Origin of the sequence: Streptomyces sp. NPDC051020 (assembly GCF_040683105.1) — a bacterium.
GTDB lineage: Bacteria > Actinomycetota > Actinomycetes > Streptomycetales > Streptomycetaceae > Streptomyces.
On the sequence record NZ_JBFBCG010000053.1, the window covers coordinates 1 to 55885 of the forward strand.

Below are 55885 nucleotides of genomic sequence, written 5' to 3' on the forward strand. Positions count from 1 at the left end.
ATCACTCCGGAGGAGGCCCTCGACCTCTACCGGTCGGCGCCCCTGCACGCGCTGGGCGCGGCCGCCGACGCCGTGCGCCGACGCCGCTACGCCGGTACGGAGCACATCGCGACGTACATCATCGAGCGCAATATCAACTACACCAACGTGTGCGTCACGGCCTGCAAGTTCTGCGCCTTCTACGCCGCACCGAAGGACACCGCCAAGGGCTGGTCCCGCGACCTCGACGACATCCTGCGCCGCTGCGCGGAGACCGTCGAGCTCGGCGGCACGCAGATCATGTTCCAGGGCGGACACCACCCGGACTACGGCGTCGAGTACTACGAGGAGCACTTCTCCGCGATCAAGAAGGCGTTCCCGCAGCTGGTCATCCACTCGCTGGGCGCCTCCGAGGTCGAGCACATGGCCCGGATCTCCAAGGTCTCCGTGGAGGAGGCCATCCAGCGGATCCACGCCGCCGGTCTCGACTCCTTCGCGGGCGCCGGCGCCGAGCTGCTGCCGGCCCGGCCGCGCAAGGCGATCGCCCCGCTCAAGGAGTCCGGCGAGCGCTGGCTGGAGATCATGGAGGCGGCGCACCGGCTCGGTGTCGAGTCCACCTCCACGATGCTGATGGGCACCGGCGAGACCAACGCCGAGCGCATCGAACACCTGCGGATGATCCGCGACGTACAGGACCGGACCGGTGGTTTCCGCGCGTTCATCCCGTATACGTACCAGCCGGAGAACAACCACCTGAAGGGCCGGACGCAGGCCACGCTCTTCGAGTACCTGCGGATGATCGCCATCGCCCGGCTCTTCCTCGACAACGTCGCCCACATCCAGGGCTCCTGGCTGACCACCGGCAAGGAGGTCGGCCAGCTGTCGCTGCACTACGGCGCCGACGACCTCGGCTCGATCATGCTGGAGGAGAACGTCGTCTCCTCCGCCGGTGCCAAGCACCGCTCCAACCGGCTGGAGATCATCGACCTGATCCGCAAGGCGGGCCGGGTCCCGGCGCAGCGCGCCACGACGTACGAGCACCTCGTCGTCCACGACGACCCGGCGAACGACCCGGTCGACGAGCGCGTCGTCTCACACATCTCGTCCACCGCGATCGAGGGCGGCACGGCACACCCGGAGCTCAAGCTCCTCAGCGCCAACTGAGGCTGTCGTGCTGACCGTTCACGCCGCGCCGCTGGTCCTTCCGGTCGGCGCGGCTGCCGTCGCGCAGGGCGCGGTCGCCGTGGACGGCGACCGGATCGTCGCCCTCGGACCGTACGACGAGGTCGTCGCCGCCCACCCGGCGGCCCGGGTCCGCCAGTGGCCGGGCGTCCTGACGCCCGGCCTGCGGCAGTGGCACGCAGTCTGGCTGCTGACCCGCTGCTACCACCCCGACCCGCGCGAGGCGGACGAGCTCGGTGACCGGCCACTGTGGGGCGACGCGTTCGAACGGCTGGCCGGCGAGATGGACGCGGCGCGGTGGGCGGGCAGCGTACGGCGCGGACTGCAGCAGATGCTGCGGTACGGCACCACGCATCTCGCGGGCCGGTTCCGCGACCCGGTCGTCCGCACCGCTGTGGACCGTTCGGGGCTGACCGAGGTCTCGGTCGTCGGCGCCCCCGGGATCCTGCTCGGCCGCCCGAGCCTGGACCCGTTCGCGGAGGGGTACGACCTGCCCGGTTCCGTGCACGGCCCGCTTACCGTCGGCGGCCGCGCCGACCTCGCCGTCTTCGACGTACCGGACGAGGACGCGCTCTGTGCGGCGGGCGCCGGGGCGTGCATCGCCACGGTGCTGGGCGGGCGGCTGGTGTACCGGCGGCGGTAGGCGCTCCGGAGCCCGTCAGGGAACGGACGGGCCACCTACGTACCTGCCCGAGGCCGTGTACGGCCAGGCGTTGGCGACGCACCCCTCCCACCAGGCCGGGTACCTGCCATCCAGCCCAACGAGCAGCAGCCGCCAAGGTCACCCATTCGGCCCCAGAACCTCCGTTCCCACCCCACGAACCCGCCGACAGGACTCACTCCCGCTCACCACAACTCACTTCAGTGCAGCAAACCGGCAGCAGCTCGCACTCCCTGTACCGAGTGGCGTCGCACCCAAAAGGTTGAAGCCGGCTTTCGACCGGCTCTGGGCGCCGACGCACGACCGGCGCGAGGCATCCGCGGCCGGGCTGCTTGAATGGGTGGGTGACCCGAGCATCCCTGGACAAGCAGCCGCACGAAGTCGCCTCGATGTTCGACGACGTGGCGGCGAACTACGACCTCACCAACGATGTGCTGTCGCTCGGCCAGGCCCGGCTGTGGCGCAAGGAAGTTGCGAAGGCGGTGCACGCGCGCCCCGCAGAAAAGGTCCTCGACCTGGCCGCGGGCACGGCGACGTCCTCGCAGCCGTTCGTCCGTGCCGGGGCCTATGTCGTGCCGTGCGACTTCTCGATCGGCATGCTCCAGGTGGGCAAGAAGCGGCACCCGTGGATGCCGTTCACGGCGGGCGACGCCACGAAGCTGCCCTTCCGCGACGAGACGTTCGACGCGGTGACGATCTCCTTCGGGCTGCGCAACGTCCAGGACACGGATGGGGCACTGCGCGAGCTGTACCGGGTGACCAAGCCGGGCGGCCGCGTGGTCATCTGCGAGTTCTCGCAGCCGACCTGGGCGCCGTTCCGCACGGTCTACACCGAGTACCTGATGCGGGCACTGCCGCCGGTCGCGCGCGCGGTGTCGTCCAACCCCGACGCGTACGCCTATCTCGCCGAGTCGATCCGCGCCTGGCCCGATCAGGCCGGGCTCGCGCAGCTGCTGCAGAAGGCGGGCTGGTCGAAGGTGGCCTGGCGCGATCTGACCGGCGGTGTGGTGGCGCTGCACCGGGGCGTACGTCCCTGACGCAGACCGCCGCCCGGCAGCGATGAGCCGCGCGCCGGACGGCAGTTGCCGGGCGGTGCAGCACCGTCCGCGGAGGGGCCGGGGGAGCGCACGGTGGACATCGGGGAGCCCTTCGGAAGGTTGGTCAGCAGCCACCCATAGACTGCACGGGACAGGTGCCGCGCGGCACGCGATTTCGAGTCTTCGGGAGATCCGACCGTGACCGAGCCCCTCTCCGAACACAGCGCGGATGTGATCGTCGTCGGGGCAGGCCCAGCCGGCTCCACGACCGCGTACTACCTCGCCAAGGCCGGACTCGACGTTCTCCTGCTGGAGAAGACCGCCTTCCCGCGCGAGAAGGTCTGCGGCGACGGTCTCACCCCGCGCGCCACCAAGCAGCTCGTCGCCATGGGCATCGACATCTCCGAAGAGGCCGGCTGGCTGCGCAACAAGGGGCTGCGCATCATCGGCGGCGGCGTCCGGCTGCAGCTGGACTGGCCGGATCTCGCCTCGTACCCGGACTACGGGCTGGTCCGCAAGCGCGACGACTTCGACGAGCAGCTGGCCCGCCAGGCGCAGAAGGCGGGCGCCCGGCTGCACGAGCGGTGCAATGTCGGCGCCCCGATCACCGATGAGCGCACCGGCCGCATCATCGGTGTGAACGCGAAGCTCGGCGAGGAGAAGACCCCGGTCACCTTCCACGCCCCGCTCGTCGTCGCCGCCGACGGCAACTCCACCCGGCTGTCGCTCGCCATGGGTCTGCACCGCCGCGAGGACCGCCCGATGGGCGTCGCGGTCCGTACATACTTCACCTCACCGCGCCACGACGACGACTACCTGGAGTCCTGGCTGGAGCTGTGGGACCGGCGCGGTCCCCAGGACCGGCTGCTGCCCGGCTACGGCTGGATCTTCGGCATGGGCGACGGCACGTCCAACGTCGGCCTCGGCATCCTCAACTCGTCGTCCGCCTTCAAGGAGCTGGACTGGCGGGAGGTCCTCAAGGCGTGGTGCGCGTCCATGCCGGAGGATTGGGGCTACACCCCGGAGAACATGACGATGCCGATCCGCGGCGCCGCGCTCCCCATGGCGTTCAACCGCCAGCCGCACTACACCAAGGGGCTGCTGCTCGTCGGTGACGCGGGCGGCATGGTCAACCCGTTCAACGGCGAAGGCATCGCGTACGCGATGGAGTCGGGCCAGATCGCCGCGGACGTCATCGTCCAGGCGCACGCCCGCGCGACCCCCGCTCAGCGCGAACTGGCGCTGCACAGCTACCCGAAGATCCTGAAGGAAACCTACGGCGGCTACTACACGATGGGCCGCGCCTTCGTGAAGCTGATCGGCAACCCGAAGGTCATGAAGATCGCCACCCAGCGCGGTCTGACGCACCCGCTGCTGATGAAGTTCACGCTGAAGATGCTCGCCAACCTCACCGACCCGACGGGCGGCGACGCGATGGACCGCATCATCAACGGCCTCTCGAAGGTGGCCCCGAAGGCCTGACCACCACTCCCGTTCGCGTCCTCGCTCGGTTCACGGGCGAGGCGCCGGCGATCTCCGTGACGCGTGTGAGGCACGGAGACCGTTGTCCTGCTGCACGGAGCCGGGGGCGGCGCCCCCGGCCGGGTCAGTAGTAGCCCCTCTCACCGTCGATGATCTCCCGTAGGGCATCGAGGTGACCGGCGTGCCGGGCGGTCTCCTCGATCATGTGGAACAGCATCCACCGCAGATTCGCCTGGGCGATCTCGAAGTCGGGGTGACGGCCCACGGCCTCCAGGGCGTGGGCGGCGACGATGCCGTCGGTGACGGCGCACTGCTGCTCGTACTCCTTGAGGAGCCGCGCGAGCGGAATGCCGTCGACCCGCATGTCGGCGTCCTCGGTGTCCGGGTCGAACCGCGGCCCCACGGCGGGCCGGCCGAGGAACATCACCTCGAACCAGGAGTGCTCGACCCAGCGCAGATGCGAGACGATCCCTGCGGCGGTCAGACGGGGTGAGGCGGGCAGCACGGCCCGGTGCGCATCGGTCTCGGACAGCCCCTCGCACTTCCAGTGGACGACCGCCCGCTGCATGTCGAACCAGCCGAGCAGCTGGGTCCGCTCGTCGGCTTTGTACGGAGGGCGGGTACGGGGTCGCGCCATGAGAGCGAAGCTACCTCGCCCGGGACCGCGTGCGCAGGCGGATCCGGGACCGGAAAAGGTACCGGGGTGCCGGCGACAGTACCCGGCCCGCCGTTCCATGGCGAAGGGCCGTCGCTCCCGAGCGGGGGAGTGACGGCCCTTCGCCGTGTTCGCGCGCTTGTGAATCAGAGAACGCGGACCGCGCCCGACGGCGGGTCGTAGCTCAGCGGGCGCTGCACCACACCGGTGCTGGAGTTCTGCGCCCCGACGAACTGGCCGCCGCCCACGTAGACGCCGACGTGGTACGCGGAGCCCGCGCCGCCCCAGTAGAGGATGTCGCCGGGCTGGAGGTTGCTCAGCGAGACCTGGGTGCCGGCCGTCGACTGGGCCTGCGAGACGCGCGGCAGGTCGACGCCCACCGTGCGGAACGCGGCCTGGACCAGGCCGGAGCAGTCCCAGGAGTTGGGGCCGGTGCCGCCGGACACGTACGCGTCGCCGACCTGCGCCTTGACGAACGCGATGACGGAGGCGGCGGAGCCGGTGGCGCTCGACGAGGAGGAGCCGGTGGTGCTCGACGAGGAGGAGGCCACGGTGGTGGAGCCGGACGCGCTGAGCGTCGTACGGGCCTCGGAGCGGGAGGCGCGCAGGGCTGCCTCCGCCTTGGCCTTGGCGGCCGCCTCTGCCTTCTTCTTGGCCTCTGCCTTGCGGACCGCCTCGGCCTTGGCCTTCGTGGCGGCCTTGGCCGCGCTGGTGGCCGCGGCGTCCTCGTGGGCCTGCGTCTCCAGGTCCAGGGCGACCTGCTGCGTGGCCTCGGCGGACGCGGCGACGGCGGTGGAGAGCCCGGAGGTGAGGGTGGGCATCTCGATGGTCTGGGTCACCGGCTCGGCCTGGGCAGGACCGGCAGCGCCTGCGACCGCGATGGTGCTGAGGACGCCACCGGCAACTCCGGCCCGCAGGGCCGATTTCGGGGCGCTTCGGCGGGGCTTCCGGTGGCTGGGTATGTGAGCGGTGAGGGACATGAGTACTAGCGCTATCAGGGCACCTGGGTTCCCTTCAAGAAACGTGTGTTGCGACACAGTTACGTTCGGAATCTGTGAATCCGCTTTCCGCTGACCCTTATTGACGCCGTAACCGGCAAATCGGTCATGCATGATCACCGCTGTGATCACGGGCTTTCAGTAATTTGCCCGAATTGCCCGCCGCTTACCATCTGTTCGCACCGATGGCCAAGCCCGCCTTTATTGAAGGCCTGGCGAAGTGATGCAGGTCACAGCATGACTGTGGCGTGGTGGGCATACGGGCGGCCGATGCGCGCGGCGGCGTCGACGGCGGGCCGATCGGTGCGGCGGGGTGTTCCGTCCGGAAGATCGCGAATGTGGGCACGCGTCCACATCGCTCCTCGCGAGCCCCTCGCGCGAGTGACCCCGAAGTGGGACGGATCCCCTTATCACTCCTCTGCCGTCCATTGCCAATTTGCTGGTCGAGGCGTCTGATTGTTAGAGGAGCATCGCCTTGACCAGCAACAACAACACCAGATGTCACGTCTCGTGATCACGCAGCCGCTTTGCGTATGAAGATCACCCCTCATCCGGCTTCATGATCCTTCGCCGGGTGGTGGAGATCACAAAGTCGGTGTAGTACCCCGTGTCGCAGATCACAGGACGGCAGGCATAGGATGCGGGGCAGTCGGGCTTGTGAACTGCCTCACATGTGCACGATCTTGGTGAGGTGGCGAGCCGGTCGCCCGATGCGGTCCAACGGTCAAGGACGACTGGAAGGAGCGAGGAGCGTGAATGCCTACGCGCCCATCCTCGTGCTCGGCGCCCTCGGGGCAGGGTTTGCGATCTTCTCCGTGGTCATGGCCACGCTTATCGGCCCAAAGCGGTACAACCGAGCAAAGCTCGAAGCGTACGAGTGCGGTATCGAACCCACCCCCACTCCAGCCGGAGGCGGCCGCTTCCCCATCAAGTACTACCTGACGGCGATGCTCTTCATCGTCTTCGACATCGAGATCGTCTTCCTCTATCCCTGGGCAGTCACCTTCGACGCCCTGGGGATCTTCGGGCTCGTCGAGATGCTGCTCTTCGTGCTCACCGTCTTCGTCGCCTATGCGTATGTATGGCGTCGCGGCGGCCTGGAATGGGACTGAGGGGCTGAGGGGCACACCATGGGACTCGAAGAGAAGCTGCCCAGCGGCTTCGTGCTGACCACTGTCGAGCAGGCCGCCGGCTGGGTGCGGAAATCCTCCGTCTTCCCTGCCACGTTCGGTCTTGCCTGTTGCGCCATCGAGATGATGACGACCGGAGCCGGGCGCTACGACTTGGCCCGATTCGGGATGGAGGTCTTCCGCGGATCGCCGCGGCAGGCGGATCTGATGATCGTGGCGGGTCGGGTCAGCCAGAAGATGGCGCCCGTCCTGCGGCAGGTCTACGACCAGATGCCGAACCCCAAGTGGGTTATCTCCATGGGGGTTTGCGCATCCTCGGGTGGGATGTTCAACAACTACGCCATTGTGCAGGGTGTTGATCATATTGTCCCGGTCGACATCTATTTGCCGGGCTGCCCGCCGCGCCCGGAGATGCTGATGGACGCCATTCTCAAGCTCCACCAGAAGATCCAGGGCTCCAAGCTCGGGGTCAACGCGGAGGAGGCTGCCCGCGAGGCGGAGGACGCGGCACTCAAGGCGCTTCCCCTGATCGAGATGAAGGGGCTGCTGCGGTGAGCGACGAACAGAACAACAACGGCGTACCCGCGCCGCGCGACGTGACCGGCGAGGTCATCGGCGTACGCAAGGGCATGTTCGGCGCCAACAACGGCGGTGACACCTCAGGCTACGGCGGGCTCGTCCGCACGGTGACGCTGCCGGGAGCCACGTCCCGGCCGTACGGCGGCTGGTTCGACGAGGTGGCCGACGAGCTCGAAGGGGCCCTGGAGGAGCAGGATCTGCTTCCCGGGAACGCCATCGAGAAGACCGTCGTCGACCGTGGTGAGCTCACCTTCCACATCGCCCGCGAGCACCTGCCCACCGTGGCTCGAACCCTGCGTGACGACCCGGCCCTGCGCTTCGAGCTCTGTACCGGGGTGAGCGGTGTCCACTTCCTCGGCGACAAGGGCCGCGAGCTGCACGCCGTCTACCATCTGCGGTCGATCACCCACGGCCGGCTGATCCGGCTGGAGGTCTCGGTCCCGGACAGCGACCCGCACATCCCGTCGCTCGTCGCGGTCTATCCGACCAACGACTGGCACGAGCGCGAGACCTACGACTTCTTCGGGCTCGTCTTCGACGGGCACCCGGCCCTCACCCGGATCATGATGCCGGACGACTGGCAGGGCTTCCCGCAGCGCAAGGACTACCCGCTCGGTGGCATCGCCATCGAGTACAAGGGCGCCCAGATCCCGGCTCCGGACCAGCGGAGGTCGTACTCCTGATGACTACTCCCCATGCCCACCCGTCGCCCGGCCACCACCCCTCATCGGGTCCCTCCGGGACGCACCTCTCGAATGCTCGGGCCACGACCGAGGGGACTGTATACACAGTCACCGGCGGCGACTGGGACGAGGTCGTCGAGTCGGCGGTCAAGTCCGACGATGAGCGCATCATCGTCAACATGGGTCCCCAGCACCCGTCCACGCACGGCGTGCTGCGGCTGATCCTGGAGATCGACGGCGAGACCGTCACCGAGGCCCGCTGCGGCATCGGCTACCTCCACACCGGCATCGAGAAGAACCTCGAATTCCGGAACTGGACGCAGGGCACCACGTTCGTCACGCGCATGGACTACCTGACGCCGTTCTTCAACGAGACGGCGTACTGCCTGGGCGTCGAGAAGCTTCTCGGCATCGAGGACCGGATCCCCGACCGGGCGACTGTCCTGCGCGTGCTCCTGATGGAGCTCAACCGGATCTCCTCGCACCTGGTGTGCATCGCCACGGGCGGCATGGAGCTCGGCGCGACCACGATCATGATCTACGGGTTCCGCGATCGTGAACTCGTTCTCGACCTCTTCGAGCTGATCACCGGGCTCCGGATGAACCACGCGTTCGTCCGGCCCGGCGGACTCGCCCAGGACCTGCCGCCGGGCGCGGTCGACCAGCTGCGCGAGTTCGTGAAAACCATGAAGAAGAACCTGCCGGAGTACGACAAGCTCGCCACCGGCAACCCCATCTTCAAGGCCCGCATGCAGGACGTCGGCTATCTCAACCTGACCGGCTGCATGGCGCTCGGCGCCACCGGCCCGATCCTGCGCTCCGCCGGACTCCCGCACGACCTGCGCAAGACCGATCCCTACTGCGGCTACGAGACCTACGAATTCGACGTCCCCACCGCCGACAGCTGCGACGCCTACGGCCGCTTCCTCATCCGTCTGGAGGAGATGCGGCAGTCGCTGCGGATCATCGAGCAGTGCCTCGACCGGCTCGCCCCCGGACCGGTCATGGTCGCCGACAAGAAGATCGCCTGGCCCGCTCAGCTCGCGCTGGGACCCGACGGGCTCGGCAACTCGCTCGACCACATCAAGAAGATCATGGGGACCTCCATGGAGGCCCTGATCCACCACTTCAAGCTGGTGACCGAGGGCTTCCGGGTCCCGGCCGGACAGGCGTACACCGCCGTCGAATCACCCAAGGGCGAGCTCGGCGTGCACATCGTCTCGGACGGCGGAACCCGCCCCTACCGGGTCCACTTCCGCGACCCGTCCTTCACCAATCTGCAGGCCATGGCGGCGATGTGCGAGGGCGGCCAGGTCGCCGATGTCATCGTCGCCGTCGCGTCCATCGACCCCGTGATGGGAGGCGTCGACCGGTGACCGAAGCACGTCAGGAAGTCAGTCTGGGGATGCCGCAGCTCCCCGCCCCCGCCTACCCGGCCGAGGTGCGCGCCAGGCTCGAAGCGGACGCGAAGGAGGTGATCGCCCGCTACCCCGACAGCCGCTCCGCGCTGCTGCCGCTGCTGCACCTGGTGCAGTCCGAGGAGGGATACGTCTCCCGTACCGGCATGGCACTCTGTGCCGAGCTGCTCGGCCTCACCACCGCCGAGGTCACCGCGGTCGCCACCTTCTACACGATGTACCGGCGCAAGCCGAGCGGCGACTACCAGGTGGGGGTCTGCACCAACACGCTGTGTGCGGTGATGGGCGGCGACGCCATCTTCGACCGACTCAAGCAGCATCTCGGCGTCGGCAACAACGAGACGACCGAGGACGGCAAGGTCACCCTCGAACACATCGAGTGCAACGCGGCCTGCGACTTCGCACCCGTGGTGATGGTCAACTGGGAGTTCTTCGACAACCAGACGCCGGAGAGCGCGACGCAGCTCGTCGACGACCTGATCGCCGGGCGCACCGTCGAACCCACCCGCGGCGCCCCGCTCTGCTCGTACAAGGAGACCGCGCGGATCCTGGCCGGCTTCCCCGACCAGCGCCCCGGCGCCGTCGAGGCGACCGGTGGAGCGGGCCCCGCCTCGCTCGTCGGCCTCCGGCTGGCGAAGGGCGAGGAGCTGCACCCGAAGGTCGTCGCCCCGCGTGGCGAGTCGGCCCGCACCAACGCCCCGCAGGACCCGGACCACTCGGCCGGCACCGCAGCAGAGGAGGGAGAGTGATGACGTTGGCAGCCGAAATCAACGACGGAGGCGGCAACGGGGCCAGCCCCGAGAAGCTGCTCTCGCCCGTCCTCTCCGCCTTCTGGGACGAGCCCGGGTCATGGACCCTGGACACCTACAAGCGGCACGGCGGCTACGAGGGGCTGCGCAAGGCCCTCGCCATGTCTCCGGACGACCTCATCGCGTACGTCAAGGACTCCGGCCTGCGCGGCCGCGGCGGCGCAGGCTTCCCCACCGGCATGAAGTGGCAGTTCATCCCGCAGGGCGACGGCAAGCCGCACTACCTGGTGGTCAACGCCGACGAGTCGGAGCCCGGGACCTGCAAGGACATCCCGCTCCTCTTCGCCAACCCGCACAGCCTCATCGAAGGCATCGTGATCGCCTGCTACGCGATCCGCTCCTCGCACGCCTTCATCTATCTGCGCGGTGAAGTCGTCCCCGTACTGCGGCGGCTGCACGAGGCCGTGCGCGAGGCGTACGAGGCGGGCTACCTCGGGACGAGCATCCTGGGCTCGGGGCTCGACCTGGAGCTCACCGTGCACGCGGGCGCGGGCGCGTACATCTGTGGTGAGGAGACCGCACTGCTCGACTCGCTCGAAGGGCGACGCGGCCAGCCCCGGCTGCGGCCTCCTTTCCCCGCGGTCGCCGGTCTGTACGCCTGCCCCACTGTGGTGAACAACGTCGAGTCCATCGCCTCGGTTCCCGCGATCCTGAACAAGGGCAAGGACTGGTTCAAGTCGATGGGCAGCGAGAAGTCCCCGGGCTTCACGCTGTACTCGCTCAGCGGCCACGTCGCCAGCCCGGGACAGTACGAGGCCCCGCTCGGCATCACGCTGCGCCAGCTGCTCGACATGAGCGGCGGCATGCGCGCCGGCCACCGGCTGAAGTTCTGGACCCCGGGCGGCTCCTCCACCCCGATGTTCACCGACGAGCACCTCGATGTGCCCCTCGACTACGAGGGCGTCGGCGCCGCCGGTTCCATGCTCGGCACCAAGGCGCTCCAGTGCTTCGACGAGACGACCTGCGTCGTGCGGGCCGTCACCCGATGGACCGAGTTCTACGCCCATGAGTCCTGCGGCAAGTGCACGCCATGCCGTGAAGGCACCTACTGGCTCGTCCAGTTGCTCCGCGACATCGAGGCCGGCAAGGGACAGATGGCCGACCTCGACAAGCTGAACGACATCGCCGACAACATCAACGGCAAGTCCTTCTGCGCCCTCGGCGACGGCGCCGCCTCGCCGATCTTCTCCTCGCTGAAGTACTTCCGCGAGGAGTACGAGCGGCACATCACCGGCCGGGGCTGCCCCTTCGATCCCGCCAAGTCGACCGCCTGGGCCGACGACAAGAACGCTCACCAGGGGGTGAACGCATGACAGTCACCACGAGTGCGCCCTCCGGGGGCGGCGAGGCGGCGGTCCCGCCCGAGGACCTTGTCACGCTGACGATCGACGGCATCGAGATCAGCGTGCCCAAGGGCACCCTGGTCATCCGCGCCGCCGAACTCCTCGGCATCGAGATCCCGCGCTTCTGCGACCACCCGCTCCTCGACCCGGTCGGCGCCTGCCGCCAGTGCATCGTCGAGGTCGAGGGCCAGCGCAAGCCGATGGCGTCCTGCACCATCACCTGCACCGACGGCATGGTGGTGCGCTCGCAGCTCACCTCGCCGGTCGCCGAGAAGGCGCAGAAGGGTGTGATGGAGCTGCTGCTCATCAACCACCCGCTGGACTGCCCGGTCTGCGACAAGGGCGGCGAGTGCCCGCTGCAGAACCAGGCGATGTCGCACGGCGACCCGGACTCCCGCTTCGACGGGAAGAAGCGGACGTACGAGAAGCCCGTCCCGATCTCCACCCAGGTGCTGCTGGACCGTGAGCGGTGTGTGCTCTGCGCGCGCTGCACCCGGTTCTCCAACCAGGTGGCGGGCGACCCGATGATCGAGCTGATCGAGCGCGGTGCGCTCCAGCAGGTCGGCACGGGCGAGGGCGACCCCTTCGAGTCGTACTTCTCCGGCAACACCATCCAGATCTGCCCGGTCGGCGCGCTCACCTCGGCGGCGTACCGGTTCCGCTCCCGCCCCTTCGACCTGGTGTCGTCCCCGTCGGTGTGCGAGCACTGCGCGGGCGGCTGCGCGACCCGCACCGATCACCGGCGCGGCAAGGTCATGCGGCGGCTCGCCGCCAACGACCCCGAGGTCAACGAGGAGTGGGTCTGCGACAAGGGCCGCTTCGGCTTCCGTTACGCGCAGCAGCGGGACCGGCTCACCACGCCGCTGGTACGGAACGCGGACGGTGTACTCGAACCGGCGAGCTGGCCCGAGGCACTGGCTGCCGCGGCGGCCGGGCTCGCCGCCGCACGCGGCAGGACCGGCGTCCTCACCGGTGGCCGGCTGACCGTCGAGGACGCGTACGCGTACAGCAAGTTCGCCCGGATCGCCCTCGACACGAACGACATCGACTTCCGGGCCCGGGTGCACAGCAGCGAGGAGGCCGACTTCCTGGCCGCCCGCGTCGCCGGGCGCGGACGCGATCTGGACGGCAGCGGGATCACGTACACCTCGCTGGAGAAGGCGCCGACCGTTCTGCTGGTCGGCTTCGAGTTCGAGGAGGAGGCGCCCGGCGTCTTCCTGCGGCTGCGCAAGGCCCACCGCAAGCACGGCCAGCGCACCTTCGCCGTCGCCTCGCACGCCACCCGCGGCCTGGAGAAGGCCGGCGGCACACTGCTGCCCGCCGCGCCCGGCACCGAGACCGAGTGGCTGGACGCGATCGCGGGCGGCGTCGGACTCGACGGCGACGGAGCCGCGGCGGCCGACGCGCTGCGCGGCGAGGGCGCCGTGATCGTGGTGGGCGAGCGGCTGGCCGGAGTACCGGGCGGGCTGACCGCCGCGGTACGGGCGGCCACCGCGACCGGGTCCCGGCTGGTGTGGATCCCGCGCCGGGCCGGCGAGCGCGGTGCGGTGGAGGCGGGTGCGCTCCCGTCGCTGCTGCCCGGCGGCCGCCCGGCCACCGACCCGCGTGCCAGGGACGAGGTGGCGGCCGTCTGGGGCGTCGCCGAACTCCCCTCCCGGTTCGGCCGCGACACCGGCCAGATCGTCGAGGCCGCCGCCACCGGCGAACTGGGCGCGCTGCTCGTCGCCGGGGTGGAGACCGCCGACCTGCCGGACCCGGCCCGCGCCCTGGCGGCGCTGGACCAGGTCGGTTTCCTCGTCTCGCTGGAGCTGCGGCCCAGCGAGATCACCGAGCGGGCCGACGTCGTCTTCCCGGTCGCCGCGGTGGCCGAGAAGTCCGGCACCTTCCTCAACTGGGAGGGCAGGGCCCGGATGTTCGAGGCGGCGCTGAAGCCCGAGCAGATGACGCGGACACTCGCGCCGACCGATGCCCGGGTGCTGCACATGCTCGCCGACGCGCTGGCCCAGGCCGGAGGCGCCGATGAACCCAGTCGCTTCGCGCTGCCGGATCTGAAGTCCGTACGCCGTGAGCTGGACCGGCTCGGCGGCTGGACCGGTACGCGCGCCACCGACCCGCACGAGTCGGCGCAGCCGCTGCCCCGGCCCGGCGACGGCGAGGCGGTCCTTGCGGGCCACCGGCTGCTGCTCGACCAGGGGCGGCTCCAGGAGGGCGACGCGGCGCTGGCCGGCACCCGGCACGCCGCGGTCGCCCGGCTCTCCGCCGTCACCGCCGCCGAGACGGGGGTGAAGGACGGCGATCTGCTGACCGTCACCGGACCGTCCGGCAGCGTCGAACTCCCGCTGCAGGTCACCGACATGCCGGACCGGGTGGTCTGGGTGCCGCTGAACTCCGTCGGGCGGGGCGTACCGGCCGACACCGGTGCCCGACCCGGCGGTCTGGTCCGGATCGGCCCCGCCGCACCGGGTACTCCCGACGTCACACCGGAGGTGCGAGCGTGACTGCCCTCGCTCAACTGGCCGCGGCACCCGACCGTGCCGTACTCGCCGCCGAGGATCTCTCGATGTTCGGCACCGACCCCTGGTGGCTCGTCGTCATCAAGGCGGTGTTCTGCTTCGCGTTCCTGATGGTGACCGTGCTCTTCTCCATCGTGTGGGAGCGCAAGGTCGTCGCCTGGATGCAGCTGCGCATCGGCCCCAACCGGCACGGCCCCTGGGGCATGCTCCAGTCGCTCGCCGATGGCATCAAACTGATGCTGAAGGAAGACGTCGTCGTCAGGCGGGCGGACAAGGTCGTCTACGTCCTCGCGCCGATCGTCGCCGCCGTACCGGCGTTCATGGCGATCGCCGTGATCCCGTTCGGGCCGTCCGGCAACGAGGTCTCGATCTTCGGCCACCGTACGGCGATGCAGCTCACCGACCTGCCGATCGCGATGCTCTACGTCCTCGCGGTCGCGTCGGTCGGGATCTACGGCATCGTGCTGGCCGGCTGGTCCTCCGGATCGACGTACCCGCTGCTCGGCGGATTGCGCTCCTGCGCGCAGATGATCTCGTACGAGATCGCGATGGGCGCCGCGTTCGCCTCCGTCTTCCTCTACTCCGGCTCGATGTCGACCTCGAAGATCGTGGAGGCGCAGCAGGACCGCTGGTTCATCATCCTGCTGCCGGTCTCGTTCATCATCTACATCGTCACGATGGTCGGTGAGACCAACCGCGCACCGTTCGACATGCCGGAGTCCGAGGGCGACCTCGTCGGCGGCTTCAACACCGAGTACTCGTCGATCAAGTTCGCGATGTTCATGCTCGCCGAGTACGTCAACATGGTCACCGTCTCCGCCGTCTCCACGACGCTGTTCCTGGGCGGCTGGCGGGCCCCGTGGCCGATCAGCACCTTCTGGGAGGGCGCGAACCACGGCTGGTGGCCGATGCTCTGGTTCGTCCTCAAGGTCCAGCTGCTGCTGTTCTTCTTCATCTGGCTGCGCGGCACGCTGCCCCGCGTCCGCTACGACCAGCTGATGAAGCTCGGCTGGAAGGTCCTGATCCCGGTCTCCGTGGTCTGGCTGATGCTGGTCGCGACGGTGCGGGCGCTGCGCAACGAGGGCTACGACTTCTCGAAGATCGTGCTGTACGTGGCCGGGGCCGTGATCGCGATCCTGCTCATCTCCCTCGTCGCCGACATCTTCCGGGACCGCTCGGCCAAGGCGGCCGGGGAGACCGGGACGGAAGCCGGGCCCGGGCCGGAGTTCGACCCGATGGCGGGCGGGTACCCGGTGCCGCCGCTGCCCGGACAGACCCTGCCGCCGGTACCGCGCCGCAGGCCACGGCACGAGCGGGAGCTCGTTGTCAGTGGCGGGTCGGACACTCAGAGTGACGGCAGTCAGATTGGTGGAAGTCCGAGTGACGGAAAGGAGGCTGACGGTGTCTGAGCCATCGGAGTCCACTGGGGACAAGTTCCAGAATCCTGTGGCCGGCTTCGGCGTGACCTTCAAGGCCATGTTCAAGAAGCGGCTGACCGAGCAGTACCCCGAACAGCAGAAGGTGACGGCGCCGCGCTTCCACGGCAGGCACCAGCTCAACCGTCACCCGGACGGCCTGGAGAAGTGCGTCGGCTGCGAGCTGTGCGCCTGGGCCTGTCCCGCCGATGCCATCTATGTGGAGGGCGCGGACAACACCGACGAGGAGCGCTACTCCCCGGGTGAGCGCTACGGGCGCGTCTACCAGATCAACTACGCGCGCTGCATTCTCTGCGGACTGTGCATCGAGGCGTGCCCGACCCGGGCGCTCACGATGACCAATGAGTTCGAGCTCGCCAACACCACCCGCGAAAGCCTCATCTACACCAAGGATGAGCTGCTCGCGGGCCTGGAGGAGGGCATGGTCGACACTCCGCACGCGATCTTCCCGGGCATGGACGAGCAGGACTACTACCGGGGGCTGGTCACCGAGGCGGCGCCCGGCACGGAGCGTCAGGTCGCGCTCTCCAAGGGCGAGTCCGAGGAGCAGCCGGCCAAGGACGAGGAGGTGGACGCATGACCGGCCTGGCCGCAGCGGCCTCCACCACATCCATCGGCGAGGCCGTCCAGTTCTGGGTGCTCGGCACGGTCGCCGTGATCGGCGCGCTGTCCACCGTACTGATGAAGAAAGCCGTGCACAGCGCGCTGAGCCTCGCCGGGACCATGATCGTCCTGGCAGTGTTCTACCTGGCCAACGGCGCCTACTTCCTCGGCGTCGTCCAGATCGTCGTCTACACCGGCGCGATCATGATGCTGTTCCTCTTCGTGGTCATGCTCGTCGGTGTCACGGCGGCGGACTCGCTGAAGGAGACCCTCAAGGGCCAGCGCTGGCTGGCCGCGGGATGCGGGATCGGCTTCGGCGTCCTGCTGATCGCGGGCATCGGCCACGCCTCGCTGAACAGCTTCAACGGACTCGGCACCGCGAACGCCGCGCACGGCGGGAACGTCGAGGGGCTGGCCAGCCTCATCTTCACCAAGTACGTCTTCGCCTTCGAGATCACCGGCGCCCTGCTGATCACGGCGACGGTCGGCGCGATGGTGCTCACCCACCGGGAGCGCACCGAACGGGCCAGGACCCAGCGGGAGCTGTCGGAGGAGCGGGTACGCGGCAAGCACCTGCCGCCGCTGCCCGCCCCCGGTGTCTATGCCCGGCACAACGCCGTGGACATCGCCGGTCTGCTCCCGGACGGCACCGCGTCCGAGCTCACCGTCATGCAGACGCTGCGACGGCGCGGCCAGATCCGTGACGTGTCGAACGAGTCGCTGGCCGACCTCAAGGCGCTGGAGCAGCGCTCCGAGGAGCGGCTCGGCCGTGACCAGGACGAAGAGGAGGCCGCCAAGTGAATCCGGTCAACTACCTCTATCTCTCCGCCCTGTTGTTCACCATCGGCGCGTCCGGGGTGCTGATCAGGCGGAACGCGATCGTGGTGTTCATGTGCGTGGAGCTGATGCTCAACGCCTGCAACCTCGCGTTCGTCACCTTCTCCCGGATGCACGGCAACCTCGACGGCCAGATCATCGCCTTCTTCACGATGGTCGTTGCCGCCGCCGAGGTCGTGGTCGGGCTCGCGATCATCGTGTCGCTGTTCCGTTCCCGCCACTCGGCCTCGGTCGACGACGCCAGCCTGATGAAGCTGTAAGGGGACGCTGAATCGTGGACAACCTCATTGCGCTGCTCATCGCGGCGCCCCTGCTCGGAGCGGCCGTGCTGCTCTGCGGCGGCCGACGGCTGGACCGCTCCGGCCACTGGCTCGGCACCCTGCTCGCCGCCGCCTCGTTCGTCATCGGGGCGGTGCTCTTCACCGACATGCTGGGGAAGGGCGCCGATCACCGGACGCTGCACCAGCACCTGTTCAGCTGGATCCCGGTCGAGAGGTTCCAGGCCGATGTGGCCTTCCAGCTCGACCAGTTGTCGATGACGTTCGTGCTGCTGATCACCGGTGTGGGCACTCTGATCCACCTCTACTCGATCGGCTACATGGAGCACGACGAGCGCAGGCGCCGCTTCTTCGGGTACCTGAACCTGTTCCTCGCGGCGATGCTCCTGCTGGTCCTCGCCGACAACTACCTGCTGCTGTACGTCGGGTGGGAGGGCGTCGGTCTGGCGTCGTACCTGCTGATCGGCTTCTGGCAGCACAAGCCCAGCGCGGCCACCGCCGCCAAGAAGGCGTTCCTGGTCAACCGGGTCGGCGACATGGGCCTGTCGATCGCGATCATGCTGATGTTCACCACGTTCGGCACGTTCGCCTTCGGCCCCGTACTGGCCTCGACCGGGGAGACCGGCGAGGGCAAGCTGACGGCGATCGGCCTGCTGCTGCTGCTCGCCGCCTGCGGCAAGTCGGCCCAGGTGCCGCTGCAGTCCTGGCTCGGTGACGCGATGGAGGGCCCGACCCCGGTCTCGGCCCTCATCCACGCCGCCACCATGGTGACCGCGGGCGTCTACCTGATCGTCCGCTCCGGCGCGATCTTCAACGCCGCCCCGGACGCGCAGCTGGTCGTCGTGGTCGTCGGTGGGGTCACGCTGCTGTTCGGTGCGATCGTCGGTTGCGCGAAGGACGACATCAAGAAGGCCCTCGCCGGGTCGACGATGTCGCAGATCGGCTACATGATCCTGGCCGCCGGGCTCGGCCCGATCGGCTATGTCTTCGCGATCATGCACCTGGTGACGCACGGCTTCTTCAAGGCCGGACTCTTCCTCGGCGCCGGTTCGGTCATGCACGGCATGAACGACGAGGTCGACATGCGGAAGTTCGGCGGCCTGCGGAGGTACATGCCGGTCACCTTCGTCACCTTCGGCCTCGGCTATCTGGCGATCATCGGCTTCCCCGGTCTTTCCGGCTTCTTCTCCAAGGACAAGATCATCGAGGCGGCGTTCGCCAAGGGCGGCACCGAGGGCTGGATCCTCGGCGCCGTCACGCTGCTGGGCGCCGCGATCACCGCGTTCTACATGACGCGCGTGATGCTGCTGACGTTCTTCGGCGAGAAGCGCTGGCAGCCCGATGCCGAGGGCCACGATCCGCACCCGCACGAGTCCCCGAAGTCGATGACCATCCCCATGATCGTCCTGGCGTTCGGTTCGGTCTTCGCCGGAGGGTTCTTCTCCATCGGTGACCGCTTCCTGAACTGGCTGGAGCCGGTCACCGGACACAGCCACGGAGACTCCCCCGTCAGCGCCATGACGGTCACCGCCGCCACCATGGTGGTGCTCGCCATCGGCGTCGCCATCGCCTGGGCGATGTACGGGCGCGGTCCGGTCCCGGTCGTCGCCCCGCGCGGCTCGCTGCTCACCCGGGCCGCCCGCCGCGATCTCCTCCAGGACGACTTCAACCACGTGGTCCTGGTCCGCGGCGGCGAGCACCTCACCCGCTCCCTCGTGTACGTCGACCACACCCTGGTCGACGGCGTGGTCAACGGCACGGCCGCATCGATGGGCGGGCTCTCCGGCCGGCTGCGCAAGCTGCAGAACGGCTACGCCCGGTCCTACGCGGTCTCGATGTTCGGCGGTACGGCGATCGTCATCGCCGCGACCCTGCTGATGAGGGCGGTCTGATCACCATGTCCTTTCCCCTCCTGACAGCGACGGCGGCGCTCCCGGCGATCGGCGCGATCGCCACCGCCGCCGTCCCGGCCGCCCAGCGCACCGCCGCCAAATGGCTGGCGCTGCTCTTCTCGCTGGCCACCCTCGTGCTGGCGGGCATCGTGCTTGCCCGCTTCGAGCCCGGCGGCGCCCGCTACCAGCTCACCGAATCACACGCCTGGATCAAGGACTTCGGCGTCCGGTACGAACTGGGTGTGGACGGCATCGGGGTGGCGCTCCTGGCGCTCACCGCCCTGCTGATCCCGTTCGTCATGCTGGCCGGCTGGCACGACGCCGATCCCCTGGAGACGAAGTCCTCGCGCTGGCGTCCCACCCAGGGCTTCTTCGCCCTGATCCTGATGGTCGAAGCGATGGTGATCCTCTCCTTCGAGGCCACCGACGTCTTCCTCTTCTACATCCTCTTTGAAGCCATGCTCATCCCGATGTACTTCCTCATCGGCGGCTTCGGGGACCGGGCACACTCGGGCAGCGACGAGAACGCCGCGGCGCAACGCTCGTACGCCGCAGTCAAGTTCCTCCTCTACAACCTGGCCGGCGGGCTCATCATGCTGGCCGCCGTCATCGGCCTGTACGTCGTCGCGGGCACCTTCTCGCTCTCCGAGATCGCCGAAGCCCGCGCGGGCGGCTCGCTCTCCATGGCGACCAGCACCGAACGCTGGCTGTTCCTCGGGTTCTTCTTCGCCTTCGCGGTGAAGGCCCCGCTCTGGCCGCTGCACACCTGGCTGCCCAACGCCATGGGCGAGGCGACCTCCCCGGTTGCCGTCCTGATCACCGCAGTCGTCGACAAGGTCGGCACCTTCGCGATGCTCCGCTTCTGCCTCCAGCTGTTCCCGGAGGCCAGCAAGTGGGCGACGCCGGTGATCCTGGTCCTCGCGCTGATCAGCATCGTGTACGGGGCGCTGCTCGCCGTCGGCCAGCGCGACATCAAGCGCCTGATCGCCTACGCGTCGATTTCGCACTTCGGCTTCATCATCCTGGGCATCTTCGCGATGACCAGCCAGGGCCAGTCGGGCGCCACGCTCTACATGGTCAACCACGGCATCTCGACGGCCGCTCTGATGCTGGTGGCCGGCTTCCTGATCACCCGGCGCGGTTCGCGGCTCATCGCCGACTACGGCGGGGTGCAGAAGGTGGCGCCGGTCCTGGCCGGCACGTTCCTGATCGGCGGGCTCGCCACCCTGTCACTCCCCGGTCTCTCCCCGTTCGTCAGCGAATTCCTGGTCCTGGTCGGCACATTCAGCGCATACCCGGCGGCCGGCATCATCGCCACCACCGGCATCGTGCTCGCCGCGCTCTATGTCCTCGTCCTCTACCAGCGGACGATGACGGGCCCGGTGAAGGCCGAGGTCCGGGGCATGGCCGACCTGAAGGTCCGGGAGCTGGTGGTGGTCCTCCCGCTCATCGTGCTGCTGGTCTTCCTGGGCGTCTATCCGAAGCCGCTCACGGAGATCGTCAACCCGGCGGTGCAGCACACCATGTCGGACGTACACAAGAAGGACCCCCAGCCTGAGGTGGAGGCCGTCAAGTGAGCGCAACAGCTGTCCACAGCCTGTGGGCAATGGCGGGCGGGGTGACATCGGCCGCCCCGCACGAGAAGTTCAAGGCGCCGGTCATCGAGTACGCCCAGCTGACCCCGGTCCTCATCGTGATCGGTGTCGCCGTCGTCGGCGTACTCGTCGAGGCCTTCGTGCCGCGCCGGGCCCGCTACTACACACAGGTCTTCCTGACCGTCGTCGCCCTCGCCGCCGCGTTCGCCGCGGTCATCGGCCTGGCGGCCGGGGGGTACGGCACAACGAAGGCGCACATCGCCGCGATGGGCGCCATCGCGATCGACGGGCCGACACTCTTCCTGCAGGGCACCATCCTGCTGACCTCACTGGTCGCCGTCTTCACCTTCGCCGAGCGGCGGCTCGACCCCGCCGCGCACGGCAAGCACGTCGACTCGTTCGCCGCACAGGCCGCGTCGGTCCCCGGCAGCGACAGCGAGAAGGCCGCGGTCAGGGCCGGATTCACCACCACCGAGGTCTTCCCGCTGGTCCTCTTCTCGGTGGCGGGCATGCTGGTCTTCCCGGCGGCCAACGATCTGCTGACGCTCTTCGTGGCCCTGGAAGTCTTCTCCCTCCCGCTCTACCTGCTGTGCGCCGTCGCCCGCCGCAAGCGGCTGATGTCGCAGGAGGCGGCGGTGAAGTACTTCCTGCTCGGCGCCTTCTCCTCGGCGTTCCTGCTCTTCGGGATCGCCCTGCTGTACGGGTACGCGGGCTCCGTCTCGTACGCGGCCATCGCCAACGTGGTCGACGGCTCCGTCACCCAGATCGACCCGGCGCTCGCCGCCACCATGGGCAACGACGTGCTGCTGCTGATCGGCGGCGCGATGCTCCTGACCGGTCTGCTCTTCAAGGTCGGCGCCGTCCCGTTCCACATGTGGACCCCGGACGTCTACCAGGGTGCCCCGACCCCGGTCACCGGCTTCATGGCCGCGGCCACGAAGGTCGCCGCGTTCGGTGCGCTGCTGCGCCTGCTGTACGTGGTGCTGCCGGGCCTCAGCTGGGACTGGCGGCCGGTCATGTGGGCCGTCGCGATCGTCACGATGCTGGGCGGTGCGATCGTCGCCATCACCCAGACCGACATCAAGCGACTGCTGGCCTACTCCTCCATCGCGCACGCCGGCTTCATCCTCGCCGGTGTCATCGCGACGACCCCCAGCGGCATCTCCTCGGTGCTCTTCTACCTGGGTGCGTACTCCTTCGTGACGGTCGGCGCGTTCGCCGTCGTCACGCTGGTGCGCGACGCGGGCGGCGAGGCGACCCACCTGTCGAAGTGGGCCGGGCTGGGCCGGCGCTCGCCGCTGGTCGCCGCGGTCTTCGCGGTGTACCTGCTGGCCTTCGCCGGTATCCCGCTGACCTCCGGCTTCGCCGGAAAGTTCGCGGTCTTCAAGGCGGCGGCGGAAGGCGGCGCGGGCGGCCTGGTCGTGGTCGGTGTGATTTCGTCCGCCATCGCCGCGTTCTTCTACATCCGGGTCATCGTGCTCATGTTCTTCAGCGAGCCGAAGGCGGACGGCCCGACGGTCGCCGTCCCTTCCCCGCTGACGATGACGACGATCGGGGTCGGGGTCGCGGTCACGCTGGTGCTGGGCCTGGCCCCGCAGTACTTCCTGGATCTGGCGAGCCAGGCGGGAGTGTTCGTGAGGTAGCACACACGCACACAGCTGGAACAACGCCGGACGGGCCCGAGAAGTCAAGCCCGTCCGGCGTTGTCGTAGACGGCGCCTATCGTGGCAGGGGACGGCGACAGGACGAAACGGGACGGACCCGGGATCTCGGGGGGCAGAGGGATGAGCGTGACCGGCGGGACCATGGATGTGACCGAGAGCGACGCGCGGCAGACGCTGCACCGGGTGTTCGGGTACGACGCGTTCCGCGGCGAGCAGGAAGCGATCGTCGACCATGTGGTGGCGGGCGGGGACGCCGTCGTGCTCATGCCGACCGGTGGCGGAAAGTCCCTCTGCTACCAGATTCCGGCCCTGGTCAGAGCCGGTACAGGCGTTGTCATCTCACCCCTGATCGCCCTGATGCAGGACCAGGTGGACGCGCTGCGGGCGCTCGGGGTGCGGGCCGGTTTCATCAACTCCACGCAGGATTTCGACGAGCGTCGCTCGATGGAGGCCCAGTTCGTCGCCGGAGAGCTCGACCTGCTCTATCTGGCCCCGGAGCGGCTCCGCCTGGACAGCACGCTCGGCATGCTCTCCCGTGGCGAGATCTCCGTCTTCGCGATCGACGAGGCGCACTGCGTCGCCCAGTGGGGCCACGACTTCCGTCCGGACTATCTGGCCCTCTCCGTCCTCGGCGAGCGCTGGCCCGACGTACCGCGCATCGCCCTGACGGCCACCGCGACCAACGCCACGCACCAGGAGATCACGCAGCGCCTGGGCATGCCCGACGCGAAGCACTTCGTCGCCAGCTTCGACCGGCCCAACATCCAGTACCGGATCGTGGCGAAGGCCGACCCGAAGAAGCAGCTGCTCTCCTTCCTCAAGGAGGAGCATGGCGGGGACGCGGGCATCGTCTACTGCCTGTCGCGCAATTCGACCGAGAAGACCGCCGAGTATCTCAGCCGCAACGGCATCGAGGCCGTCCCGTACCACGCCGGTCTGGACGCGGGCACGCGCGCCGTCCACCAGTCCCGCTTCCTGCGCGAGGAGGGTCTGGTCGTCGTCGCGACCATCGCCTTCGGCATGGGCATCGACAAGCCGGACGTCCGCTTCGTCGCCCACCTGGACCTGCCGAAGTCCGTCGAGGGCTACTACCAGGAGACCGGCCGCGCCGGGCGGGACGGGCTGCCGTCCACGGCCTGGATGGCGTACGGACTCCAGGACGTCGTCCAGCAGCGCAAGCTCATCCAGGGCGGCGAGGGCGACGAAGGGTTCCGTCGCCGCGCGGCCTCCCATCTCGACTCGATGCTGGCCCTGTGCGAGACGGCCCGGTGCCGCCGCGCCCAGCTCCTGACGTACTTCGGCCAGGAGCCCACCGCGGCGGCCTGCGGCAACTGCGACACCTGCCTCACCCCGCCCGAGACGTGGGACGGCACGGTGGCCGCGCAGAAGCTGCTGTCGACCGTGGTCCGTCTGAAGCGTGAGCGGGGGCAGAAGTTCGGCGCGGGCCAGATCATCGACATCCTGCTCGGCCGCAAGACGGCGAAGGTCATCCAGTTCGACCACGACCAGCTCTCGGTCTTCGGTATCGGCGAGGAGCTGGCCGAGGCCGAATGGCGCGGAGTCGTCCGGCAGTTGCTCGCCCAGGGGCTGATCGCGGTCGAGGGCGAGTACGGGACGCTGGTGCTGACCGAGGAGAGCGGCTCGGTGCTCGGCCGGCAGCGCGAGGTGCTGCTGCGCAAGGAGGCACCGAAGCCCGCGTCGCGCTCCACGAAGGGCGAACGCAAGGCGAAGTCCCAGACGGCCGCCGCAGAGCTGGCGCCCGAGGCCGTCCCGGTCTTCGAAGCGCTGCGGGCCTGGCGCGGCGCCCAGGCGAAGGAACAGGGCGTCCCGGCGTACGTCGTCTTCCACGACGCGACGCTGCGCGAGATCGCCACGGTGCGGCCGGACTCGGTGTCCGCGCTGGGCGGCATCAGCGGCCTGGGCGAGAAGAAGCTGGCGACGTACGGGGAGGGGGTGCTGGAGGTGCTCGCGTCGTTCGGGGATGTCGCGGCGGGCCCGGAGCCCGGTCCGGCGGTGGCCCCTGCCGCACCGGTCCCGACGGCGTCCACGGCGTCCGCGGCTCCGGGCGGGGGCGCGTCGGCGGCTCTTGACGCCGATCCGGAGTTCGGCTGGGACGAGGAACCGCCTGAGTACGAGTGAGTGCGGGGGGCGATGGCGGCGCCGGAGCTACTCCGGGGCCGCTGCCCGGCGGCGCGGGGTGATCGCGGTGAGGTCGAGATCGACCGGGAAGGGGACGGAGACCTTCATCCGGTCGTGGAAGATGCCGGTGGAGGTGTAGGCCCCGGTCGACGGCTCCAACTCGAAGACGTAGACAACCGCCCTGCCGTCGTGGTTCTCCACTCGCCAGTAGTGCGGGATCCGGGCCCGCGCGTACTTCACGGGCTTGGTCTCCCGGTCCCGGGTCAGGGACTCGTCGGACACGACCTCGACCGCCAGTAGCACCGCATCGGCGGGGAACCGTGTTTGCCGCAGACCCTCGACCGCGTCCGCCCGCACGACGACCACATCGGGTTCGGGCCGGTTCTGCCAGTCGACGTCGATGGTGAATTCGCGAAAGACTTCGAAGTCGAGCGGCGCGATCGATTGCAGCTGCCACTTGAGATAGTCGATCGCGCGCTCGTGGAATACGGTCTGCGGACTCACGAAAACAAGGCTCCCGTCGATCAGCTCCGTGTGCGGAGGCAGATTCGGGAGTGTGTCCAGGTCATCGGCGGTCCAGCCGCCCACGGGCGGAACCGCCCACCGCGGCTCGGAGGCCTCGGGTTCGACGCTCATCAGTGCTCCCATGACACAGAGTCTGGTGGGATTTTCCAGCGTATCCGCCAGGAATGGGATATGGCTCCCCCGAACGTGTGAACGCCCTGCGCACCGCTGACCGTCGGGCGCCCCGGCCGGCGTCTGCCCTGGTCAGCAAGACACCGGTCGGTCGCTGCCCCCGGTCATGCCGCCCGGGTCAGTCGTCCCCGCCTCCGCCGCCGCCCCCGCTCGCGCCGCTCCGGCTGGCCTTGTCCTGCTGCACGTTCTGGCGCACCGCGTACGCGGTCCATTCGTCGCGCACCAGGTCGCGCATCGTCGAACGGCTTTTCCAGCCGCCCTGTGCCACGGCGCCCGACAGGCCGGTCGCCGAGACCAGCGCGGCCAGGGCGCGGCTGCGCCGGTCCGGGAAGCCGGCTGCCTCGGCGGCCGCGAAGCGTTCTTGGACCGCGGCCGGCAGGGCCGGGTCCGCCGCCGGGTGACGGTGGTAGGGGAGCAGCCCGAGGAGCCGGTGGGTCTCCCTGCGCAGGACCGAGCGGCCCACCAGATGCTCCAGGCACAGCTCCTCGACGTACCGGCCAGTCCGCCGGATCCACCGCTTCGCGCTGACGCCGCCCGCGAGCCCGCCCTCGTCCGGGGCCGGCAGGCTCCCCAGGACCTGCGCGAGGAGCGGGTCCTGGGGAGCGAGCGGACTGATCACCCGTATCCGGCCGAGCTGTTCGGCGATCCGGCCGTGGAGCTCCAGCTCCGCGAGGACCGCGCCCGCCACCGCGTACTCCAGGAAACGGTTTCGGCAGTACGGCTTGCCGCGCCGCGGGTCCAGGGCGAGCAGGAGCAGTTCCTCGGGGAGCGTGGGCTCCGGGTGAATGGGGTTCACGACGCGGGCACGATCCGTCCCGTGACCTCGCCGAGGCCGACCCGGGTGCCGTTCGGGCCCGGTGCCCAGGCCGTCATCGTCACCGTGTCGCCGTCCTCCAGGAACGTCCGCTTGCCGTCCGGGAGGTCCAGCGGGTCGCGGCCGTTCCAGGTCAGTTCCAGGAGTGAGCCGCGCTGTCCGGGCTCGGCGCCGCTGACCGTGCCGGAGCCGTACAGATCGCCGGTGCGCAGCGACGCGCCGTTCACCGTCATATGGGCCAGCATCTGGGCCGCCGTCCAGTACATGGTGGCGAACGGCGGCTCGGCGACCAGCTGTCCGTTGATCGCGACGGAGATCCGCAGGTCGAGGCCGCCGGCCTCCTCCTCGGCCGCGTCCTCCAGGTAGGGGAGCAGCGGGAAGTCGCGGGCCGGGGGCGCGATCCGGGCCGCCGCCAGGGCTTCGAGCGGCGTCACCCACGCCGATACGGATGTGGCGAAGGACTTGCCGAGGAACGGGCCGAGCGGGACGTACTCCCAGGCCTGGATGTCCCGTGCCGACCAGTCGTTGAGCAGGCAGAGCCCGAAGACATGGTCGCGGAAGTCGCCGAGCGGGACCGGGCGGCCCTGCTCGGAGCCCACACCGACGACGAAGCCGACCTCGGCCTCGATGTCGAGCTTGATGGAAGGACCGAAGACGGGGGCCGCGTCGGCGGGCGCCTTGCGCTGGCCGGACGGGCGCACCACATCCGTGCCGGAGACGACGACGGTGCCGGACCTGCCGTGGTAGCCGATCGGGAGGTGCTTCCAGTTGGGCGTCAGCGCGTCACCGTTCGGCCGGAAGATCTTTCCCACATTGGTGGCGTGGTTCTCGCTCGCGTAGAAGTCGACGTAGTCCGCGACCTCGTACGGCAGATGGAGTGTCACGGACTCGACCGGGTGCAGCAGCGGTTCGATGTCCGCGCGATGTGCCGGGACCGTCACCCATGCGGTCAGCCCCCGTCGGACGTCCCGCCAGGCGGTGCGGCCGGCGGCCAGCAGCGCGGTCAGGTCCGGCTGGGCGAGAAGCTGTGCGTAGGGCGAGCCGAGCGCGTGCGCCGCCGCTCCGGCGTCCAGTACATGGTTGCCGATGCGGACGCCGACCCGGCGGTCCTCGGGGTGGTCGGGGGTGGAGAACACACCGTACGGAAGGTTGTGCGGACCGAAGGGGTCGCCCTCGGCCAGATCGAGCGGGCTGCTCTGCTCGGGCATGTGTTGCTGCCTCGCTTTCCAGGTCGCTTGGGGGACACGTTACGTCGGTGTTGCTACCCCGCGGGAGTGTCGCAACTACGCGCAATGACGGGAAAGTTCCACCATATCCCCACGTGAGGAGGGGTGCGGCGGTCTTTTCAGCCCGCCGTGCGCGGGATCCGCTTCTCCCAGGTCCGGTGGAAGACGATCTCGTCGCCGTCCTTGCACACCACCTCGTCGGACGTGATGAAGCCGGTCTCGTCCGCACTGATCTCGGACCGCGTCTCGATCCGCGCGTCCCAGGCCATCTCCGGCCGGTGCAGCCGGATCGACCAGTCGGAGCGGGTGCGTGCGGAGAGCGGTTCGTTCTCCTGGATCGTGTACGTCTCCACGGCGTCCTCGGTGATTTCCAGGCCGTCCGGGTAGACGCGGGTGCCGCCGTAGCGCGGGTCGACCTCCAGCCGCCATTGGCCCGTGGCGACATCGCGGACCACCAGCCGCTCGGGGCGGGGCTCGTCGAGCGTCACCGGGAGGACAACGCCGAGCGGCTCCGACTGCTCCGCCTGCTCGAACCTGATCGAGGGATCCTCGGTGTGGCGGCGCACCGGCAGTTCGACGAAGCTGCGGTCCGCGTCCAGCGTGAAGCCCGCCGAACCGGCCTGCGGCCAGATCCACGGCCAGTAGGAGGAGGAGACGGCGAGCCTGATCCGATGGCCGGGCGGGAAGGTGTGCCCGATGCCGTTCAGCTCGAAGGCGACGTCCTCGGTCGAGCCGGCCGGCCAGTCGTCGGACCGGTCGCGGCCGTGCCGGGCCGACAGGTTGAGGACGCCGCGGGTGACGAGCGTGGACGAGCCGTCCGGGGCGACGTCGCAGAGCCGGGCGATCGCCTGGCCGCGCGGCACGTCCATCCGGATCCGGAGCGTCACCCTCGGGCGGCCCAGGATCTCGATGGGGGAGTCCTCGACCGGGAATTCGAACGAGACGGACTTGGCGTCCTCGTCGCGCTGGTCGGGCGGCAGATCGGCGTCGTTGCCGAACGGGAGGAACCGTCCGGCGTCGAGCCCGGTGTGCTGCGGCGAATCGACGGTCTGCGGCCCGCCCTGGAGGGTGTAGGTGACCGGCGCGACGTTCTTTGAAGGCCAGTCGGTGTCACCGACCCACCGTCCGGGCAGCATCTCGTACACCGTCGCGGGCCGGTGCGACTCGCTGATCCAGGACCGCAGCAGCGGCTCGGACATGACGCCGGTGTCCCTGTCCTTCAGGTGCTGGTCCCACCAGCGCAGCGTCTCCTGGAGGAAGCCGATCGAGGGGCCGGGCGGCAGGCCGCGGTCCGGGTACTGGTGCGACCACGGGCCGATCACCCCGCGCACCTTCGCCGGGTCGAGGTGCTCGACGAGCCGCAGCACGGTGTCGCGGTACGGGTCGTGCCAGCCGCCGACCGCGAGCACGTTCGCCCGAATGGCGGAGTAGTCCTCGCGGACAGTGCCGTGCTTCCAGTAGTCGTCGCGGGTCTGGTGCGCCAGCCAGGTGTGGATGAACGGCTCGACCGCTTCGAGCCGGTTGCGCCACATGTCCTTCCACTCTTCGCCGACCTGCGCCGGGTCCGGCGGGCGGCAGACGAAGGCGAGCATGGTGGCCGCCCAGGCGTGCATGTCGACGGCGAGGACCGAGCCGCCCATGTAGTGCACGTCGTTGTCGTAGCGGTCGTCGGTCGAGCAGACGGTGACGATCGCCTTCAGCGGCTCCGGGGCGAGCGCGGCGATCTGGAGCGAGTTGAAGCCGCCCCAGGAGATGCCGAACATGCCGACCCGGCCGGAGCACCACTCCTGCTCGGCCAGCCAGTGGATGACGGCGACCCCGTCGGCGAGCTCGGTCGCGTCGTACGCGTCGCCCGGCATCCCCTCGCTGTTGCCGTGCCCGCGGACGTCCACGCGTACGGAGGCGTAGCCGTGGCCCGCATACCAGGGGTGGCGCTGCCAGTCGCGCGGCGCCGTCCAGTCGCTCAGCCGGTACGGCAGGTACTCCAGGAGCGCCGGCACGGGGTCGTCGGTGACCGGCCGCCAGATCCGCGCGTACAGCCGTGTGCCGTCCGGCAGCGGGATGCGGACGTCCTCATGGGCGGTGTCGTACGGGAGCCTGGACCGGATGTGCATGGCGGTACCTCGGTGGGAGGGGCGCGTGGTGCGCCTCGGCCAAGGGCCGGCCGCTCGCACCCCCCATGTGCCGGTCGGTCTGAGAGGAGCTCACAAAATGGGCGCCCGGCTCGCGGCGTCTGGCACGCACGCTCGCTGCGTTGCCGAAATGCCCTAGTAGCTCCTTCCCCAAGCTCTCGGCTTCGTTCGAGCAGGGGAGGCCCCATCCGAGGACCTTCCAGCGCCTTGCGATCGCACGCACCAGACGCCGCGAGCTGATCGGACTCCCATTTTGCGAGCTCCTCTTAGTCGGCGGATGACGGCTCTGTCAGGTCGTGGGCGGCAGTGCTGTGGGACAAAGGGCTACTCCTGATCGTATGAGCTGATCACGAACATACCGGCGGTGGCGGGAAGGCGCCCACGGTGATCCAAACGGGACCGGATACGCTGACTTGAGTGATGACAGCGACACATCGACATTCCGTGTGATCGTCAGCAGACAGGAGATCCCCTCGTGACCGTCGTCGGGCCGTTCGGACTGAGCGTGCGGGACCAGGCTCTTGAGGCCGATGTCCAGACCGGTTTGGCCGCTGTCGAGGCGGGGCTGCTGGATGCCACCAAGAGCGAAGTCCCGTTCATCACAGAAGCCGCGCAGCATCTCGTACGGGCCGGGGGCAAGCGTTTCCGGCCGCTGCTGACGATGCTGGCGTCCCAGTTCGGCGACGCGGACGCGCCGGGTGTCGTGCCGTCCGCCGTGGTCGTCGAGCTGACACATCTCGCGACGCTCTACCACGACGACGTGATGGACGAGGCGGACGTACGCCGCGGCGTCGACAGCGCCAACACCCGCTGGGGCAACTCGGTGGCCGTGCTGACCGGCGACTTCCTCTTCGCACGTGCCTCGCACATCCTGGCCGACCTCGGCCCGGAGGCCGTACGTGTCCAGGCCGAGGCGTTCGAACGCCTGGTCACCGGACAGATCCTGGAGACCGCGGGCCCGCGCGACGGCCGCGACCCGGTCGACCACTACCTCGACGTGATGCGCGGCAAGACCGGCTCGCTGATCGCTGTGGCCTGCCGGTTCGGCGCGATGATGGCCGGCGCCGACGAGTCCGCCGTGGACATCCTCACCCAGTACGGGGAACGGCTCGGCGTCGCCTTCCAACTCGCCGACGATCTGCTCGACATCGCCTCCGACAGCCACGAGTCCGGCAAGACCCCCGGCACCGACCTGCGCGAAGGAATCCCGACGCTTCCCGTCCTGCACCTGCGGGCGCAGGCGGCGGCCGGCGGCAAGCCGGACGACCTGGAGCTCCTTGAGCTGCTGGACGGCGACCTGAGCGACGACGGCCGGCTGGCCGAGGCGCTCCGCCGGCTGCGGGCGCACCCGGCGCTGGAGCAGGCCCGGCGCGACACCGTCCGGTACGCGGAGGAGGCGCGGGCGGCCCTGAAGCCGCTTCCCGAGTGCTACGCGAAGGCCGCACTGGAAGAGCTGTGCGACGCCGTGGTGCACCGCGCGGGCTAGTGCCGTGACGGGGCAAAGCTTGCCGGGAGGGGCACTCGGGCGTGTTTCGAAAGCTCCGTTCTGCCAGGCGGCGTCTGGCATACACGCTCCAGTGCGGAAGCCCCGTCGTTCGCAGCGGCCCAACCCCTACGGGTCGGGGGAGGGACGAGCGTCTGGTGTCATACCGAAGAGGTATGCGCGGTTGCGTCCGCGGGTTGATGATTCCGCCCGGTGGATTTGGTCAGATGGAGAACAACCACTCCTGACCACATCGAGTGAGAACGGCGGCACGGAGTGGACGAGTGCATCCGGACGGAAGCCGCCGACCACGGAGGTAGGGCACACATGGCACCGAACGACAGCGCAGAGACCACTGGCAGCGCCACGAGCACCACGGCCGCCCGCAGAAAGGCGGCCCGCTACGTCGTCCCGGTCGCGGTGGCGGGGGTGGCGGCCGCGACGATCGGTCTGGTCCCGGCGCTCGCGGACTCCGGTGACCCGCAGCTGCCGAAGATCAGCGCACAGCAGCTCATCGAGAAGATCGCGGCCTCGGACACCCAGCAGCTCTCCGGCACGGTGCGGGTCAGCACCGACCTCGGCATCCCGTCGCTGGGCGGCCTGGCCGAGTCGTTCGCCCAGGGCGCCGGCGGCGAGCAGGGCGGTTCGAGCGCCGCCCCGCAGGAAAGGCTGACGGAGCTCGCCTCCGGCACGCACACGCTGCGGGTGGCCGCCGACGGCCCCGACAAGCAGCGCGTCTCCCTTCTGGACAGCGCCGCCGAGTACAGCGTCATCCGCAACGGGGACCAGCTCTGGGCGTACGACAGCAGGTCCGACGAGGCGTACCACGCGACCACCGACAAGGCCCCGGACGCCGAGAAGCACGAGGGGCGCACCACTCCGGAGGGCGTGCCGACCACACCGAGGGCGCTGGCCGAGCAGGCGCTGAAGGCGGCGGACCCCACCACCTCCGTCACGGTCGACGGCACGGCGCAGGTCGCCGGGCGTGATGCGTACAAGCTGGTCATCAAGCCCAAGCAGGGTGGCTCGACGATCGGCGCGATCACCGTCGCGGTCGACGCGAAGACCGGCGTGCCGCTGAAGTTCACCCTCTCCCCGAGCGGCGGCGGCAAGGCAGTGATCGACGCCGGGTTCACCAGCGTCGACTTCGCGAGGCCCGCGGCGTCCTCGTTCACGTTCACCCCGTCCAAGGGCACCAAGGTGACCGAGGCGGACGAGGCGAAGGCGGAGAAGAACGTCGAGCAGGGGCCGGAGGGCCTGACCGGTCTGGACGGACTCGCCGGCGGCGGGGGCGCGAAGGTCATCGGCGAGGGCTGGGGCGCGATCCACGTGATCGAGTCACCCGGCGCCAAGGGCCTCCCCGTTGAGGAGAAGAACGCGGATGTTCCGCCCGCGGCCCAGCAGTTCCTGGACTCGTTCGGCGACAAGGTCACCGGAAAGTTCGGCTCCGGCACGGTCTTCAAGACCCGCCTGGTCAACGCCCTGATGACCGACGACGGCGAGGTCTACGTCGGCGCGGTCACCAAGGACGCGCTCGTCAAGGCAGCTGACAGCGCCGCCCACTGACGTTCCCGCCGTTCCCGCACCGCACCACCGCCCCGCCGTATTCTCCGTACGGCGGGGCGTCCCGTTACCCGGACCATGGGGGAGTTGCGCATGACAGAGCCCGGTGCCGTGACCGAGTCCTCGGTGATGCCCTGGACCGGAAGGGCCGTGATCGAGACCCGGGGGCTCACCAAGCGGTATCGCGGCGGCCAACTCGCCGTCGACGGACTCGACCTCAGCGTCCCCGAAGGCAGCGTCTTCGGCTTTCTCGGGCCCAACGGCTCCGGGAAGACCACCACGATCCGGATGCTGATGGGGCTGATCACCCCGACGTCCGGCACCGCCCAGGTCCTCGGCGACCCCATGCCGGGCGCCGCCCGCACCGTACTTCCGCAGGTCGGCACGCTGATCGAAGGACCCGCGCTGTACGCGTTCCTGACCGGCCGGGACAACCTCGTACGGTACGACTCCGCCGACCCGACCGCCGATCCGCGCACCCGCCGCGCCCGGGTCGCCGCCGCCCTGGACCGGGTGGGGCTCGCCGCCGCGGCGGGCAAGAAGGCGAAGGCGTACTCGCTGGGCATGAAGCAGCGCCTCGGGCTTGCCGCCGCCCTGCTGCAGCCGCGCCGCCTCCTCGTCCTGGACGAGCCGACCAACGGACTCGACCCGCAGGGCATGCGCGAGATCCGCACCCTGGTACGGGAACTGGCGGCCGACGGCACCACCGTCTTCCTCTCCTCCCACCTCCTCGACGAGATCGAACAGGTCTGCACGCACGCCGCGGTCATGGCGCGGGGGCGGCTGATCACCCAGGGGCCGGTCGCCGACCTGGCGGCCGGTGCCCGCGGCCGGCTCGCCGTCACCACCCCCGACCCCGCCGACGCCGCCCGAATCCTCAAGGAACACGGCGTCACCGGCGTCACCGTCGACGGCGACCGGGTCACCGCCGAACCCCCGCCGCGCGAGGTCGAGCTCGCCGACCTGAGCGGGGCGCTGGTCCACGGCGGTGTACGCGTACGGTCCTTCGGCGTCGAGCGGGCCTCGCTGGAGGACGCCTTCGTCGCACTCACCGGAGAGGGTTTCGATGTCGCAGGCTGAAGTCGCACCCGCACGGGCGGGCCGCTCCCACAACCCGCTGTGGACGTTCGGGATCCTCCGCTCCGAACTGGCCACAACCCTGCGCCGCGGGCGCACGCTCGCGCTGCTCGGGGTGCTGGCCGCCGTCCCTGTACTGATCGGGATCGCGGTGAGGATCCAGACGAGCGACGGCTCGCCCGCCGGGCCGCGCGACGGCGGGGGACCGGCGTTCCTCTCCCAGGTGACCAACAACGGCCTGTTTCTGGTGTTCGCCGCCCTCGCGGTGACGCTTCCGGTCTTCCTGCCGCTGACCGTCGGCGTCGTCGCGGGCGACGCGATCGCGGGCGAGGCCAGTACGGGCACCCTGCGCTATCTGCTGGTCGCACCCGCGGGCCGGACCCGGCTGCTGCTCACCAAGTACACCGCCACCCTCGCGTTCTGCCTGACCGCGACCCTCGTCGTGGCGGTATCGGCGCTCGCCGTCGGCGCGCTGCTCTTCCCGGTCGGGGAGGTCACGACGATCTCCGGGACCCGGATCGGCGTCGGCGAGGGGCTGCTGCGGGCCGGCCTGATCGCGGTGACGGTGGCGGCGTCACTCATCGGGTTCGCGGCGCTCGGGCTGTTCGTCTCGACGCTCGCCGGCAGCGGGATCGCGGCGATGGCCGCGACGGTCGGGGTGCTGATCACCGTGCAGATCCTGGACACCATCCCGCAGTTGAGCGGCATCCATCCGTATCTCTTCCCGCACTACTGGATGTCCTTCGCGGACCTGCTGCGCGATCCCGTCTACTGGGACGAGATCGTCAAAAACCTGGAGCTGCAGGGGCTGTACGCGGCGGTGTTCGGCTCGGCGGCCTGGGCGCGCTTCACGGCGAAGGACATCACGGCCTGAGCGGGCGGGCCTTCGCCGGATCCGCCCGTACCGTCGGCCGGGCGAGCCGTCCCCCGATCGGCTCGTCGCGGCACGTACGGCACGAACAGCTGGAACGGCACGAGACGGCACGCTCCATTTCCGCCTGAGCATTGTTCGACTTTTTATGACGGACTGTCAACAAGGATCAGGGCAAACGCGCCCATGCTCACCGAATGATCACATGCGCACGGCCGGGTTCAGTCGAACACACGCTCCAGCACCACCGCGACCCCGTCCGCGTCGTTCGTCAGCGTCACCTCGTCCGCTGCCGCCTTCAGCTCGGGGTGGGCGTTGGCCATCGCGACGCCGTGCCCGGACCGGCGGAACATCGGCAGGTCGTTGGGCATGTCGCCGAAGGCGATCGTGGCCGCCGGATCCACCCCCAGGGTCTCGGCAGCCAGGGCCAGCCCGGTGCCCTTGTCGACGCCGTACGGCTGGAGTTCGACGGTGCCGGGGCCGGACAGGGTGACGGTCGCCAGATCGCCGACGACCGCGCGGGCCGCGTCCGCGAGTGCGTCGTCCGTCAGGTCGGGGTGGCGGACGAGGACCTTGATGATCGGCGCCGCCCACAGTTCCTCGCGGTGGCCGACCCGTACGGCGGGCAATGCGGGGTGGGGCATCAGGTACCCCGGCTCGATCAGCGTCCGCCCGTCGGTTCCGTCCTGGTCCACGGCCGCGAAGACCGGCCCGACCTGGGCCTCGATCTTGCCGAGCGCGGTGTCGGCCAGCTCCCGGTCCAGGGTTGCCGTGCGAATGATCCGCCCGGCCCCGGCGTCGTACAGCTGCGTGCCCTGCCCGCAGACCACCGGACCCCGGTACTCCAGCCGTGCGAGCAGGTCCCGTATGCCGGGCACGGGCCGTCCGGTGACCACGATGTGCCGGGCCCCCGCCGCGGCGGCCCGGGAGAGCGCGGCACGGGAGCGGGGGCTCACGGTGTCGTCGCGGCGCAGCAGGGTGCCGTCCAGGTCCGTGGCGACGAGGGCATATATGGGTGGGGTGGGCATGCCACAACCCTAGGGAGATCCGCTTCCGGGCATACGGCCCTGACCTGCGCGGACGGTCGGGGTTCCGGGTGCGGCGGACGGCCTGGCCGGAGCATATGCGCAGGAACTGCGCAGAGCGAGGGACCGTGATGGCCTCCGGGCCGGCGGCGGTGAGCGGACTGCGGTCCCAGTCCCCGTACTGCTCCTCGATGACCAGCCCGGCTTCGGACAGGAACGCGGACAACGCGTCCGCGCCGAGGAAGCGCAGGGTGCTGCGGCTGACCCGCGGCCCGGCCCAGCCGGTGCGGGTGAACGTATCGCGGAACGACACCGACTCCCCGGCCACCGGCGCCTCGACCCGGGGAGCTTCGGCTCATGTGCCCTACTCGTATCTGGCGATCTGCCGCAGTGACTGGTGCGAATCAACCACGGCCCCGGCTCCTCCGCTTGAGCAGCGTCACGCTGCAGATGCAGACCAGCAGTACACCGACCACGGCAATGACCGCGATCATCATGCTTCGTTCCTCCTGGTATACGCCGACCCGCACGGCCGGTCCATGGATAAGAGGGGGCGGAGGCAGAAAAGGATTCAGCTCCGCTGCGGCCTGATGACGCTAGAAGATCTGGCCAGGCCTGCTCCACTCGAGCAGGAGGTCTGGGGCCACCTGTTGGTCCACTACGCCATCCGCATCACTGATGCACGACACCGCCGGCCAGAACGAACTCGACTCCGACCAGCTCTCCTTCACCCGCACCCTCCGCCTCGCGCGCCGCCAGACCTCCGCGCAGGCGGCCTTCTCCCCCTGAGTGCCTGGCCACACCCCTCACCGAGGGCCTGCACGAGATATCCCGGCGCCTGCTTCCCACCCGCCGCCGACGCTCCAACCCCCGCGTCATCAAACGCAAGATGTCCGGCTTCGGCGTCAAACGCGACGAGCATTGACACTGGCCCCAGTCCACCCACGCCCCTTCCACTGGTATTAAGCGACTGGTATTAAGCCACTGGTATTAAGCCACTGGTATTGAGCCAGCTGCGCCCCTCGCCGTCCTCGCCTACCTGATACCCCTGGTTCACGGGGCAGCCCAACGTCACGTTCGGCTGAGGAAAAGTGCTTGTCAGTGATCCACTCCGCAGGTACCTTGATTGAGTTCACTCGGCCAAGGGGGAGTTGGAGAGAATGGCGGGCGCGTGTCTTTGACCGCCTCTTGGTGCATCCGTTTTGAATCACTCGGTTTATCAAGCAGAACTTGACATGCGTATTCGTACGATTGCGACGACAGCGGCCATCGCCGGAGCCCTCACCCTCGCGGGCGTTGCCCCCGCCTCGGCCTCGGGCGCCACCTGCAATGAGGGCTGGGGCAACGGTGACCTCTGCCTCCATTACAACTCCAACAATGCCGGATCTCACACCGGGTTTGTCTCTTCGGTCTCCAACCAGGTCGGCTACACCTTCAAGAGCGCGGGTGCGGGTCAGGGGCAGGCCCTGAAGAACAACGCTGCGTCCGTGCAGAATTGGGACCACAGCCGTGACGCCGCCGTCTACTTCAACTCCGGTTACAGCGGCAACTACGACCTGGCGCTCGCCTGGACCGGTGGAAACCTCGCTGCCACGTACAACAACAACGCTTCCCATAACTTCTGGTAAACCGCTGGGCGAAGAAGAAACGTTTCCGCCCGTCGGGGCAACCCTATTGTTGCCACTGACGTAATGCTGGCGCTCTGCCTCGATCCATCGGCGGAGCGCCAGCTTATTTCTATTGCACTTTCTCGTGAGGAAACAGTGATCAACGCTCTCTCGCACGCCGCGATACGGCGCGCCGCCCCGCTCTGCTGTGCCTCGATAGTCGTGATCGGGGTCGTCGCGGGATGCTCGGAATCGCCTGAGTCCGCCCCTTCTTCTCAGCCGCCCAAGGTTCTCTCGACATCTGAACCTGAAAATGCGCTCAACCTGTCTCTTCCGATTGAGCCGTATCTCTACAGCATGAAGGATCTGCACCGACTCAAGGAGGCCGAAGGGAGTCTGATCGAGGATTGCATGAAAGGTTTTGGCTTTCAATACGTGGCCCCGGAGTCTTCCCTGGAATCGACAGGCGTGAGGTCGCGCACCGATAGGCGTTACGGCATAGCTGACGGGAAAATGGCTGCTACCTACGGCTACCATCTCGGAGAGAATGATCCGCGCAGTGCGGCCGCCGCTGTACCAACGGCTGGAGCCCCGGCGCGGCCGAGCGCTGCGATGGCACTTGTGCTCATGGGGGGTACCGGCCCTCTTCCGGACAAGGACCTCGGGAAGGTGTCCGAAGCCAAGCGCACCTATCAAGGTAAGAAGATCCCCGCGGGTGGTTGTACCGGAAAGGCGAGGGCGGATCTCGTCGGAAAAGGCTCGTACGGCGATCCCGAGCTGTCGCGCAATATCAAGGCGGAGAGCTTTGATAGATCCCTGGAGGACTCCAGGACCAAGGCGGTTTTTCGCACGTGGTCGGAGTGCATGAAAGCCGGCGGTTACAGCTACAAGGCTCCGCTCGACGCGCCTGGGGACGACCCGAGATTCAACGGTCCGAAAGCCTCGCGCGAGGAGATAGTGATGGCTGTTAAGGATGTCTCCTGCAAGAAGAAGACGAATCTGGTCGGTGTATGGTTTTCAGTGGAATCGGCCTATCAGAAGCAGATTATCGAAAAGAATCAGGAGGCCCTGGTCCAGATATCAAAGGAGAAGGGGGATACCCTGAAGAAGATTTCGAAGCTAACGACTCGAAGCTGACGGGCTCGACTCGGAGACTAGTGGAAAGATGCAAGGAATCAGCGATGGCGTCCGTCTCTTCAACCTCTTCCGCCCAACCTCGGAAACCGCAGCGGGCAACAGGTTGGGAAAGCATTCTGAGGAGGGCGTCTCCTCCCTGGGGTCTGGCGTGCCTCGCCTTCGCCGCGTACTCCGTAGTCTCAGTGATGCGTTTTCGGCGCGTGGAGAGTTCGTCTTGGGATCTTGGGATATTCGAGCAAGTGGTACACCACTACGCTCAGCTCGAATCTCCGATATCCAACATTAAGGGAGTCGATTTCAACATACTCGGAGATCATTTCAGTCCGATTCTTGTAGTGCTGGCTCCCCTGTACAGAGTGTTCCCTTCGGCGCTCACCCTGCTCGTCGCCCAGGCTGCCCTGATCGCACTGTCCGTCGTTCCCATAACACGCGCTGCAATCCGGATCCTCGGAAAATCCCGCGGTGTGGCCGTCGGGTTCGCCTATGGAATATCTTGGGGCATCCAGAGCGCCGTAGACTTCGATTTTCATGAGATATGTTTTGCCGTGCCGATCCTGGCATTCGTGCTCCAGCAGGTGCTGGAGAAGTGCTGGAAATCTGCCGCTCTTTGGAGTCTGCCTCTCGTTCTCGTCAAAGAGGATCTGGGGCTTACGGTAGCTGCGATTGGTGTGTGCATTTTCCTCTTCGGGGGCAAGGTGATCGGGTCGTCACTCGCCGGATTCGGTGTCGCCGCATTCCTGCTCGTTATGTTCGTTCTTATTCCAGGAGTGAACGAGGAAGGGGAGTATGGCTACTGGGAAAAGCTGGGCGAGGGCTCCGGGCTCGGTGCGCACAGCCTCTCGGGTCTCTTCCTGGACGGCACATCGATAAAAATCACGACCCTTTTCCTGCTTCTTGGCATCACGGGATTCGTGGCGCTGCGATCCCCTCTCAGTCTTCTACTCGTCCCCACTCTAGGCTGGCGCTTCATCTCCGACGAGAGTAATTACTGGGGGACTGGCTGGCACTACAATGCCGTGCTGATGCCGATTCTGTTCGCCGCACTCGTCGACGGACTGCGCCTGATGAAAGAGTCCCGCAGGACGTGGGTCCAGCGGTACGCGGCGAACGCGGTACCGGCAGTCCTCGCCATCTCCATCACTCTGACCGGGCAGTTCCCGTTCAAAGCCCTCTTCGATCTGGAGACGTATCGCACGACGGCCAAGGTCCGCTCCGCGGAAAAGGTTATTGCCTTGGTGCCCGAGGGAGTCACCGTCGAAACGAGCGGCGGGATTCTGTCCCATCTGACGGGCAAGTCCCGTGTCTTCTGGGTGGGTGGGACGGGGAAAATCTCTCCCGACTTCATTGTGGTGGATCTGGCGGGATGGAATCCCGCACCGAATGGCGACTTCGCCGGTTATGCAAGAAACGCGCATCCGGGCAGCACGTACACCGTCGCGTACCGAGACCCGAATTATGTGGTGCTGCGTCGTTCCGCTTCCGCATGAGTGCAGATTGCCTCCGAGAGCCCGGATCCTCGGCCCCTCGATCTGCTGGTGAACTGGAGATCAAGTAAGTGTCCGACAGGGAAAAGCACATAGCTGGCGGTGAGGCAGGAGAGCCGGGAGCGCCGTCGACGCCCGCCCCTGCCACAGGAACCGGTCTGGCACGCCGTCGCCGATGGCTGGCGACTGTGGCGGCAGGATCGGTGTTGCTGGCCGGAGCGGGAGGGGCAGCGTCGCTCGTCATCAAGTCGCCCGCCCAGGCGGCGTCAGAAGCGGACGCGCCACCCTTGGACGTGCTGACGGCAGCCGTGGAACGCCGTGTGTTGCAGGAGACGGTGATCCTGCGCGGCACGGTGAGGTCGGGGCAGTCGGTGCAGGTCTCTCCGTCGGTGTCCGGAGGGAGCGAGGGCAGGGGAGCACCGGTGGTGACAAAGCTGGCGGTGACCACGAAGTCCACGGTCGATGCGGGCAAGGTGCTCCTGGAAGTCTCGGGACGGCCCGTGTTCGTACTCAGGGGAAAGCTGCCGGTGTACCGGGACCTGAAGCCGGGGTCCGTCGGTGATGACGTGGCGCAATTGCAGAAGGCGCTGAACGCGCTCGGACACGGCACCGGCAACGATCGGTCGGGGACGTTCGACGAAGGCACAAAGGCAGCGCTGAAGTCCTTCTACGCCTCGATCGGTTACGACCCCTTGCCGGCGCAGGCGGACGGCGGAGAGGCGCTGAAGACGGCCAAGCAGTCCGTGACCAGCGCGGAGCGCGCGCTGGAGGATGCGAAGGACGCGCGGAACGAGGCGCGGACGGACAAAGGGACCTCGGCCAAGCAGGCACAGAAGGCCGTGGAGCGGGCCGCAGAGGATGTGACCGGGGCGCGGCAAGCCCTGGCAGAGGCCCAGGCGGCCGACGGACCGATGCTGCCGGCCGGCGAAGTGGTGTACATGGAGGGCTTCCCGGCCCGGGTGGACGCCGTGACGGCAGCAGTCGGGTCGGAAGTGTCAGGTCCGGTAATGAAGGTGTCCGCGGGTGCGCTGGTCGTACAGGGGAACCTCCAGGAGCACCAGAAGGGCATGGTGCGGCCGGGGCAGAAGGTGCAGATTCTGTCGGAGCTCAGCGGAGTGACGGCGACCGGGACGGTGCTGTCGGTCGCGGACACGATGGAGGCCGAGCCGGCGCAGTCCGATGCAGGCGATGGCGAGAACGGACCGGATCAGACTGCGGCCGGCCCCCCGGGCTACGCCATGCTGGTACGGCCCGACAAGGCGTTGAGCAGCGAACTGGCGGAGCAGGACGTGCGGTTGACGGTCGAGGCGGCCTCTACGGACGGTAAATCGCTTGTGGTGCCGGTGACGGCGATCTCGGCGGGGGCGGACGGGAAGACCACGGTGACGGTCGTGGCCCACAGCGGGACGCAGCGGCGGGTGGAGGTGCTCCCGGGAACGGCTGGAGACGGGTTCGTGGAAGTCGTGCCGTTGGGGCCGGGGAAGCTGGCCGAAGGCGACGACGTGGTGACCGGGATCAACGCGGAGGCCGGGAAATGACACCGGTCATCGAGTTCGGGCAGGTTGGCCTGGTGTATCCGGGACCGCCGCCGGTGGAGGCGCTCGTTCCGTGCGACCTGGTGGTGGAGCAGGGCGAGTTCGTGACGGTAGTCGGCCCGTCGGGTTCGGGAAAGTCGACGTTTCTCAACATCGCCGGGCTGTTGGACGCGCCGACGTCGGGGACGTATCTTCTGGACGGGATCGATACCGGTTCCCTCAAGGACAGCGAGCGAACAGCTCTGCGTGGTCGCCGTATCGGGTTCGTTTTCCAGTCCTTCCACCTGCTGCCGCACCGGTCCGCGCTGGAGAACGTGCTGCTGGCCATGGTCTACAACGGCGTCCCGCGCTCCGAGCGCCGGGATCGGGCCCACGAGGCACTCGTACGCGTCGGGCTGGCACACCGTGTCGACGCGCTGCCGACCCGGCTCTCGGGCGGTGAACGCCAGCGCGTGGCGATCGCCCGCGCACTGGCCGCCCGCCCGTCACTGCTGCTGTGCGACGAGCCGACCGGCAACCTGGACACCACCACCGCCGAGACCGTCCTGAACCTGCTGGACGAACTGCACAGCGACGGCATGACTGTCCTGGTCATCACCCACGACCTCGAGGTAGCGGCCCGAGGACAACGCACCATCGCCGTCCGCGACGGAGTGCTGCGTGAGCAGGTGGCCGCATGAGGCTGAAGCTCCGCCTGTGCAGACCCGCACAGCTCGTGAATCCCTCTCGGTTCGCCCCGCGCGACATGCTCTCGGAATCCACGGCCGGCATACTGCAGCGCCCGGCCCGCTCGACACTGACCGCGCTTGGCACCGTTCTCGGTGTCGGCACGTTCGTAGCCGTCCTCGGGCTGACAGCGACGACCTCTTCCCAGATCGATTCCCGCTTCAACCTCCTGACCGCCACCGAAGTGACGGTCGATGACATCGCTGCCGAGCACAACGAGTTCGCCCGCATGGCCTTCCCCGCCGACGCCGACAGCCGGATCGAAAAACTGAACGGTGTCGAACACGCCGGGGTCTACTGGAACGTCCGCCTCGGCAGCGAGATCAGCGTCCGCTCCTCACCCGTCGGAGACATGGCCGACGGTGAGAAGATCGACGTCATCGCCGCATCCCCCGGTGCCCTGCAAGCAGCAGTCCCGGTTCTGGCCCAGGGCCGCATCTACGACACCTACACCTCCCGTACCGCCCAGCCTGTCGCCGTCATCGGCTCCGGCGTCGCGGCCCGGCTCGGCATCACCACTCTGGAGACGCAGCCGGCGATCTATATAGGTGCCGAGCCCTTCACCGTGACGGGCATCATCAAGGACGTCAGGCGCAAGCCCGATCTGCTGCTGTCCGTCGTCGTTCCGCGCAGCACCGCGGAGAGAGTCTGGGGCTCCCCCGAAGGCGCGAGCGCCAAGATGCTCATCGCCACCGAGATCGGCGCTGCTCAGCAGGTCGCCCGCCTTGCTCCCACAGCGCTGCGCCCCGATCACCCCGAATACCTCAAGGCCGTTCCCCCACCGAACCCCAAGACCCTGCGCTCCGACATCACCTCGGATCTCAACCAGCTCTTTCTCCTCCTGGCCGGGATCTGCTTGGCCATCGGTGCGGTCGGCATCGCCAACACGACCCTGGTCGCGGTCCTGGAACGCACCGGCGAAATCGGCCTGCGAAGAGCGCTCGGCGCACGCGGGCGGCACATCACCGCACAGTTCCTTGCCGAATCCGGAGCGCTGGGCGCCCTCGGCGGCCTGGTCGGCACCAGCCTCGGCACGATCACCGTTGTCACGGTCGCCGTCGCGCGGGACTGGACCCCGGTCGTCCACCCGGCCACGATCGTCGCTGCCCCCGTCACCGGCCTGCTCACCGGCGTGCTGGCCGGCCTCTACCCGGCTTGGCGCGCCAGTCGCATCCAACCCGCGGAAGCCCTGCGCCGCTGAGTCACGCCGTTCTCCCCGTACCCCGCTCACACGGCGGTGTACGTGACCGGGTCGCAGCCCGGGGCCGCTTCGGCGTGGCGGAGCTTCACCAGGTGGCGCAGGTGTGCCTCCGCCTCCGAGACCGCGATATTCCTCGACCCGTACGGGATCTGCGGGCCGGCCTGATCGCGGTGACGGTGGCGGCGTCACTGATCGGGTTCGCGGCGCTCGGGCTGTTCGTCTCGACGCTCGCCGGCAGCGGGATCGCGGCGATGGCCGCGACGGTCGGGGTGGATCGTTCAGAGCTCCGCAAGCGGCGGAGCGCCCGCTCGGCTCACGCGCCGGGCAGGTCACTGCACGCAGAACTCGTTGCCCTCCGGATCGGCGAGCACCCACCAAGTGCCGCCCGGTTCCTCCACCTTGCGCAGCCGGATAGCGCCCAGGCCCTCCAGTCGCGCCACCTCGGCGTCGCGGCGCCCCGGGCCGGCGTGCACGTCCAGATGGAGCCGGTTCTTGCCCGTCTTCGGCTCCGGTACGCGCTGGAACAGCAGCCGTCGCCCGAGTCCCGTGCCGCTCTCCTCCTCGTGCGGATCGTCCGGGTGACGCGCTGCCGCGAGATCCCGCCAGGCCCGGCGGTCGTGCGACTTGACGGTCATCGCTTCCGGTACGGCTCCGAGCGCCAGCAGCCGTTCGATCAGCGGACTGTTGTCCTCCACGCGATAGCCGAGGGCCTCGGCCCAGAAGTCGGCCTGGGCGTGCGGATCGGTGGCGTCGATGACGAGCTTCCAGTGGAGAGTCATGGAAACTGTTTATAGTGGTTACATGAGTGAGTCGGCAACGGGCGCGCCGGGACTGCTCCTTCACACCTCGCAGGGGCGTCCGTATCGCTTCGATCCCGGTGCCCTGTGCCTGGAGTTGCTGCCCACCGGCGGGCACAGCACATATACGCAGTACGAGACGCTGCACACACCCGCCGATCTGGTGCGGTGGGCGGGGGAGAGCCGGTTGGCGTCCGGACCGGAGCTCGCGGATCTCGCCGTGAGCGATGATGAACTGGCCCGCGCTCATGAACTCCGCGCCGCACTCTGGCGGTTGACCACGGCCCTGGCGCACGGGCAGGCGGCCGACCCGGCGGACATCGAGGTCGTGAACGCCGTGGCCGCCGCATCGCCGCTCGTGCCCCGTATTGCCGCCGGGTCCGGCAGGGAGTGGGCACCCGGGGCCACCGGCAGCGCACTCCTGTCGACCGTCGCCCGCGATGCGGTGCAGCTCTTCACCGGGCCGTACGCCCGACGGATCCGCGAATGCGGCGCCCACAACTGCCTGTTGCTGTTCGTCGACACCTCGCGTCCCGGCAAGCGGCGTTGGTGCGCGATGGAGCGGTGCGGAAACCGTCAGAAGGTACGCGCGCACCGCGCCCGCCAACTTGAAGGGGACGTGTGACGGGCGGACCCGTGCCCCCGTCCCCCCCATCACGTCATGGCACGGGCCGTCCGGTGCTGCTGCCGACCGGCAGCGTGTGAGGGGCCGGGTGGCCGTCGCGCCGGGCTGAGCCCGGCCGCGGGGAGCTGTCGCCGGCCCAGCTCATCGGGGTGTTGCCCCGATGGACGTCGGCCGGGCGATTTCGTGGACCCCCGGAGCCGGGGCTCCGTTGCCGGGATCGCCCGGGAGGCGGGACCCGGGTCCGGCCGGGCCGAGTCCGGAAGGGTGCATTGCCTGTGCGGTGTCGTCGCCACGTGCGGTGGGTGTGGCTGCGCAGATGACGGCGGAGACGGCCACGGTGGCGGTCGCCACGCGCAGGAGCGTGCGTGAGTGTCTCTCGAAGTGCCGGGTACGGGTCATAGATGCTAGAGAAATATAAGCAGACGGTATGACCGCGCTTACTCATCGGGACACGCGCCGCGATCGCCCCAATGCCGTACGGTCCAGGTGCTCCGCGACGGCTCCGTGGTCCATGGCGCGCGCGATCAGCGCCACGTGGTTGTCGGGGCGGACCAGGACGAGGGCGTCCTCGGTGATCCCGTACGCCGAGCGGGCGTGCCCCTCGTCGTCGGTGAGGCCCTCGTGGCCGCCGCCGTCCACCGCGTGCACGCGCACCACATCGCCGTACCCCGCCGCCACCTCCCGCAGCGCCTGCGCCGCGCCCGGACCGAAGCCCAGCAGCGTGAAGTGCGGCCCGGCGAACGTCTCGAACAGGCGGACCGGCGTCCCCGTCGCCGCGTCGCGGCACGGGGCGTCCGGGGCGCGGTCGCCCGCCCGCAGCCGGGCGCGGGGACCGTCGGCCGCGCCGTCCCGGGCGAGCGAGCTCCAGCGGTAGTTCCCGTCCAGCCCCATTGTCTCCGCGGCGTTCGCCGCATCCAGTCCGCCGCCCGGCTTCTTGATCGCTTCCAGGGTCGCCCGCAGCCGGTCGGAGGCGAGGTCGAGGGTCCGGGCGGCGACGGGCAGCCGCTCCTCCTCGTACGTGTCGAGCAGGTCCGTACCCGCCCGTCCGGTCACCACGAGGGCGAGCTTCCAGCCCAGGTTGAACGCATCCTGGATGCCGGTGTTCATGCCCAGCCCGCCCGCGATCGCGTGCACATGCGCGGCGTCGCCGGCGAGGAGGACGCGGCCCACCCGGTAGCGGCCGGCCAGGCGCTCGTTGACCCGGTACGTCGACAGCAGGGTGGCGTTCGACAGGCGGGTGCCCGGGAGGCCGGAATGCTTGGCGAAGAGCCGCCGGAAGCTTTCCTGCGAGGGCGGTACGGGGGCCCCGGCGGCGTCCGTCTCGGGCCCGGCCTGGAACCACCAGCCCGACCGGGTGCCCGGGATCGGACACAGCATCACGGCGCCGTCCTCGTCGAACCACTGGTGCCAGATCCCGCGGTCGAGACCCTCCACCTCGACGTCGCCGCAGACCATCATCTGCTCCTGCGTCGTCCGCCCCTCGAACGGCACCCCGAGCAGCTTGCGCACCGCACTGTGGGCGCCGTCGCAGCCCACCACGTAGGCCGCCCCGGTCTCGCTGCCGTCGGCGAAGGTGACGGTCACCGAGGCGTCCGCCTCCACCAGCCCCGTTACCTCGGCGCCCAGTTCGACACGTACCCCGTACTCCGTGAGCCGGGCCCGCAGGATCTCCTCCAGCCGCCACTGGGCGATGAGCCACGAGCGGTCGTACGGGGCGTCCGGCGTCGGCACCGCCCCCTCGAACGGGTCGGCGTCGGCGATCGGCAGTCCGCCCCGGTACTTGCGCATCGGCGGCGGCGTCGAGCCCGCTGCCAGGACCTCGTCGACCACGCCGAGATCCTCAAGTACCTCGAGGGAGCGGGGGTTGGGGCCCTTCGCCCGCGAACTGCGCGGGAAATCGCGGGACTTGTCGACGATCCGTACCGCGATGTCACGCCGGGCGAGATCGCATGCCAGGGTCAGTCCGGTCGGTCCGGCTCCCACGATCAGTACGTCGGTCATGCCTGCTCCTCGGGTTCGGTTCCACCGCCTCCAGGTAAACGTAACCGAGTTAAAAAAGCAACTAGGTCAAGCTTGGCGCGTGTCCGCTGTCTCGCGGGCGTCGTCGTCGCTGATCACTGCTCTCGGGCTGCGTACGAGGAGGAGTCCGTGCCGGTCGCCGCAGACGTCTCTTCCGGCGCCGTCGATGCCGGCGCCGTCGCCGCGAACCGTGCGGCCTGCGCCCTCGTCCGCCGCGCCGTCCGGAGCGCGTCCCACGTCAGCAGCGTGAGCGCCAGCCACACCAGCGCGAACCCGGTCCACCGCTCAGGGGGCATCGCCTCGTGGAAGTAGAGGACGCCGAGGATGAACTGGAAGACCGGCGCCAGGTACTGGAGCAGGCCCAGCGTCGAGAGGGGGACGCGGATCGCCGCCGCACCGAAGAGGACCAGCGGCGTGGCCGTCACGACACCCGTCGCGGCGAGCAGCGCCGCATGGCCGGCGCCCCCGGAGACGAACGTCGCGTCGCCCTGCGCGCCGAGCCACAGCAGATAGCCGAGCGCGGGGACGAACAGCACCGCTGTCTCGGCGGTGAGCGACTCCAGGCCGCCCATGTTGACCTTCTTCTTCACCAGGCCGTAGGTCGCGAAGGAGAACGCCAGTGTCAACGAGATCCACGGCGGACGTCCGTAACCGATCGCCAGCACGAGCACCGCCGCGACGCCCGTGCCGACCGCCACCCACTGCACGGGGCGCAGTCGTTCGCCGAGGAGCAGAACGCCCATGGCGATGGTGACCAGGGGGTTGATGAAGTAGCCGAGCGACGCCTCGACGACGTGGCCGTTGTTCACGGCCCAGATGTACAGACCCCAGTTGACGGTGATCACGGCCGCGGCGACCGTGATCAGCCCCAGCTTCCTCGGCCGGCGTATCAGCTCGCCGATCCACGCCCAGCGGCGCAGCGCGAGCAGCGCGACGCCGACGACGGCGAGCGACCAGACCATGCGGTGGGCCAGGATCTCGATGGCGCCGGACGGCTTCAGCAGCGGCCAGAAGAGCGGGACGATTCCCCACAGGCCATAGGCGCCGATGCCGGACAGCAAGCCCGCCCGCTGTTCATTTGTCCCCTTCACGGGCCCTCCTGGCATCCCTCGCGTCAACTGCTCCGTCAACTCTCCGCCGACTGCATGACGGTAGCGCCGGGAGGGCCCGGTGTCATAGCCGTATCGCCATACGGTCATGACACCGGGCCCGTCCGGTCCGGAGGAAGGGCTCAGCCGGCGGCGACCGCGGCGGCCACCGTCTCGGCCATCGGCGTCGTCGGGCGGCCGATCAGACGGGCCAGGTCGCCGCTCGTGCCGGCGAGCAGGCCGCGCGCGATCGCCTCGTCGACGTCGACGAGGATCGCGGCGAAGCCCTCGGGCAGACCGGCGCCGACCAGGATCTCCTGGTGCACGGCGGCCGGGACGTTGTTGTACGCGATCTCCTTGCCGGTGGCCTTCGATACCTCGGCCGCGTACTCGGCGAACGACCAGGCGACGTCGCCGCTCAGCTCGTAAGCCCTGCCGAGGTGGCCCTCGTCGGTCAGTACGGCGGCCGCGGCGGCGGCGTAGTCGGCGCGAGTGGCGGAGGCGACCCGGCCGTTGCCCGCGTTGGAGACGACGGCGCCGTGCTCCAGGACCGGGGCGAGGTTCGCCGTGTAGTTCTCCGTGTACCAGCCGTTGCGCAGGAAGGTGTACGGCAGGCCGGAGTCGAGGATCAGCTGCTCGGTGACCTTGTGCTCGGCGGCCAGCTGGAAGTCGGCGTCCGGGCCGCCCAGCACCCCGGTGTACGCGAGCTGCGCGACGCCCGCCGCCTTCGCCGCGTCGATGACCGCCGTGTGCTGCGGCACGCGCCTGCCCACCTCGCTGCCGGAGATGAGCAGGACGCGGTCCCCGGCCTTGAAGACGCCGGTGAGGGTCTCCGGGCGGTCGTAGTCGGCGACCCGGAGCTCGACGCCGCGGACGGCGAGGCCGACGGCCTTCTCCTTGTTGCGGACCACGGCTGCGATCTCGCTCGCGGGCACGGTTTCCAGCAGCCGGTCGACGACGAGACTGCCGAGCTCTCCGGTGGCTCCGGTGACGACGATACTCATGGGGGGTTTCTCCTCTTTGGGTGCTCTGATCCTTGTTCGTACTCTCTGTCGCTCACCCTACGGGAGGCGCTAACCAGGAGAAAGTACCCACTTTGAAGTAAGGTACTGGTGTGAGCGTAAGCAAGGTGCCTGATGTGAACCGGCAGATGTGCCCCTCCCGCCTGGTGCTCGAACACGTCACCAGCCGCTGGGGGGTTCTCGTCCTCGCCGCTCTGCTGGAGCGCTCGTACCGCTTCAGCGAGCTGCGCCGCGAGGTCGGCGGCGTCAGCGAGAAGATGCTGGCCCAGACCCTCCAGACGCTGGAGCGCGACGGCTTCGTGCACCGGGATGCCAAGCCGGTGATCCCGCCGCGGGTGGACTACACGCTGACCGAGCTGGGCAAGGAGGCCGCCGAGCAGGTGTGGGGGCTGGCGCGCTGGACGGAGCGGCGGGTCGACGCCGTACACGCTGCCCGAGAGTCGTACGACGCCCGGAAACAGGCTCAGTCCGGCTGAGGCGCCCGCCCCTCCTCCAGCTCCCGCAGCGCCCGCGAGACATCGAACGGCAGGATCGTCACCGCCACGTGCGGCAGCTGGACCAGCGCCTTCGCCATCGCCTCGCCGGTGCCCCGGTGCAGCAACTTCCCGAGCGCGTTCGAGTACAGCCGCCGCGGCACCAGTACCGTCAGCGACGTCTGTCCGTCCGCCGTGGTGCGGGTCGCGAGCTCCCGCATCGCCTGGCGCAGCCGCCGGTCGGGGCAGGCCACCAGCTCCAGCGACACAGAGGTCGCGGCCGTCGCCTCCCAGCGGGCGGCCAGCCGCCTGCCGTGCGCCTCGTCGACCGCGAAGTGCACCGCCCGGATCTCGTCCGGGCGCAGCTCATGGGCGTACCGCAGTGCCTTCAGTGTCGCCAGGTCCAGTGTCTCGACGAGGACGAACACCAGATGGCGCCGGACCCGCGGCCGGTCGGCGCCCGGCGCCTGGAGGCTCTGCAGTGCGGCGGCCTCACGCCGGTACTCGCGGTTGATCCGCATCAATGCCCAGACGCCGAGCGGAAAGACGATCACGACCAGCCAGGCGCCCTCGGTGAACTTGGTGATCGCGAAGATCAGCACCACGGCCGCCGAGATGACCGCAGCCAGCCCATTGACCGCGATCTTCAGCCGGCGGTACCGCTCGCGGCGGCGCAGATGGTACGCGGTGAGCCCGGACCCCGCCATGGTGAACGCGGTGAACACGCCGATCGCGTACAGCGCCACCAGCCTGTCCACGCTGGCGCCCGTGACCAGCAGCAGCGCCAGCGAGACGACGGTGAGCGCGATGATCCCGTTGGAGAACGCCAGCCGGTGCCCGCGCCGGGTCAGCACCCGCGGCAGGAAACGGTCCTTGGCGACAAAACTGGCCAGGAACGGGAAGCCGGTGAAAGGCGTGTTGGCGCCCGTGTAGAGGACCAGCGCGGTCGCCAGCTGGACGAAGACCAGCCCGGCCGTCCCCGCCGGGCCGGCACCGAAGGCGAGATGAGCCTCCTGCGCGATGACGGTCGGCGTGCCGTCGGTGTACGGGACGGCGTGCGTGAAGTGCGCCAGCGTGGAGACGCCGAGGACGAGGACGCCGAGTACACAGCTCATCACGATGAGGGTGCGGCGGGCGTTGCGACCCTGCGGTTCACGGAACGCGGAGATGCCGTTGGAGATCGCTTCGAGTCCGGTGAGCGACGAGCCGCCGTTGGCGAAGGAGCGCAGCACGATGAAGAGCGAGGCGCCGTACGCCCAGCCGCTGCCCGGCGTGCCCAGCGGAACCACCCCGGCGGCATGCAGATCGGCGTGCGGCAGCCCGACCGTCAGCCCGCGCACCGCGGCGACGAGCAGCACCAGACCGACCGCGGCCATGAACAGATAGGCGGGCAGCGCGAAGGTCCGGCCCGCCTCGCGGATGCCGCGCAGATTCCCGTACGCGAGCAGCGCGATCACCGCGACGGAGACCGGCAGCTGGAGATGGTCCAGGCCGGTCCAGCCGCCCCCGGCCAGATGGGCGAGGGAGATGAGGGCGTTCGTGCCGGCCGACACCTGGACGGCGACGGTCACGATGTAGTCGACGAGCAGCGCCACGGCGGCGATCTGCGCGACATTCGGCCCGAAGTTCTCCCGGGCGACGACATACGAGCCGCCCGCCCGCGTGTAGATCATGACGACATCGCTGTAGCAGAGCGTCAGAAGCAGCAGGACCAGCAGGATCGCGAAGGTCACCGGCATGAGGAGGGTGAAGGCGGCCGCCCCGACGACGGGCACGAGGACCCGGAGCATCTCCTCGGAGCCGTACGCGGACGAACTGATGCAGTCCGAGGCGAGCACCCCGAGCGCCGTCCGGTTGCTCAGTTTCTCTTCACTGATGCGCTCGGTGGTGAGGGGTTTGCCGAGCAGGTGTCGTTTGATGCGGTACGCGGGACGGTCCAGGGCCATGGGCACATGAGAACGGGTGCCGGGCCGGGAGCGGTGAAGACTCCCCGGCCGGGCACCCGTACGGTGCGCCGCACGGCGTCCCAGGGGGCGTCCGGCGGATCATCCGAGGCCGCGACGAGTGGAACCGTCCGACCCTGATCCGCCGGACCCTCTCAGCCGACGACCGTCCAGTTGTCGTTGCCCGCGAGCAGCGCGGCCAGATCGCCCTTGCCGTTCTGCTCGACCGCGGTGTCCAGCTGCTCGGCCATCTGTGTGTCGTACACCGGTCGCTCGACGCTGCGCAGCACCCCGATCGGGGTCTGGTGCAGCGTGTGGGGGTCGGCGAGCCGGGACAGTGCGAACGCCGTCGTGGGGCTGGCGGCGTGTGCGTCGTGGACCAGGACCTGCGACTCGTTCTCCGCGGTGACCTCGACGACCTTGAGGTCGCCGGTGGCCGGGTCGCGCACGACGCCCTTGGACTGCCCGGTGCCGAAGCGGATCGGCTGCCCGTGCTCCAGCCGGATCACCGCGTTCTCGGCCTGGTCCTTGTCCTTGAGGACCTCGAAGGCGCCGTCGTTGAAGATGTTGCAGTTCTGGTAGATCTCCACCAGCGCCGTGCCGGGGTGGGCGGCCGCCTCGCGCAGCACGCCGGTGAGGTGCTTGCGGTCGGAGTCCACGGTGCGGGCGACGAACGACGCCTCCGCGCCGAGGGCCAGCGACACCGGGTTGAACGGGGCGTCGAGCGAGCCCATCGGCGTCGACTTGGTGATCTTGCCGACCTCGGACGTGGGGGAGTACTGCCCCTTGGTGAGCCCGTAGATCCGGTTGTTGAACAGCAGGATCTTCAGGTTCACATTGCGCCGCAGCGCGTGGATGAGGTGGTTGCCGCCGATGGACAGTGCGTCGCCGTCGCCCGTGACGACCCAGACGGACAGGTCGCGCCGCGAGGACGCCAGCCCGGTCGCGATGGCCGGGGCCCGGCCGTGGATCGAGTGCATCCCGTACGTGTTCATGTAGTACGGGAACCGGGACGAGCAGCCGATGCCGGAGACGAAGACGATGTTCTCCTTCGCCAGACCGAGCTCGGGCATGAACCCCTGCACGGCGGCGAGGACCGCATAGTCACCGCAACCGGGGCACCAGCGCACTTCCTGATCGGACTTGAAGTCCTTCATGGACTGCTTGGCCTCGGCCTTGGGTACCAGCTGCAGTGCCGGGAGCCCGGTGGGGAGTGCCTGGTCGGTGTTAGGCATCGATGGCCTCCTTGAGAGCTGTGGCGAGCTGCTCGGCCTTGAACGGCATTCCGTTGACCTGGTTGTAACTCTGGGCGTCCACCAGGTACTTCGCCCGGATCAGGGTGGCGAGCTGGCCGAGGTTCATCTCCGGGACGACCACCTTGTCGTAACGCTCCAGCACCTCACCCAGATTCCGTGGGAAGGGGTTGAGGTGGCGCAGATGGACCTGCGCGATCGACTGCCCCTCCGCCCGCAGCCGGCGGACGGCGGCGGTGATGGGGCCGTACGTGGAGCCCCAGCCGAGCACCAGGGTCCGGGCGTCGGAGGGGTCGTCGACCTCCACGTCGGGGACCTCGATGCCGTCGACCTTCGCCTGGCGGGTGCGGACCATGAAGTCGTGGTTCGCGGGGTCGTACGAGATGTTGCCGGTGCCGTCCTGCTTCTCGATGCCGCCGATGCGGTGTTCGAGACCGGGAGTGCCGGGGACGGCCCACGGGCGGGCCAGGGTCTGCTTGTCGCGCTTGTACGGCCAGAAGACCTCGGTGCCGTCGGCCAGCTCATGGTTGGGCCCGGAGGCGAACTGCACGCGCAGGTCGGGGAGTTCGTCGACCTCCGGGATCCGCCACGGCTCGGAGCCGTTGGCGAGGTAGCCGTCCGAGAGCAGGAACACCGGCGTGCGGTAGGTCAGTGCGATCCGGGCGGCGTCGAGCGCGGCGTCGAAGCAGTCCGCCGGCGTCTTCGGCGCCACGATCGGCACCGGGGCCTCGCCGTTGCGCCCGAACATCGCCTGCAGCAGGTCCGCCTGCTCGGTCTTGGTCGGCAGACCGGTCGACGGGCCGCCGCGCTGGATGTCGATGATGAGCAGCGGCAGCTCGAGCGAGACGGCCAGGCCGATGGTTTCCGACTTCAGCGCCACACCCGGACCGGACGTCGTCGTCACCCCGAGCGAACCGCCGAACGCCGCGCCGAGCGCCGCGCCGATGCCCGCGATCTCGTCCTCCGCCTGGAAGGTGCGGACGCCGAAGTTCTTGTGCTTGCTGAGCTCGTGCAGGATGTCGGAGGCCGGGGTGATCGGGTACGAGCCCAGGTAGAGCGGCAGGTCCGCCTGCCGGCTCGCGGCGATCAGCCCGTACGACAGGGCCAGGTTCCCGGTGATGTTCCGGTACGTACCGGTGGGGAACGTCTGCGTCGCGGGCGCCACCTCGTAGCTGACCGCGAAGTCCTCGGTGGTCTCACCGAAATTCCAGCCCGCCCGGAACGCTGCCACGTTCGCCTCGGCGATCTGCGGTTTCTTGGCGAACTTCGCCCGCAGGAACGCCTCGGTGCCGTCGGTCGGCCGGTGGTACATCCAGGAGAGCAGTCCGAGCGCGAACATGTTCTTCGAGCGCTCGGCCTCCTTGCGGGAGAGCCCGAACTCCTTCAGTGCCTCGATCGTCAGCGTGGTCAGGGGCACCGGATGGACGTTGTACGCCTGCAGTGAGCCGTCCTCCAGCGGACTGGTCTCGTAGCCCACCTTCGCCATCGGGCGCTTGGTGAACTCGTCGGTGTTGACGATGATTTCGGCGCCGCGCGGCACATCGCCGATGTTCGCCCTCAGCGCCGCGGGGTTCATCGCCACCAGCACGTTCGGGGCGTCGCCCGGCGTGAGGATGTCATGGTCGGCGAAGTGCAACTGGAACGACGAGACGCCCGGCAGCGTGCCTGCGGGGGCGCGGATCTCGGCCGGGAAGTTCGGCAGCGTCGACAGGTCGTTCCCGAACGACGCCGTTTCCGAGGTGAACCGGTCACCCGTGAGCTGCATGCCGTCTCCGGAGTCACCCGCAAAACGGATGATCACCCTGTCCAGGCGGCGGATCTCCTTCTCGCCGACGCCCGCTTTCCCGGCATGGGGGGTGCGTTGCCCCCGGAGAACGGTCTCGCCGGCCTGATCGGCGTCGTTGGCCTCGTCGGCCTGTCCGGCTGGGCTACTGACCTGGCTGGTCACTGAACTGGACCTCCCTCGGGGCGGCGGCTCGGGACCGTCCGGCCCGCGGGCGGTCCCAAGGCCCACCCTACGTCGGTAAGGGTCGCCTTCCCCGGAACGGTCACATGGTGGACGCCACTATGAGACGCACTTTTGTACCACTTTGCCATGTTTCGTGAACCCCCGGGCTGTCGGTCGACGCGGTTCGCTGTTTCTCGGCACTCATCCTTTGGTCCCAGGCCCTCGATCGGCCACAGGTGACCTGACAGGGTGTCAGATTCTCAGGATTTGAGATAGGTCAGAACAGCCAGCACGCGACGGTGATCCCCGTCACTGGGCGAGAGCCCGAGCTTCAGAAAAATATTGCTGACGTGCTTCTCCACCGCGCCGTCGCTCACCACCAGCTGCCTGGCGACCGCGGAATTCGTCCGCCCCTCCGCCATCAGGCCGAGCACCTCGCGCTCGCGCGGCGTCAGCCCGGCCAGAACGTCCTGCTTACGGCTCCGGCCCAGCAGCTGCGCCACCACCTCAGGGTCCAGCGCCGTACCCCCCTGTGCCACTCGGACCACGGCGTCGACGAACTCACGGACCTCGGCGACCCGGTCCTTCAGCAGATACCCCACCCCCCGGCTGCTGCCGGCCAGCAGCTCGGTCGCGTACTGCTCCTCGACGTACTGCGAAAGGACCAGGACCCCGATGCCGGGATACTCCTTGCGCAGCCGCACCGCTGCCCGTACGCCCTCATCGGTGTGGGTCGGAGGCATCCGCACATCGGCGACGACCACATCCGGCAGCTCGTCCTGCGCGGCGAGATCGCTCACCGTCTTGATCAGTGCCTCGGCGTCCCCCACCCCGGCGACGACGTCATGCCCGAGATCGGTCAGCAGCCGGGTGAGCCCCTCCCGAAGCAGTACCGAGTCCTCGGCGATGACCACCCGCACCCTGTCCTCCACCACGACGCTGTTTCCCCCACTGCACTGGTCCGACGGCCCGCGGCCGACGGAGATCCGTCCCCTGACCCGTCCAGCATCCCAGCATCGGCCCGCCGATGGGGAACCGTGCCGAACGGCTGAGGGCCCGGGTGGGGCAGGGGACGCCCATGAGAGGGGTGAGCGGGGGCGGCAGCGGGCCGGTCCGCCTTGGAGGCCGCGCGCATAGGTGGGGCGGCGTCGCGTGCCGATGGGCGGCGCCTGGCGGCGTTGTCGTCGGTCGACGACTCCCCCATGGCCCGAAAGGCATGGGAGGGGC

At 69.0% G+C, this 55885-nt stretch carries 47 protein-coding genes and 2 pseudogenes; 32 read left to right on the forward strand and 17 right to left on the reverse strand.

The window, feature by feature from the left end; genetic code table 11:
• From mqnC to AB0N06_RS25835, 4 genes are all read left to right on the forward strand, one after another.
• On the forward strand, positions 1-1143 hold a 1143-nt coding region (mqnC, locus tag AB0N06_RS25820; protein ID WP_366137049.1), incomplete at its 5' end, for a cyclic dehypoxanthinyl futalosine synthase.
• 7 nt (positions 1144-1150) lie between these two features.
• On the forward strand, positions 1151-1804 hold the full coding sequence (locus AB0N06_RS25825) for a hypothetical protein (RefSeq protein ID WP_366137050.1): 654 nt from the start codon (positions 1151-1153) through the stop codon (positions 1802-1804).
• 362 nt (positions 1805-2166) lie between these two features.
• Positions 2167-2859: a demethylmenaquinone methyltransferase gene (locus AB0N06_RS25830; protein WP_366137051.1), complete on the forward strand. Its 693-nt coding sequence runs from the start codon at positions 2167-2169 to the stop codon at positions 2857-2859.
• Positions 2860-3057: 198 nt separating this feature from the next.
• Positions 3058-4341 carry a geranylgeranyl reductase family protein gene (locus AB0N06_RS25835; RefSeq protein ID WP_366137052.1) on the forward strand — a complete coding sequence of 428 codons (1284 nt, stop codon included), beginning with the start codon at positions 3058-3060 and terminating at the stop codon, positions 4339-4341.
• A 124-nt stretch (positions 4342-4465) separates the two neighbouring features.
• Here AB0N06_RS25835 and AB0N06_RS25840 read toward each other — a convergent pair whose 3' ends face one another.
• The 3 genes from AB0N06_RS25840 to AB0N06_RS25850 all read right to left on the reverse strand — a co-directional run bounded on the left by AB0N06_RS25840 (position 4466) and on the right by AB0N06_RS25850 (position 6350).
• Positions 4466-4978: a DinB family protein gene (locus tag AB0N06_RS25840; RefSeq protein ID WP_366137053.1), complete on the reverse strand. Its 513-nt coding sequence runs from the start codon at positions 4976-4978 to the stop codon at positions 4466-4468.
• 164 nt (positions 4979-5142) lie between these two features.
• Positions 5143-5976, reverse strand: coding sequence for a C40 family peptidase (locus AB0N06_RS25845; protein ID WP_366137054.1), 834 nt, complete (start codon positions 5974-5976; stop codon positions 5143-5145).
• A gap of 248 nt (positions 5977-6224) precedes the next feature.
• Positions 6225-6350 (reverse strand): hypothetical protein, encoded by a 126-nt coding sequence (locus tag AB0N06_RS25850; protein ID WP_366137055.1) that lies wholly within the window; start codon positions 6348-6350, stop codon positions 6225-6227.
• A gap of 396 nt (positions 6351-6746) precedes the next feature.
• Here AB0N06_RS25850 and AB0N06_RS25855 point away from each other — a divergent pair, with 396 nt between their 5' ends.
• The 15 genes from AB0N06_RS25855 (at position 6747) to recQ (ending at position 24913) form a co-directional block, all read left to right on the forward strand.
• Positions 6747-7106 carry an NADH-quinone oxidoreductase subunit A gene (locus tag AB0N06_RS25855; RefSeq protein ID WP_003992243.1) on the forward strand — a complete coding sequence of 120 codons (360 nt, stop codon included), beginning with the start codon at positions 6747-6749 and terminating at the stop codon, positions 7104-7106.
• A gap of 18 nt (positions 7107-7124) precedes the next feature.
• Positions 7125-7679, forward strand: a complete 555-nt coding sequence (locus AB0N06_RS25860; protein WP_030926341.1) for an NADH-quinone oxidoreductase subunit B family protein — start codon at positions 7125-7127, stop codon at positions 7677-7679.
• A complete protein-coding gene (locus AB0N06_RS25865; protein WP_366137056.1) occupies positions 7676-8386 on the forward strand; it encodes an NADH-quinone oxidoreductase subunit C in 711 nt (236 codons plus the stop codon). The genes AB0N06_RS25860 and AB0N06_RS25865 overlap by 4 nt, the downstream gene beginning before the upstream one ends.
• Positions 8386-9762 carry an NADH-quinone oxidoreductase subunit D gene (locus AB0N06_RS25870; RefSeq protein ID WP_366137057.1) on the forward strand — a complete coding sequence of 459 codons (1377 nt, stop codon included), beginning with the start codon at positions 8386-8388 and terminating at the stop codon, positions 9760-9762. Before AB0N06_RS25865 ends, AB0N06_RS25870 begins: the two co-directional genes overlap by 1 nt.
• Before the next feature lie 29 nt (positions 9763-9791).
• Positions 9792-10553 carry an NADH-quinone oxidoreductase subunit NuoE gene (nuoE, locus tag AB0N06_RS25875; RefSeq protein WP_366137089.1) on the forward strand — a complete coding sequence of 254 codons (762 nt, stop codon included), beginning with the start codon at positions 9792-9794 and terminating at the stop codon, positions 10551-10553.
• Positions 10550-11926, forward strand: a complete 1377-nt coding sequence (nuoF, locus tag AB0N06_RS25880) for an NADH-quinone oxidoreductase subunit NuoF (RefSeq protein WP_366137058.1) — start codon at positions 10550-10552, stop codon at positions 11924-11926. Before nuoE ends, nuoF begins: the two co-directional genes overlap by 4 nt.
• A complete protein-coding gene (locus AB0N06_RS25885) occupies positions 11923-14454 on the forward strand; it encodes an NADH-quinone oxidoreductase subunit G (protein ID WP_366137059.1) in 2532 nt (843 codons plus the stop codon). Before nuoF ends, AB0N06_RS25885 begins: the two co-directional genes overlap by 4 nt.
• The gene (nuoH, locus tag AB0N06_RS25890; RefSeq protein WP_366137060.1) at positions 14451-15878 is read left to right on the forward strand and encodes an NADH-quinone oxidoreductase subunit NuoH; all 1428 of its coding nucleotides are present in this window, start codon (positions 14451-14453) and stop codon (positions 15876-15878) included. Before AB0N06_RS25885 ends, nuoH begins: the two co-directional genes overlap by 4 nt.
• Complete coding sequence (gene nuoI, locus AB0N06_RS25895) at positions 15871-16485, forward strand: NADH-quinone oxidoreductase subunit NuoI (RefSeq protein ID WP_366137061.1); 615 nt, start codon at positions 15871-15873, stop codon at positions 16483-16485. Before nuoH ends, nuoI begins: the two co-directional genes overlap by 8 nt.
• Positions 16482-17309, forward strand: coding sequence for an NADH-quinone oxidoreductase subunit J (locus tag AB0N06_RS25900; protein ID WP_358856845.1), 828 nt, complete (start codon positions 16482-16484; stop codon positions 17307-17309). Before nuoI ends, AB0N06_RS25900 begins: the two co-directional genes overlap by 4 nt.
• On the forward strand, positions 17306-17605 hold the full coding sequence (nuoK, locus tag AB0N06_RS25905; protein WP_037693122.1) for an NADH-quinone oxidoreductase subunit NuoK: 300 nt from the start codon (positions 17306-17308) through the stop codon (positions 17603-17605). Before AB0N06_RS25900 ends, nuoK begins: the two co-directional genes overlap by 4 nt.
• Before the next feature lie 14 nt (positions 17606-17619).
• Entirely contained in the window at positions 17620-19515 is a 1896-nt protein-coding gene (nuoL, locus tag AB0N06_RS25910; protein ID WP_366137062.1) for an NADH-quinone oxidoreductase subunit L, read from the forward strand.
• A gap of 5 nt (positions 19516-19520) precedes the next feature.
• Positions 19521-21092: an NADH-quinone oxidoreductase subunit M gene (locus AB0N06_RS25915; RefSeq protein WP_366137063.1), complete on the forward strand. Its 1572-nt coding sequence runs from the start codon at positions 19521-19523 to the stop codon at positions 21090-21092.
• The gene (nuoN, locus tag AB0N06_RS25920) at positions 21089-22753 is read left to right on the forward strand and encodes an NADH-quinone oxidoreductase subunit NuoN (protein WP_366137064.1); all 1665 of its coding nucleotides are present in this window, start codon (positions 21089-21091) and stop codon (positions 22751-22753) included. The genes AB0N06_RS25915 and nuoN overlap by 4 nt, the downstream gene beginning before the upstream one ends.
• 141 nt (positions 22754-22894) lie before the next feature.
• Positions 22895-24913 (forward strand): DNA helicase RecQ, encoded by a 2019-nt coding sequence (gene recQ, locus AB0N06_RS25925; RefSeq protein ID WP_366137065.1) that lies wholly within the window; start codon positions 22895-22897, stop codon positions 24911-24913.
• Between the two features lie 27 nt (positions 24914-24940).
• On the opposite strand, the gene AB0N06_RS25930 is transcribed toward recQ, so the two are convergent.
• The 4 genes from AB0N06_RS25930 to AB0N06_RS25945 form a co-directional block, all read right to left on the reverse strand.
• A complete protein-coding gene (locus AB0N06_RS25930; protein WP_366137090.1) occupies positions 24941-25549 on the reverse strand; it encodes a Uma2 family endonuclease in 609 nt (202 codons plus the stop codon).
• A gap of 178 nt (positions 25550-25727) precedes the next feature.
• Positions 25728-26405, reverse strand: coding sequence for a GPP34 family phosphoprotein (locus tag AB0N06_RS25935; RefSeq protein WP_366137066.1), 678 nt, complete (start codon positions 26403-26405; stop codon positions 25728-25730).
• On the reverse strand, positions 26402-27631 hold the full coding sequence (fahA, locus tag AB0N06_RS25940; protein ID WP_366137067.1) for a fumarylacetoacetase: 1230 nt from the start codon (positions 27629-27631) through the stop codon (positions 26402-26404). The genes AB0N06_RS25935 and fahA overlap by 4 nt, the downstream gene beginning before the upstream one ends.
• Positions 27632-27768: 137 nt before the next feature.
• Entirely contained in the window at positions 27769-29763 is a 1995-nt protein-coding gene (locus AB0N06_RS25945; protein WP_366137068.1) for a CocE/NonD family hydrolase, read from the reverse strand.
• Positions 29764-30256: 493 nt separating this feature from the next.
• Between AB0N06_RS25945 and AB0N06_RS25950 the strand changes: the two genes are divergently transcribed.
• The 4 genes from AB0N06_RS25950 to AB0N06_RS25965 all read left to right on the forward strand — a co-directional run bounded on the left by AB0N06_RS25950 (position 30257) and on the right by AB0N06_RS25965 (position 34778).
• On the forward strand, positions 30257-31267 hold the full coding sequence (locus AB0N06_RS25950) for a polyprenyl synthetase family protein (RefSeq protein WP_366137069.1): 1011 nt from the start codon (positions 30257-30259) through the stop codon (positions 31265-31267).
• 324 nt (positions 31268-31591) lie between these two features.
• On the forward strand, positions 31592-32830 hold the full coding sequence (locus AB0N06_RS25955) for a DUF2092 domain-containing protein (protein WP_366137071.1): 1239 nt from the start codon (positions 31592-31594) through the stop codon (positions 32828-32830).
• 90 nt (positions 32831-32920) lie between these two features.
• Positions 32921-33907: an ABC transporter ATP-binding protein gene (locus AB0N06_RS25960; RefSeq protein WP_366137072.1), complete on the forward strand. Its 987-nt coding sequence runs from the start codon at positions 32921-32923 to the stop codon at positions 33905-33907.
• Positions 33894-34778 (forward strand): ABC transporter permease, encoded by an 885-nt coding sequence (locus AB0N06_RS25965; RefSeq protein WP_366137073.1) that lies wholly within the window; start codon positions 33894-33896, stop codon positions 34776-34778. Before AB0N06_RS25960 ends, AB0N06_RS25965 begins: the two co-directional genes overlap by 14 nt.
• A 218-nt stretch (positions 34779-34996) precedes the next feature.
• Here the strand turns inward: AB0N06_RS25965 and AB0N06_RS25970 are convergent, their stop codons facing one another.
• Positions 34997-35803, reverse strand: coding sequence for an HAD family hydrolase (locus AB0N06_RS25970; protein ID WP_366137074.1), 807 nt, complete (start codon positions 35801-35803; stop codon positions 34997-34999).
• Positions 35804-37035: 1232 nt separating this feature from the next.
• Here AB0N06_RS25970 and AB0N06_RS25975 point away from each other — a divergent pair.
• The 6 genes from AB0N06_RS25975 to AB0N06_RS26000 all read left to right on the forward strand — a co-directional run bounded on the left by AB0N06_RS25975 (position 37036) and on the right by AB0N06_RS26000 (position 43490).
• Positions 37036-37428: a peptidase M23 gene (locus tag AB0N06_RS25975; RefSeq protein WP_366137075.1), complete on the forward strand. Its 393-nt coding sequence runs from the start codon at positions 37036-37038 to the stop codon at positions 37426-37428.
• A 63-nt stretch (positions 37429-37491) separates the two neighbouring features.
• The gene (locus AB0N06_RS25980) at positions 37492-38544 is read left to right on the forward strand and encodes a hypothetical protein (RefSeq protein ID WP_366137076.1); all 1053 of its coding nucleotides are present in this window, start codon (positions 37492-37494) and stop codon (positions 38542-38544) included.
• A 44-nt stretch (positions 38545-38588) separates the two neighbouring features.
• Positions 38589-40031 (forward strand): DUF2079 domain-containing protein, encoded by a 1443-nt coding sequence (locus AB0N06_RS25985; RefSeq protein WP_366137077.1) that lies wholly within the window; start codon positions 38589-38591, stop codon positions 40029-40031.
• 419 nt (positions 40032-40450) lie between these two features.
• Positions 40451-41566 (forward strand): peptidoglycan-binding protein, encoded by a 1116-nt coding sequence (locus AB0N06_RS25990; RefSeq protein WP_366137078.1) that lies wholly within the window; start codon positions 40451-40453, stop codon positions 41564-41566.
• Positions 41563-42243, forward strand: a complete 681-nt coding sequence (locus AB0N06_RS25995; protein WP_366137079.1) for an ABC transporter ATP-binding protein — start codon at positions 41563-41565, stop codon at positions 42241-42243. Before AB0N06_RS25990 ends, AB0N06_RS25995 begins: the two co-directional genes overlap by 4 nt.
• Positions 42240-43490, forward strand: a complete 1251-nt coding sequence (locus AB0N06_RS26000; RefSeq protein ID WP_366137080.1) for an ABC transporter permease — start codon at positions 42240-42242, stop codon at positions 43488-43490. The genes AB0N06_RS25995 and AB0N06_RS26000 overlap by 4 nt, the downstream gene beginning before the upstream one ends.
• A gap of 26 nt (positions 43491-43516) precedes the next feature.
• Here the strand turns inward: AB0N06_RS26000 and AB0N06_RS26005 are convergent.
• A pseudogene (locus tag AB0N06_RS26005) lies at positions 43517-43642 on the reverse strand (MBL fold metallo-hydrolase); the annotation flags it as partial.
• On the opposite strand from AB0N06_RS26005, the pseudogene AB0N06_RS26010 reads away from it, so the two are divergent.
• A pseudogene (locus tag AB0N06_RS26010) lies at positions 43640-43762 on the forward strand (ABC transporter permease); the annotation flags it as partial. The pseudogenes AB0N06_RS26005 and AB0N06_RS26010 overlap by 3 nt on opposite strands.
• Before the next feature lie 57 nt (positions 43763-43819).
• Here the strand turns inward: AB0N06_RS26010 and AB0N06_RS26015 are convergent.
• Positions 43820-44269: a VOC family protein gene (locus AB0N06_RS26015; protein ID WP_366137081.1), complete on the reverse strand. Its 450-nt coding sequence runs from the start codon at positions 44267-44269 to the stop codon at positions 43820-43822.
• Between the two features lie 22 nt (positions 44270-44291).
• Between AB0N06_RS26015 and AB0N06_RS26020 the strand changes: the two genes are divergently transcribed.
• A complete protein-coding gene (locus AB0N06_RS26020) occupies positions 44292-44912 on the forward strand; it encodes an ABATE domain-containing protein (protein ID WP_366137082.1) in 621 nt (206 codons plus the stop codon).
• Between the two features lie 441 nt (positions 44913-45353).
• Here AB0N06_RS26020 and AB0N06_RS26025 read toward each other — a convergent pair whose 3' ends face one another.
• From AB0N06_RS26025 to AB0N06_RS26035, 3 genes are all read right to left on the reverse strand, one after another.
• On the reverse strand, positions 45354-46913 hold the full coding sequence (locus tag AB0N06_RS26025) for an FAD-dependent monooxygenase (RefSeq protein ID WP_366137083.1): 1560 nt from the start codon (positions 46911-46913) through the stop codon (positions 45354-45356).
• 113 nt (positions 46914-47026) lie between these two features.
• Positions 47027-48022, reverse strand: a complete 996-nt coding sequence (gene rarD / locus AB0N06_RS26030; RefSeq protein WP_366137084.1) for an EamA family transporter RarD — start codon at positions 48020-48022, stop codon at positions 47027-47029.
• A 140-nt stretch (positions 48023-48162) separates the two neighbouring features.
• Entirely contained in the window at positions 48163-49023 is an 861-nt protein-coding gene (locus AB0N06_RS26035; protein ID WP_366137085.1) for an SDR family oxidoreductase, read from the reverse strand.
• A 146-nt stretch (positions 49024-49169) separates the two neighbouring features.
• Here AB0N06_RS26035 and AB0N06_RS26040 point away from each other — a divergent pair, with 146 nt between their 5' ends.
• Positions 49170-49517: a helix-turn-helix domain-containing protein gene (locus tag AB0N06_RS26040; protein WP_358856920.1), complete on the forward strand. Its 348-nt coding sequence runs from the start codon at positions 49170-49172 to the stop codon at positions 49515-49517.
• Here AB0N06_RS26040 and AB0N06_RS26045 read toward each other — a convergent pair.
• The 4 genes from AB0N06_RS26045 to AB0N06_RS26060 form a co-directional block, all read right to left on the reverse strand.
• A complete protein-coding gene (locus tag AB0N06_RS26045; protein ID WP_366137086.1) occupies positions 49505-51460 on the reverse strand; it encodes an APC family permease in 1956 nt (651 codons plus the stop codon). The genes AB0N06_RS26040 and AB0N06_RS26045 overlap by 13 nt on opposite strands.
• A 152-nt stretch (positions 51461-51612) precedes the next feature.
• Entirely contained in the window at positions 51613-52692 is a 1080-nt protein-coding gene (locus AB0N06_RS26050) for a 2-oxoacid:ferredoxin oxidoreductase subunit beta (protein WP_366137087.1), read from the reverse strand.
• Positions 52685-54658 carry a 2-oxoacid:acceptor oxidoreductase subunit alpha gene (locus AB0N06_RS26055; protein ID WP_366137088.1) on the reverse strand — a complete coding sequence of 658 codons (1974 nt, stop codon included), beginning with the start codon at positions 54656-54658 and terminating at the stop codon, positions 52685-52687. Before AB0N06_RS26055 ends, AB0N06_RS26050 begins: the two co-directional genes overlap by 8 nt.
• A gap of 260 nt (positions 54659-54918) precedes the next feature.
• Complete coding sequence (locus AB0N06_RS26060) at positions 54919-55578, reverse strand: response regulator transcription factor (RefSeq protein WP_037693221.1); 660 nt, start codon at positions 55576-55578, stop codon at positions 54919-54921.
• Positions 55579-55885: the final 307 nt, after the last annotated feature.

Coding starts and splice junctions, on each gene's coding strand:
- AB0N06_RS25840 (WP_366137053.1), bottom strand. CDS start 4,978: ATGGCGCGACCCCGTACCCGCCCTCCGTACAAAGCCGACGAGCGGACC.
- AB0N06_RS25845 (WP_366137054.1), bottom strand. CDS start 5,976: ATGTCCCTCACCGCTCACATACCCAGCCACCGGAAGCCCCGCCGAAGC.
- AB0N06_RS25850 (WP_366137055.1), bottom strand. CDS start 6,350: ATGTGGACGCGTGCCCACATTCGCGATCTTCCGGACGGAACACCCCGC.
- AB0N06_RS25860 (WP_030926341.1), top strand. CDS start 7,125: ATGGGACTCGAAGAGAAGCTGCCCAGCGGCTTCGTGCTGACCACTGTC.
- AB0N06_RS25870 (WP_366137057.1), top strand. CDS start 8,386: ATGACTACTCCCCATGCCCACCCGTCGCCCGGCCACCACCCCTCATCG.
- nuoE (WP_366137089.1), top strand. CDS start 9,792: ATGCCGCAGCTCCCCGCCCCCGCCTACCCGGCCGAGGTGCGCGCCAGG.
- AB0N06_RS25885 (WP_366137059.1), top strand. CDS start 11,923: ATGACAGTCACCACGAGTGCGCCCTCCGGGGGCGGCGAGGCGGCGGTC.
- AB0N06_RS25900 (WP_358856845.1), top strand. CDS start 16,482: ATGACCGGCCTGGCCGCAGCGGCCTCCACCACATCCATCGGCGAGGCC.
- AB0N06_RS25915 (WP_366137063.1), top strand. CDS start 19,521: ATGTCCTTTCCCCTCCTGACAGCGACGGCGGCGCTCCCGGCGATCGGC.
- recQ (WP_366137065.1), top strand. CDS start 22,895: ATGAGCGTGACCGGCGGGACCATGGATGTGACCGAGAGCGACGCGCGG.
- AB0N06_RS25930 (WP_366137090.1), bottom strand. CDS start 25,549: ATGAGCGTCGAACCCGAGGCCTCCGAGCCGCGGTGGGCGGTTCCGCCC.
- fahA (WP_366137067.1), bottom strand. CDS start 27,631: ATGCCCGAGCAGAGCAGCCCGCTCGATCTGGCCGAGGGCGACCCCTTC.
- AB0N06_RS25945 (WP_366137068.1), bottom strand. CDS start 29,763: ATGCACATCCGGTCCAGGCTCCCGTACGACACCGCCCATGAGGACGTC.
- AB0N06_RS25955 (WP_366137071.1), top strand. CDS start 31,592: ATGGCACCGAACGACAGCGCAGAGACCACTGGCAGCGCCACGAGCACC.
- AB0N06_RS25960 (WP_366137072.1), top strand. CDS start 32,921: ATGACAGAGCCCGGTGCCGTGACCGAGTCCTCGGTGATGCCCTGGACC.
- AB0N06_RS25965 (WP_366137073.1), top strand. CDS start 33,894: ATGTCGCAGGCTGAAGTCGCACCCGCACGGGCGGGCCGCTCCCACAAC.
- AB0N06_RS25970 (WP_366137074.1), bottom strand. CDS start 35,803: ATGCCCACCCCACCCATATATGCCCTCGTCGCCACGGACCTGGACGGC.
- AB0N06_RS25975 (WP_366137075.1), top strand. CDS start 37,036: ATGCGTATTCGTACGATTGCGACGACAGCGGCCATCGCCGGAGCCCTC.
- AB0N06_RS25980 (WP_366137076.1), top strand. CDS start 37,492: ATGCTGGCGCTCTGCCTCGATCCATCGGCGGAGCGCCAGCTTATTTCT.
- AB0N06_RS25985 (WP_366137077.1), top strand. CDS start 38,589: ATGGCGTCCGTCTCTTCAACCTCTTCCGCCCAACCTCGGAAACCGCAG.
- AB0N06_RS25995 (WP_366137079.1), top strand. CDS start 41,563: ATGACACCGGTCATCGAGTTCGGGCAGGTTGGCCTGGTGTATCCGGGA.
- AB0N06_RS26000 (WP_366137080.1), top strand. CDS start 42,240: ATGAGGCTGAAGCTCCGCCTGTGCAGACCCGCACAGCTCGTGAATCCC.
- AB0N06_RS26015 (WP_366137081.1), bottom strand. CDS start 44,269: ATGACTCTCCACTGGAAGCTCGTCATCGACGCCACCGATCCGCACGCC.
- AB0N06_RS26020 (WP_366137082.1), top strand. CDS start 44,292: ATGAGTGAGTCGGCAACGGGCGCGCCGGGACTGCTCCTTCACACCTCG.
- AB0N06_RS26025 (WP_366137083.1), bottom strand. CDS start 46,913: ATGACCGACGTACTGATCGTGGGAGCCGGACCGACCGGACTGACCCTG.
- AB0N06_RS26035 (WP_366137085.1), bottom strand. CDS start 49,023: ATGAGTATCGTCGTCACCGGAGCCACCGGAGAGCTCGGCAGTCTCGTC.
- AB0N06_RS26040 (WP_358856920.1), top strand. CDS start 49,170: ATGTGCCCCTCCCGCCTGGTGCTCGAACACGTCACCAGCCGCTGGGGG.
- AB0N06_RS26045 (WP_366137086.1), bottom strand. CDS start 51,460: ATGGCCCTGGACCGTCCCGCGTACCGCATCAAACGACACCTGCTCGGC.
- AB0N06_RS26050 (WP_366137087.1), bottom strand. CDS start 52,692: ATGCCTAACACCGACCAGGCACTCCCCACCGGGCTCCCGGCACTGCAG.